Source organism: Cupriavidus sp. 2TAF22 (assembly GCF_052115045.1).
In the GTDB taxonomy this organism is placed as follows: Bacteria; Pseudomonadota; Gammaproteobacteria; order Burkholderiales; family Burkholderiaceae; genus Cupriavidus.
The window spans coordinates 1-55,757 of record NZ_JBFRFX010000014.1 but is presented as its reverse complement, the minus strand read 5'-3'; the positions used below and the strand labels follow the sequence as shown (position 1 = coordinate 55,757).

The following is a 55,757-nucleotide window of genomic DNA, read 5'->3' as shown; positions in this document are numbered from 1 at the left end:
CGGCACCGGGTCTCGGCGACGATACCGACGGGGTCTTGCTGGAAATCGGCTTTTCGGCCCAGGACATCGCCGCCTTGCGCGGCAGGAAGGTGGTGGCATGAATACCTGGAACGGTGCCGGACGGCACATCTACATGCAGGAAGTCGGCATGCGGGACGGCCTTCAGGCCGAACGGGCCTTCGTGCCCACCGCGGACAAGGTCGCGCTGGTGAATGCCCTGTCCCGGGCCGGCATGGCGAAGATCGAAGTGACGGCATTCGTCTCGCCCAAGGCGATTCCGGCGCTGAGCGATGCGCAGGACGTGCTGGGCGCCATCGAACGCCACCCCGGCGTTGTCTACAGCGCCCTCGTACCCAATGTGCGAGGCGCGGAGCGCGCCATCGAGGCCGGCACGGACGAGTTGAACCTGGTCATGTCCGCCAGCGAGTCCCACAACCTCGCCAACCTGAGGATGACCCGGGCCCAGTCCTTCGCTGCCCTGTCGGAGGTGGCCGGCATCGCCCGCGACGCTGGCGCCGCCGTCAACATCTCGCTGTCCTGCAGCTTCGGCTGTCCCATGGAGGGCGACGTGCCTGCGGCGGCGGTGCTCGACTGGTGTGCCCGCCATATCGAGGAAATCGGCACCCACGGCATCACCCTGTGCGACACCACCGGCATGGCATACCCGGGCCAGGTGGCCGCGCTGACACGCCGCTTCCGGGAGCGCTGGCCGGATACCGAACTGACCCTGCATTTCCACAACACCCGCGGCATGGGGCTGGCCAACGTGCTTGCGGCCATCGACGCCGGCGCCGACCGCTTCGACGCTTCGCTCGGCGGCATCGGCGGCTGCCCGTACGCCCCGGGTGCCACGGGCAACGTTTGCACGGAGGAGATCGTCCATGCGCTGCAACTCATGGACTACGACACCGGGGTGGACCTTGCCCGCGTCCTCGAGGCCGCGAGGACGCTGTCGGCCCTGCTTGGCCATGACATCCCGAGCCAGATCCTGAAGGCTGGACGCCGGCTCGACCTGCATGCGCCGCCCGCCGACTTCGCCGCCATCCGGGAGCGTGCGCACAGCCGGCCCGCAACGCCGTGAGCCCCGCGCCGCGGCAGCCGGTTCGCACTGGTTTGCGCACGCTGCCGCGGGCACGGCGCCCACGCTTCATGCCGCCGGGTCCGGCTCCCCGAATACCGCAATGCACTCCACCTCAACCCTGGCGCCAAGCGCTAGCCCGCTGGCGCCGAGTGCGCTGCGCGCAGGGTATGGCGCCTGGAAGAAATCCTTGTAGACCTCGTTGAAGATATGCCATTCGCTGATATCAGCCAGCATGATGGTGCATTTCGCAACCCGCTGCAGCGACAAGCCGTGTGCTTCGAGCGTGCCGCGGATATTCATCAGCGTCTGCCTGGCCTCTTCGCGAATCCCCCCCGGCACTAGCCGGGTGGTGCCCGGTACGATGCCCATCTGCCCGGACAGATAGAGCAGCTCGCCAACTCGCACGCCTTCGGAGAAAGGCAGCCCGGCAGGAAGAACCTTGCCTGAATTCAGGAATTCCATATTGCGCCCCGTGTCAGCAGTGGGAACCGCGAACCGCGCGCGCCGCCCGGTCGCGTCCAACCGGTTTTCAGTGTAGGGCAAGGATGCCCGGGGTTAACTAATGTGACTCCTGATGTACTGCATTCCTGGCCGCGCCGTAGCCCTCGCGGGCCTTGCCTGCCACGCCATGGGCGACGTCCCTGGCAGCGTGGCCGATGCCGCGGCCGGCGTCGCGCGCCAGCTCTCCGGTCCTTTTGACAGCATGCACGGTTGCCTGCTTGACCTCATGCGCGGCCTGGCGCGCATCGGCCCTGGCCAGCGGACTGAGCGTCAGCGTGACCAGGGCAGCCAGAATGAATTTCCGATTTTTCACGAAGGCGATTCCAACAAAAAGCGCGGCGAGCCGGCGAGCGGATGCGCGGGCATCCACCGGCGCGGGGCCGCTTGCTCACAGGGCGCTATTGTAGGCGGATTGGTCGAGGCACTGGATGCCAGCCCCGGATGACCAGGCGGGGGGCTGCGGGCAGCCAGCCGGCAGCGGGGCTGCGTGGCGGTGCCTGGCGATGGTGTTCGGTTTCAACGGCGAGGACCAGATCCTGCTGCCGGATCATGGTGCGCCTCCCGTCATGGTCCGCGCGTTCGGGACAGATCGGCTTCACTGCGGCGACCGGCCTGCATGGCTGGTTGCGCCGTGCCGCGGCTTCAGCTTCGGCCTCAGCCGGGTCAGGACTTCTTCTTGGCGACGCCGTCATTGCCCACGCGCGACTGCACCGTGCCGAACGGGCTTGCCGGCGCTGCCGGTTTCTTCGGCTGCTTTGGCTTCTTCGCTTCGCGGTTGCCGCGTAGTTGACTCTTGGCCATGGTGATACTCCTTTGGAATCCTGATGCGTTGCTTGCCGGAGGGCAGATCCAGCATACGCCGTTAATCCAAAGCAAAGGGAAATATCGTATATGGAATGCGGCCGGCCATATCTTCAAGCGATATGCCGCCATGCCGGGCTGCCCCGGATAAGCGCGAGCGTGCGGACAGCGTCCTGGCTCCCGCGCGGGTTCGCCTCAGGTCTGCACCGCCACCATCAGGGCGGGCACTGCGCTCTTGACCGTGCTCTTATGCCCAAGCCCCGTCGTGTCCTCGAGGAGAATCGCAAGCCCCGGCTTTCCCAGCAACCGCTGGCCGTCGCTCACCTCGAATTCCATCTCACCGGAGAGAAAGAAGAGCCATTGGCGTTTCGGGCTCGGGTGGAAATCGCCGAAATACGCCACTGGCACGGACAGGAACGCGTAAGCGGATGCGGGCTGCAGGCCGGAGACAAGAATCGGCGGCGCCGGAGGAACGAAATCCGTGGACGCCATGCCGAGGCAAAGGCCTTCCTCGATATGCGACTCACCTTTGGCGTCCGCGTAGAGGCGCGCGTATGTCACAGCGTTGTCCATGGTGGCTCGGCTCCTTCGGCGCGAACATGCGCTGACTGATTGTAGGACAGCGATGCCCGGCCGATGGCGGCCGCCCGCCTTGCCGACTGCGGCGACATGCTGCCGCGGCTTGCAAATGAGCCCGGCCGGGTCGCGCCTGCTTGCAGCCGATCGGCCGCTCGCGGATAGTGCACGCCGACCTACAATGACAATGCAATGCGGGGGGACAGACCAGAGCCCCCAATTTCAAGGGGCTGACAATGACTCCTGGCCGCGCGAACCAGGGCGAACCGATCAAGGTTGGCCAACTGGACATCCAGTACCTGATCGATGGAACCGCCACGGGCGGGATGGGTGCCTTCGAGATGACGGTGCCGCCCGGCTCGCAAGTGCCGCCGCCGCATAGCCACACACACAACGAAGAGTGCGTCTATGTGCTGGAAGGCGTACTTCGGTACTCGGTCGACGGCGTTGCCCGTGACCTGGCGCGCGGCGACTATATGCTCTCCCCACGCGGATCGGTCCATCACTTCAGCAATCCGCACGGTGACACGGCCCGCGCGCTGATTGTCATGACGCCCGACCTTGGCGCCCAGTACTTCCGCGACGTCGCGGCCATCATCAATGGCGGCGGACCGCCCGACCGCGCCAGGCTTGCCGAGGTCATGTCCGGGTACGGGCTGGTGCCGGCGCCGCCCGGCGCATAGCACTCGCCAGGCAATCGCTTCCAGTGATGCGGTTTCCCGCATCTCGGGTGTTTCTCACCGGAACACCCGGCCCGACTGGCGGGGGCAACTGTGACGGATCATGGACTTTGCGCGATCCGGCGCGATCGGGGTCACGCCAGGGATTGCCCATTGCCGCTGCGGCGACCTATCGTTATTTAGGTGCAGACCTCGGCGCAGGACGTCCACCCGGAAGCCCCAAGGAGAAGTCATGAGCAAGAAGTCCCATATCACGACGTATATCGTCATCGCGATGATTCTCGGCGGCGTGGTCGGTTACGCTTGCCACATCGCTTTCCCGGATCCCAAGCTCGCGAAAGACGTCGCCGGATACATCTCGATCATCACCGATGTGTTCCTGCGGCTGATCAAGATGATCATCGCGCCGCTGGTCTTCTCCACGCTCGTGATGGGCATCGCGCACATGGGAGATGCCAGCACGGTGGGGCGCGTCGGCGTCAAGGCACTCGGCTGGTTCATCACCGCGTCGCTGGTATCCCTGACGCTGGGCCTGATCATGGCCACGCTGCTGCAGCCCGGCACCAATATCGGCCTGCCGCTGCCCGAGGTGGGCGCCGCCACCAACCTCAAGACCAACGCCTTCACGCTGAAAGACTTCGTGGCCCACACGGTGCCAAAATCCGTGGCCGAGGCCATGGCCAACAACGAAATCCTGCAGATCGTGGTGTTCTCGATCTTCTTCGGCACGGCCCTGTCCACCCTGGGAGAGCGGGGCGCGCGCATGGCYGGCGTCATCGAGGACCTGGCACAGGTGATGTTGAAGATCACCGGCGCGGTCATGTGGCTGGCACCGGTGGCGGTGTTCGCCGCCATTGCATCGACGGTGACCACGCAAGGCCTGGGTATTCTCCTGACCTTCGCCAAGTTCATGGGCAGCTTCTACCTGGCCCTGATCGTGCTGTGGGGCCTGCTGACACTGGCGGGCATGGCGTTCCTCGGCAAACGGACCTTCACGCTGATCCGCCTTATCCGCGAGCCGTTCCTGCTGTCGTTCTCCACCGCAAGTTCGGAAGCCGCTTACCCGAAGATGCTGGAGGCGCTCGACAAGTTCGGGGTCAGCCGCAAGATCTCCAGCTTCGTGCTGCCGCTGGGCTACTCGTTCAACCTGGACGGGTCGATGATGTATTGCACCTTCGCCGTCCTGTTCATCGCCCAGGCGTATGACATTCATCTGCCGCTGGGCACCCAGATCACCATGCTGCTGCTCCTGATGCTCACATCGAAGGGGATGGCGGGCGTGCCGCGCGCCTCGCTGGTGGTGATCGCGGCCACGCTGAACCAGTTCAACATCCCGGAAGCGGGCCTGCTGCTGATCATGGGCGTGGACCAGTTCCTCGACATGGGCCGCTCGGCGACCAATGCCGTCGGGAACTCGATCGCCTCCGCCGTGGTAGCCAAGTGGGAAGGCCAGCTCGCGAGCGAGTCCACGCTCGGTCCCGGCGAGGGCGGCGTCGGCGGCGGGCCGGTGCCGCTGCACAAGCCGGACGCCGTGCGTGCATAGCCGTCCGGGCCCGGATCTGGGAGAAGCGCGCATGCATGCCATACAAGTACGCCGGTGGTCCCTGCCCGGCCATCCGATGCTGCAAGCGGTCGTGGCCCTGTGCATGGCGATATGCGTCGGCATCGTCTCGGCTCAGGAAGCCATCGAGCTGCGCGGCACCCTGAGGAAAGCCAAGGACACCGGCAGCCTGACCATCGGCTACCGGGAGTCGTCCCTGCCGTTCTCGTACCTGAACCAGGCCAACAGGCCGATCGGGTACGCGATCGATATCTGTACGGCCATCGTGCAAGCCGCGGGGGCAGAGGTCGGACGCGAGTTGTCGATCCAGTGGGTGCCGGTGACGTCCGAGAACCGCTTTGACGCCATTGTCTCGGGCAAGATCGACCTGGAGTGCGGATCGACCACACGCAACGCCGAGCGCCTGCAGCGCGTCGCGTTCTCGCCCGTGATCTTCATTGCCGGTACCAAGCTGATGGTGCCGCACGGCTCGCCGATCAGGTTGCCCCGCGACCTGAAAGGCAAGACGGTGGTCGCCACGGCAGGCACGACCAACGCCCAGGCGCTGGAGCGGCTGTCCGCGCGATTCGACCTGGGGCTGAAAATCATCCGCGCGCGCGACCACGCCGATGCGTTCGAGGTGCTGCGGCACGGCGGCGCCGACGCCTATGCGGGGGACGATGTGCTCCTGTACGGCATGATTGCCAAGTACGCCGCCGGCAAGAAATACGACATCACCCGCGATTTTCTCTCTTACGACCCGTACGGGATCATGCTGCGCAAGGGCGATCCCCAGTTCTCGGCTGTGGTGGACAAGGCCGTTCGCGAGCTGATCACCTCCGGAGAACTGGAGCGCCTGTACAAGCAATGGTTCCTTGACCGGCTGCCCACCGGTGAGCGCCTTGGCATCCCGATGAGCGCGCAACTGGAGGACATCATCAGCGCGACGCCGGAACCGCCGGACTAGAGACGCGCCGCAAGGACGCCAGCAACACCCGCGAACTGGTTCAGCGCTGGTCGTACTCGTCGTGGCGGCGCCACCAGACGCCTGTCTCGTTGCGCCCCCTGGGGGCACGGTCGAGCCACTGGTACATGCCCCAGAGCCCGTCCAGTCCGCGCGCATAGGTGGAATAGGTGTGATAGACGACGCCGTCCTCCAGCACGAACACGCTCATGCCCGGCCTGTCGCGCGAGAACGTCGGCGCGTCGGTCCCGCATGTGGCTGCGATCCGGGCGACCGGCTCCGGGACCCGGGTCGCGTCCATCGCATGGCCGGCGCGCCGGTAGTTGTATTCGATGTCCCCCGCACGCTGTTGCGCCTCGGTAAACGAGACGTTGAAGTCGAAGTTGAAGTCGCTGTCGAGCGAGGACGCCCAGGGAAACGTCCATCCCATCCGCCGCTGGTACGCCTGCAGCTTCGCGAGCGGAGCCCGCGACACCGCCATGAGCGTGACGTCGTGGTTCGCCAGGTGGACGACGAAGCCGTCGAAACCGTCCGCGATCGCCGAGCAGGACGGGCAACCCGCCGTGTAGTCGGGCCCGAACATGAAGTGATAGACAAGGAGCTGCGAGCGTCCCCCGAAGAGGTCTGCCAGCGAAGCGCTCCCCTGCCCGGTCTCGAATCGGTACGCCTTGTCGACCCGGACCCACGGCAGCGCCTGACGTTGCCGCGCCAGTTCGTCGCTGCGCCGCGTCAACTCCTTCTCCGCCTCGAGCAGCTCGAACCGCGCTGCCAGCCACGCTTCGCGTGTCCCGGTCATGTGTCCTGTCATCGTTCTCTCCTTGGCTGTCCTGCGTCGTTCTTTCGGTTCCCGGTACGACGTGCTGGCCGGGGGTCGTGTGCTAGATTAGTACCGGGCATCGAACGGTGGGAGTGACAAGTTTGGCGGGATTCAGATGGACTCGCTGATCACGGCCGCGGCGCGTGCGCTCGCCGCGGGTGATCCCCTCGGCGCGCTGAACCGGATCGCCTTGCGCGACGACGCCCCTGCGCTTGCGCTTCGCGGCATCGCGATGGCGCAGCTCGGCGATCTCGCTCGCGCGAAGGCGCTGGTGCGAAGCGCGGCACGCGCCTTCGGCCCGAAAGAGGCCGTGGCCCGCGCGAGGTGTATCGTCGCCGAGGCCGAGATCGCGCTGGCCTCGCGCGAGCTGGGCTGGCCTGCGAAGGCGCTCGACGCGGCGCGGGCGACGCTCGAGGCGCACGGCGACCGCGTAAACGCTGCCCATGCGCGCCATCTCGAACTCCGGCGCCTCCTCCTGATCGGGCACCTCGACGAGGCCGAGCGTGCGCTCGCCGGGCTCGACCCCGCGCCCTTCCCGCCCGCGGCGCGGGCCGCCCACGAACTGGTCGTTGCCGGCATCGCGATGCGACGCCTGCGCACGCAGGCGGCGCGCGCCGCGCTCGCCCGGGCCGGGCGGGCCGCGCGTCTCGCAGGTATCCCCGCGCTGGCGGCGGAGGTCGAAAGCGCGCGCCTCGTCCTGGACACGCCCGCGGCGCGCCTGATCGCGCGTGGCGAGCAACGACTCCTCCTGCTGGAGGAAGTCGAGGCGTTGCAGGCGTCGCAGGCGCTCGTGGTGGACGCGTGCCGCCATGTCGTGCGCGACGCGGGCACGGTGGTGTCGCTCGCAAGGCGTCCGGTGCTGTTCGCGCTCGCCCGCGCACTGGGCGAAGCCTGGCCCGCAGACGCGCCGAGGGCCACGCTCGTCGCGCGGGCGTTCCGCGCGAAGCTCGCCGATGAATCTCACCGCGCGCGGTTGCGAGTCGAAGTCGGGCGACTTCGCACGGTGCTCGGGACGCTGGCCGGCGTGAGCGCGACGAAGCGGGGATTTGCGCTGGTACCGCGTCGCGCATGCGAGGTCGTGGTGCTGGCGCGGCCGGTCGAAGAGGCGCATGCGGCAATGCTGGCATTGCTCGCCGACGGCGAGACGTGGTCGAGTTCGGCCCTGGCGCTTGCGCTCGGAGCCAGCCAGCGCACCGTGCAGCGGGCGCTCGACTCGCTTGCGGCAGCCGGCAAGGTACAGTCGTTTGGTCGCGGGCGCGCTCGTCGCTGGCTGACCCCACCCGTGCCGGGATTCGCGGCGACCTTGTTGCTCCCCGATCCACTACCAGGTGACTAGGATGGAAGCATGAAGCGATCAGCAGCCGAAATTCTCCGCGAATACGGGCCCTTTCCGGGTGTCGACCATGTGCATGGCGTCACATATGACGGCCAGCGCGTCTGGCTGGCTGCCGGAGACAAGCTCAACGCCTTCGATCCGGCAAGCGGGGAGACGCTGCGCTCGATCGATGTCGCCGCGCAGGCGGGAACGGCCTTCGACGGCCGGCACCTGTTCCAGATCGCCGGCGATCGCATCCAGAAGATCGATCCGGACACCGGCCGCGTGCTCGCCACCATCCCGGCGCCCGGCGGCGGCGGCGACTCGGGGCTGGCGTGGGCCGAAGGGACGCTCTGGGTGGGCCAGTATCGGGACCGCAAGATCCATCAGGTCGATCCCCTGACAGGGGCGATTCTCCGCACCATCGCGTCCAACCGCTTCGTCACCGGGGTCACCTGGATCGACGGGGAACTGTGGCACGGCACCTGGGAAGATGAGGCGAGCGATCTGAGGCGGGTCGATCCGCGCACGGGCGAGGTCCTGGAGAGCCTCGAGATGCCGCCTGGCGTCGGCGTATCGGGGCTCGAGTCCGATGGCGGCGACCAGTTCTTCTGCGGAGGCGGAAGCAGCGGCAAGGTCAGGGCCGTCCGCCGGCCCAGGCCAGGCCTGGCGGACGGCAGCGGCCCCGCGATTCCCGCCGGCTCCGCTGGCGAGTAAGCGGGGCGGCCGGCAGCTTCAGTCGACCTGCGCGTTCGATTGCTTGACGACGGCGGTCCACTTCTGCATCTCGCCATTCACGAAGCCAGGCAATTGCGCCGTCTCCAGCGTGGCAGCCTCCAGGCCCTGCGCCGCCAGTTGCTTCTGGACGGCCGGATCCTGCAGTACCGCCTGCATCGTCTGCACCAGGCGGGTCCGCGCCTGGGCACCGAGTCCGGCCGGGCCGGCCAGCATGAACCAGGCCGTCAGGTCGAAGCCGGGATAGCCCGACTCGGCCACCGTCGGCACGTCAGGCGCCGCCACCGAGCGGCGCTGGCTGCTTGCGGCCAGCGCGCGCAGCTTGTGGCCCTTGAGGTAGGGCAGCACGGCCACCGGGTGATAGAACATGAAGTCCACCTGCCCGCCCAGCACCGCGGTCAACGCCTGGCCGCCTTCCTTGAACGGCACGTGCGTCATGCTCACGCCCGCCATCGACTTGAGCAGTTCGCCCGCCAGGTGGCCGGAGGTACCGCTGCCCGCCGAGCCGAACGACAGCTTGTCCGGATGTGCCTTGGCGTAAGCGATCAGGTCGGCCAGCGTCTTGTACGGCGCGTCCTCGCGGACCACCAGCAGCGTCGGCGTATAGCCCGGGATGCCGATGAACGAGAAGTCCTTGCCCGGATCGTACGGCAGCTTGCGATAGAGCGCCTTGTTGATGGCGAGCGTGCCGACGGTGCCCATCGTGAGCGTATAGCCGTCGCCCTTGGACTTGGCGACATAGTCGGTGCCGATCGCGCCGCCCGCGCCAGCCTTGTTCTCCACCACGATCGGCTGGCCGAGTTTCTTGCCCATGGCCTCGCCGATGATGCGCGCGGTGATGTCCGTGGACGTGCCGCCGCCAAACGGCACCACCAGCCGTACCGGCCTGGAGGGATAGTCGTCGGCCCGGGCAAGGCCGGCGATGAGGGTGAAGGCAGCCATCGCGGCTGCCGCCGTCAGTATCTTCTTCATGTCTCCTCCTTTGCGGATTGTCAGGAACCGGTCTGTGCCGGACTTCCCGTTTGCGCCAGTGCGGCGCGGACTTCTTCGCGAACCTGTTCGTTATGCTCGCCCAGCAACGGCGGCGCCATCACATCCAGCGCGCGCTGCCCGTCGAACGACACCGGACTGCGTACCGTCCTGAATTCCCCGAGCGTGGGATGCTGCCCCGTGACCAGCAGTTGCAGGTGCCTGGCCTGCGGGTCTTCCAGCGCCTCGCTGGTGTCGTACATCGGCGCGTGCGGCACATCCTCCGCCTCCAGCCGCTCGCACCATTGTGCCCGCGGGCGCTGGCGGAACAGGCCGCCGAGCAGGTCGATCAGCGCCTCCTGGCTGCCAATGCGCGCTTCGCGCGTGGCAAAGCGCGGGTCCTTGAACAGGTCCGGGCGCTCGATGGCGTTGGCCAGCCCCTGCCAGAATTTCTCGGGCGACGACATGTGCAGGGCGATCCATTTGCCGTCGCCGCACTCCAGCACATACGACTGCGACACACTGGGGCGGCTGTACGGACCCATGACTTCGCCGGCCGAATAGTAATGCGTGAAGGCGTCGAGGTTGAAATGGCTCATCGCCTCCAGCATCGACACTTCCACCTTGCGGCCCACGCCGGTGCGGTTGCGCTCATGGAGTGCGCCAAGGATGCCGTACGCGGCGTAGAAACCCGTCATCGCATCGGCAATCGCCGGGCCGACCACGCGCGGATTGGCCGGGTTGACCAGCAGGTTCAGGAAGCCGCTGGCCGCCTGCGCCACCGTGTCGTAGCTCGGGCGCGACGCTGCCGGCCCGGTGGCGCCAAAGCCGCTGATGGCGCAATAGATGAGGCGCGGATTGAGCTCGCGCAAGCGCGCCTCCCCTGCGCCCAGGCGCTCCGCCGCGCCGGGGCGGAAGTTCTGGATATAGACGTCGGCGTCTCGCACCAGATCGTCGAAGACCTGCAGGTCCTCGGGATGCTTGGTGTTGAGGGTGATGCTGCGCTTGTTGCGGTTGTAGGTCTGGAAATGCGGGCTGTAGAGCCCTCCCTTGAACGCGCGGAACGGGTCACCGGTCTCGGGCTGCTCGATCTTCACGACGTCGGCACCGAGGTCGCCAAGCAGCATGCCGGCGGCGGGTCCGGTAATAAAGGTCCCCTGTTCCAGGACCTTGACGCCTTGCAGGACTTTGATCATCTGAAGCTCCGTCTACGGTCAGGCTTGCGGGTCGAAGCCGGCGGGCGTCTCGCCGGTGTAGACCACTTCGCGCGTAGCCTGGTACGACAGCGCAAAGCCGATCGAGTGGCGCAGCTCTTCGCTCAGGTGCGCGATCAGGCCGCCGGTGCGCGCCAGGATCGGCACGCCCTTGAGGGCATTGAGCGGAAAGCCCACGCCCAGCAGCACGGCCGGAATCGCCGCCGAGACGTTGAGGCTGAGCTCCTTGCCGACAATGCCGGGGATGACGGATTCCACGGCATCGGCGATATCGATGTAGGTGGTATCGGCGCCCGCCTCGCGCGCCACGTTGATCAGCGCGGCCACGCGCGGATCGCGCGCCTTGTGCAGCGGGTGGCCATAGCCGGGGATGGCGCGGCGCGCCTCGCGCCAGGCGTGGACAACGGCCTTGGCCGCCTGCTCGATGGTCTCGCCGCCCGCCATGCGCTCGCGCACTTCCGTAAACAGCACGCCGGCGGTCTCTGACGCGCCCAGGATGACCGAGCCGCAGCCGAGGATGCCGGCCGCCACCGCGCCCTGCAGCGCATCGGGCGCCGCGGCCAGCGTCATGCGGCTGGCCTGCACGCTCGGCACCAGCCCGTGCTCTGCAATGGCGACCAGCGTCGCGTCCACCACCTTGACCGCGGCGGCGTCGGGCCGCTTGCCCGTGACCAGGAAGTAGAAGTACTCGGTAAAGCTGAGCTTGCCGATCAGGTCCTGGCACAGGTCCGCGCCGCGGACCACGATGGTTTCCGTGCTGGACGTGCTGATGGCGGTCTGCGGGATGGTTTCCTTGCCGATCTTCATGGTGGTGGGGTCTCCGTTGGTATAGGGCTGGTCTGGCTAGTCTATGGGCACCGCCATCACAGATGGAAATGATTAATTTCACTCAAAACCATCGATGGCATCTATGTAAGATAGCGGGATCCCCGAACCCTGCTGGCAGCACCCCATGGAACTCCGACATCTGCGCTACTTCGAAGCGCTGGCCGAAACCTTGAATTTCACGCGCGCGGCAGAGCGCGTGCATGTGACGCAATCAACACTGTCGCACCAGATCCGGCAACTGGAGGAAGAGATCGGCCAGCCCCTGTTCGACCGCGTCGGCAAGCGCGTTTCCATGACGGAGGCCGGCGAGACCCTGCTGCTCCATATCGGCCCGGCGCTGCGGCAGGTGGACCGCGCCATCCATGCCGTGCGCGACGAAAAGGAGCCGCTGGTGGGCGAGGTCCGGGTCGGCGCGACGCATAGCTTCAATATCCGGCTGATCCCGCAGTGCGTGTCGTTGTTCCTGGGCCGCTACCCTTCGGTGCGCGTGATCGTGGAAGAGCTGAGCGCGGCCGATATCACCGAGCGCCTCGCTGAGGGCAAGCTCGACCTGGGCGTGTCATACCGGCCGGCGCAGGCCGATGCGCTGTTCTTCGAGCCGCTGTACAACGAGGAAATGAAGCTGGTCGTGAGCGACCGCCACCCCATGGCCGGCCGAAAGCGTGCGCGCATGGTGGAGCTGCACGGCATGCGCATGGTGCTGCTGCCCTCCTACTTTGCCACCCGCCAGTTGCTCGACGAGTGCTTCCGGGCGGCTGCGGCGGAACCCCAGGTCATCGCCGAGCTCAATTCGATCGCGCCAATGCTGGAGTTGGTGCGCCAGACCGATATCGCGGCCGTGATCGGCGCAAGCGCGGAGTCCGATGGCGAAGGCCTGCGCTTCATCGCGCTAGAAAGCCCCACGCCGCAGCGCACGCCAGGCCTGCTCTGGAAGCGTGGCGCAGCGCGCGCGGTACCCGTGCGGTTTTTTGCCACCACGGTACGGCGCGTGGTGGAGCGGCTCGGACAGAAAGGCTGAGGGCGATCTCGCCGGCAACGCCCTGTCGTGCCGCAACGCGGCCTGCCGAAGCGGATCTCCGCGCCGGGCTATTCCCTCACCTTCCCGGCGGCCTGGTCAATCCGGCCCCTTACGACGCCAATCGCCTGCTTGAGCGCGTAGACATCCTGGAAGTAGCGATGCGGAATCCGGATCTGGCTGGCATGCGCATCGATGTTCTCGATTTCATCGCGCCATTGCGCAATCTGGTCCGGGGTCGGCTGCCCGTTTTTCCATATTTCATCTTCCAGCGCCTTGATTTCGCGATACCAGACCACGAGCCGGTTCTTGATCCGCGCCTCCGCCATGCGCGGCAATGCCTGCAGCAGGCCCAGCAGCAAGGCCATGAAGGGAAGCAGGATCAGCAGGCGCCGTTCGATAAAGCTGGCAAGCCAGAATGGAAGGTAGCGCTGCAGGAAAGGACGACCCGATCTGAAGTAGCGGGTGCTTTCGTCCGAGACGGGAAATTCATCGCTGTTCAGGTTGGGAAACGTGCCTAGCGGCGTGAAGTAGTCCTCGCCGCCGTGGACGGTCCTGGCCGCTTCCAGCAGCAGGTAGACCAGGGCCGGATGCAGCGTGTCCTTGGACACGAGCAGGGCCGTGGCCGCCAGCAGCGTGACGTCAGCCTGCGGGAGATCGTTGACGATGCTGGTCGAGGCGCGCGGGAAGACAATCTTGGAGAGAGACGGGAATTTCTGCACCAGGGCATCGGCCTGGGCAAAGCTCATCAGCTTCAGGTCACTGTTGAGCAGCGTCTGCTGCATCTCGGCATCCGGCCTGCCGATAAAGAACGCCGCATCCAGGCCACCCTCCTCGAGGCCTTGATATGCCTTGGCTGCATCCATTTCCAGCAACCTGGTATTGCCGTCGGTGACGCCACTATGCGCGAGCAAGACCCGGGCGACGTTGAGCAAGCCGCTGCCCGGCACGCCGATGGCGACCCTTTTGCCGCGCAATTGTGCCAGCCGGTCGACGGTGATGCCGCCACGGTAAAACACCCAGATCGGTTCATACGAGATGGCAGCGATGGTCTGCAGGCGGTCGGTTTCCTCCGGACTGGCGGTGCCCGACTGGATAAAGCCCACTTCGTATTCGCTGCCCGGATTCTTCAGCCGCGCGTAATTCTCGACCGAGCCGGACGAACTGCGGATATCGAGCTTGATGCCGTCGCGCTTGAGGATGGGGGCATAGCGATCGGCGAAGCCGCGGTAGATGCCCTTGTCCGCCCCGGTCGTGATGACGATCGTGCGCTGGATGGCGGGCTTGAGCACTGTCGCCAGCCCCCAGGCCAGCGCGGCCAGCAGCAGTATCGCGCCAATGACGAGAAGCCGCCGGCGCCCCGGTGTCATGGGGGTCTTCTGGCTACGGTGAAGCGCTGGGTTCTGCCTGGGCATCGTTTGGCCTCTCTTGCCAGCCCGCTCCCGCGCCGGGCGGGCCAGGAGCAAGCGTTTGCGTGGCGGCGTTGCTGGAAGCCACCGCTGACACGAGGAAGGTCGTCGCCCTGGCCGCAACGGCCGGGCGATCCTTGCCCGCTCGCTCCGGGCCGGCGCCTGATACTTTTTTTCCCGTCAGGACGGCCCTGGCATCTCGTCAAGCACCGCACGAACGAAGGCGCCCATCGAGGCGAGCGATCGGCGGCCAGCATCGACCTGTTGATAGAACAGGCTCCACGCATGAATCATGTCAGGCCAGAGTTCCAGCCTGGCTCGCAAGTTCGCCTCGCCCGCCCGCTGGGCGAGACGGATCGAATCGTCGAGCAGCGTTTCTGCCGTGCCGACCTGAATCAGCATCGGAGGAAGCCCGGTGAGATCGGCATGAACCGGCGAGACAAGCGGCATGCGCGGACTGGCGCCGTTCAAATAGGCCGCCGCCGCTTCGAGCAGGTATGGCTTCTGGATCAGGGGATCCACGGCTGCCTTGGTCACCATGGACTCGCCGGTCATTTCCAGATCGGTCCATGGCGAACTCAACCACGTGCAGGCAGGAAGGGGAATGCCCAGGTCTCGCAACGAGACGAGCGTCGCCAACGCCAGTCCGCCGCCTGCGCTTTCCCCGGCCAGTGCAATGTTCGCGGGTTCATAGCCCTGCGACAGCAGAAATCGATACCCGGCGATCGCATCCTCCAGGGCAGCGGGAAACGGGTGCTCGGGCGCAAGCCTGTAGTCCAGAGCCAAGGTGCGGGTCCGTGCCTCTCGCCCAATCTGCGCGACCATGTGCCGGTGGCTGAGAAGAGAGCCCGAGATATACGCCCCCCCATGGAGAAACACCAGGACCCGCGCCGGATCGGCCGCGGGTGTCATGGTCCATTCGGCGGGAACGCCGTCGACATTGGCGGCCTCGACCTGCACGTCCGGCGCCACGGGATAGCGGCCGAGCAACGAGTCCAGACGCTTGCGCCGTTCGGAAAGCTCGCCCGGACGGGGCTGGCTTGCCAGTAGGTTGCGGACAGCTTCGATCTGGGGATCGGACATCTTGCGGCTCCTGGAGGAGGACGATCGGAAGACGTGGCGGGAGGCCTCCGACCGTTGGCCTTGCCGGCCATGCAGCGTGCCGCGCGCGGCAGAGCGAACTCTCAACACTTTAGGCTGCACGGTCGGTAAATTCAAAGAGGCCGGAACGCGATGCCATGGGCACCATGGATGTCCGGCGCGAAACACTGGCGAGTTGCCTCTCGTCTCTGCCCGCCCTGCTTGGCAGAGACCGTAGCGCAAGGGGTAGGTCAATGAACGATGCCGAGGCCGCACTCTCACGCGGTACGTTGTTGGGCGACGCGACCAACGTCGGTTCGGAGCCAGCGCGCAGAAAATCGGCGCCATCTAGCCGGATGCCGCGCTTTCGCCACTCTCGAGCCGATCGAATCGAGCTCGGCGAGGGCGCGGCCGTTGTCGCGCAGATTCACGGCGTGCTCTGCGCACGCCAGCAACTTGCTCGCGCTACGCTCTAGGCTGCCACACTGCCGACGCAAGTCCCGCACCCTGCCGCACCCTGCCACATCCGCCCGCCGTTGCCGGCGGCCAGCGCCGCGATGCATCCCGCGCAGCTAGGCATCGAGCGCCCACACGTCGCGTAGCGCGTCCCGCATGGCGATGATTGCCGGGTCCTGCTCGCGCGCTTCCTGGTACAGCAGGCACAGACGGGTATCGCGCTCGTAGCCGCTCAGCCGGATCGCTTCGCCCGCGGCCTCGGCCCGTTGCGCCAGCTCATCGCGCAGCAGGCCGATTCCCACGCCGGCGGCCACCAGCGCGCCGATCAGCGCTTCGTGATCGGCCTCGACAGTGCCGGCCGGATGAATGCCCGCCTGCGCGCAGATCTCCGCCATCATCTCCTGGTGCGCACTGTCCGGCGTCATGCGAAGCCAGGGCAAGCGGGCCAGTTCTTGCGCATCGGCACCGCCAAGGCGCGCGCCCCACGATGGCGGCGCCACCAGGCAAAAGCTCAGCGACTTCAGGAGCAGCGCACGCGCGCCCCTCGGCGTTGTCCTGGCGACCAGGATGGCCGCATCGATCTCGGAACTCTGCAGCGCCGCCCGCAGCCATGGCGTGCGTCCGACCTGCAGGTCGATCTTCAGCCCGGGATACTGCGTGACCATATGCTGCATGAAGGGTCCGATGCGCAGCATCGCAGGATCCAGCATCACCACGCCGACACGCAGATGGCCCTCGATCTGGCCACGCAAACCCTTCGCGGCGTTCACGAAGTTGCCAAACGCTTCGATCGCGCTCTCTGCGCGGCCCAGGAGTTCCTGCCCGCTCTGCGTCAGCGTGACCGATGATGTGGAACGCGACAGCAGGCGAACCCCGAGATCCTCTTCAAGCTGCCTGAGCTGGCCGCTGACGGCGGGCTGCGTGATGTGCAGCGCCTCGGCGGCCCTCGTGACGCTGGCCAGGCGCGCGACCGTGACGAAGGTCCTGAGTTGACGGATATCCATGGCGAAACCTGATGAGTGGCGCCCCTGCGCCGGGGCCGATGGCGCATCGCGCCGGGAGCGGGATTTCACCTTCGCGGCACGGGAAAGCCGCAAAAGCCTGGCTTATGAGCTTCATCGCGATATGTGATTTCCGGTGTGCGGACACGAACATTATTCTGGAACACGCCAGGCGCCACAACCCGGGAGCAACCCAGGGTGCGAGGAGCGCCGAAGGCCGAACACAAACCAGAAGGAGACCTCATGGATACGAACCCTGCCACCGGCAATGGCCCCGACGAAAATATGCCGGCATTGTGCCGCCTGAGCGCGAGCGAAGCCGTCAGGCTGCTCAGGCAAGGGGAAATCGCGCCCCTGGATCTGGTGGACGCCGCGATCGCGCGCATCGAGGCGGTCGATCCGGTGATCAACGCTTTGCCGATTCGCTGCTTCGAGGCAGCCCGCAAGGTTGCGAAGGACTTCACCAGGCCCGCCGACGACGTCGCGGGCGATCCTGGCTGGCTGGCCGGCCTGCCGATCGCGGTCAAGGACTATAACGACCTGGGCGGCTGCCCCACCACTTACGGGTCGCCCATCTACGCGAATCGCATCGCCGCGCGCTCGGACCTGACCATCGCGAACCTGCAGCGGCATGGCGCCATTGCGCTGGCCAAGTCCAACGTTCCCGAGTTCGCCGGCGCCAATACGTTCAATACCGTATTTGGCGCCACGCGCAACCCCTGGAATACCGCACTGACGGTGGGCGGATCGTCCGGCGGCTCGGCCGCGGCGCTTGCCGCCGGCATGGTCTGGCTCGCCACCGGCAATGACCTGGGCGGCAGCCTGCGCATCCCTGCGAGCTACTGCGGCGTCGTGGGCATGCGCCCGAGCGTGGGGCGGGTGGCGCGACCGGAGTCGGTGGTCCCCTTCGACCCGCTCTGGGTGGAGGGGCCGATGGGACGCTGCGTCGCGGATGTCGCCCTGATGCTCGACGCGCAGGCGGGATTCGATGCGCGCGATCCGCTCTCGCTACCACGCCCGCAAGTCCCTTTCTCGCATGCGGTCCGCCGTCCTGTCGCGCCGGTCCGGGTCGGCTACAGCGCGGACCTCGGCATTGGCAAGGTGGATGCCGAGGTCGCGGCGCTGTGCCGGGCAGCGGCCCTGCGCTTCGCGGATTTCGGCACCGTCGTGGACGATGGCCAGCCAGACCTTGCCGGCGGCTTCGAGGCCTTCCAGACCTTGCGCGCCAACCTGGTTGCCGCCGTCAGGGGCCCCCTGCTCGAAGCACACCGCGAACACATCTGCGAGGAGATCGTCTGGAACATCGAGAAAGGCCGCAAGCAGAGCGGCGAGGATGTGGCGCGCGCAGAACGCTTGCGCGGCGAGCTGTTCATGCGCGTTGGCGCCTTCTTCGCGCATCACGACCTGTTGATCTGCCCGACGGTGGCCGTGCCCCCGTACCCCGTCGCGCAGCGCTATCCGACGCAGATCAATGGCGAGCCGCTGGGCTCGTATATCGACTGGATGTATCTCACCTTCGTGCTGACGCTGACCGGCTGCCCCGCGATCTCGGTTCCGATCGGGCTGACTTCCGACGGCCGTCCGGTCGGCCTGCAGTTGCTGGGACGGCCGCGCGGCGACTTCGACCTGCTGTCGGCCGCCGCGCTGCTCGAACAGACACTTGGCATGGCAAGCCAGGTACCGCGCAGCCCGCGCCTGGCCGGGGCGCTGTAGCCCTGTGATTTCCGCACCGGCAGGCAAGCGTGCTGGCACGCCAGCCGCTTCGCCTCCCGGGGAAGACTGTGCAACGTGAGAGGCAGGATCATGTCAGTTCAAGAAAAGCAGTGCATCGCCGGCTCCGGCAGCCAGCAGATCGACAACCATGCATACCAGGCACCGCTGCTGGAGCGTCTGGCGCTGCGCGTCACCGCGTGGTGCGAAAAGTGGTATCCCGATGCCTACGTCTTCGTGGCGCTGACCGTGCTGGCGGTGGCGCTCGGGGCGCTGGCGATCGGCGCGTCGCCCCGCGCGGTCTCGGTGGCGTTCGGCAATGGGTTCTGGAGCCTGATCCCGTTCACCATGCAGATGACCATGGTCGCGATTACCGGCTACGTCATTGCCTCATCCCCGCCCATGGCCAGGCTGGTCGCCCTCGCCGCGCAGGTGCCAAGGAACGGCAGGACAGCGGTGGCCTATGTCGCCCTGGTCAGCGTGCTGGCCTCGCTGCTGCACTGGGCGATCAGCCTGGTCTTCGCAGGCCTGCTGGCCAAGGCCCTGGCGCGGCGCGAATCGTTGCGGATGGACTATCGCGCCGCCGGCGCGGCGGCCTACCTGGGCCTCGGCGCGACCTGGGCCATGGGCCTCAGCTCGTCCGCGGCGCAGTTGCAGGCCAACCCCGCCAGCATCCCGGCGAGCCTGCTGCCCATCACCGGCGTGATCCCGTTCAGCGAGACCCTCTTCCTGTGGCAGAGCCTGGTCATCACGTGCGCACTGGTAGCCGTGTCCACGCTGATCGCCTACTGGACCGCGCCTTCGCCGGCACGGGCCAGGACCGCAGCGGATCTCGGCGTGCAGATCGAGCCGGTCGACTACACCATGGCGCCACGCACCCGGCCGGGCGAATGGCTCGAATACAGCCCCTTGCTTACCCTGGGCATCGTGGCGCTCGGGCTCGGCTGGGTCTGGACCGAGTTCGCAGGCAAGCACTGGCTGATCGCCATCTCCGGGCTCAATACCTATAATCTCATCTTTCTCTTGCTTGGCATGCTCCTGCACTGGCGCCCCAGGAGCTTTCTCGGCGCAGTCACCAAGGCCGTGCCGACGACCGCCGGCGTACTGATCCAGTTTCCGCTGTATGGCGCCATCGCCGGCATGCTCACGATGGCAAAGGGGGCAGGCGGAGAGTCATTGACGCACCACCTCTCGACGCTGTTCGTCAGCGTCGCGTCGACCGACAGCTTTCCCCTGCTGATCGGAGCGTATTCCGCGGTGCTCGGCTTTCTCATGCCCTCCGGCGGCGGCAAGTGGATCATCGAAGCGCCCTACGTCATGCAGGCCGCAAACGACCTCCATGTGCACCTCGGCTGGGCGGTGCAGATCTACAACGCGGCCGAGGCCCTGCCAAACCTGATCAATCCGTTCTGGATGCTGCCGCTGCTGGGCATATTGGGACTGAAGGCCCGCGACCTGGTCGGATTCACCTTTGCGCAACTGCTGACGCATGCGCCGCTGGTATTGCTGCTGCTGTGGTTGCTGGCCCCCACCCTGGCCTACCATCCGCCGCTGCAGCCATGACGCGGCACTGGCGTGCTTGCTGCCGCGCTCTCCGGGCAGCACGATACGCGCCAGTCCCGTGGGGCAATCCGGCATTGCCCCATCCGATCGAAAATTCCCGCCCGGCCGACATGAGTACAATCACCGCCGGGCGCGCAATCACGCGCCCTAAGAAAGCAAAAAAATAAGGGGGAACAAGAAGAATGGCAGTCCTGCAACTCAAGAACCAATTACTCGGCCTGGCGCTGGCCCTTGCCGCACAGGCAGCGCTCGCGGCAACCTGCGCGCCGGACTACCGCGGCACCGTCAACTGCCCGAGCAACTCCGCCTGCATGATGACCCGCTCCGGCGAGGTGCGCTGTGCGAAAGACGGCGGCGGCATCGCGCTGGACCGGGAAGGCGATGCCCGCTGCGGCGCGGGCCGGTGCGCACTCGACATGAAGGGCAATGTGCAGTGCTCCACGGCCGTGGGCGGCGGCGCGAGCCTTGACAGCTCGGGGGCGGTGGTCTGCGATGCGGGATGCCGGGCAGGATCGGGGTCGGCCTGTTCTTCACCGAGGTAAATCGCTGCTCGCGCCGCCTTGCGCGGCGCCCCGCATCGCAGCGGGGCCGGCGGCGCCCGCCTGCCAGCCGCCTTCGTCAGTCCGGCTTGATCCCCCCGCGCTTGACGACCTCTGCCCAGCGCCGGGTGTCATCCGTCACGACTTTCTGCAACGCCCCCGGATCGCCGCAGGTAGGTACCGCGCCCAGTTGCGCGAAGTGGGTGCGCGTCTCGGGCAGCTTGCACAGCGCCACCAGTTCGCTCGACAGTTTCTCGATGCGGGCCGCCGGCGTCCTGGCCGGGGCCATCACGCCCACCCATACGGGCGCCTCGAGCCCCTGCAGGCCGGTGACATCGCTGACGGTAGGCAGGTTCGCCAGCCCCGGCAGCGATGTCCGGGAGAACGTGCCGAGCAGGCGGGCCTTGCCGCTCTCGACCATCGGCTCGATCGAGGCCGCACTGGTCATCAGCAATTGCACCTGCCCGCCCAGCAGGTCGGTCAGCGCCGGACCGGCGCCGCGATAGGGCACGTGCAGCAGGCGGACGTTCGCCGCCTGCGCCAGCAGTTCGCCACTGAGATGAGACACCGTGCCGTTGCCGGTGGAGGCGAAGCTGACCACACCGGGATGCGCCCTGGCGTCCTTCAGCACGTCGCCCAGCGTCTTGTAGGCGCTGTTGGCACGCACGGCGACGGTCATCGGCGTATCCGCGATCAGCGCCACGGGCGCGAGGTCTTTCTGCGGCGAGTAAGGCAGCCTGGGGTTCAGCGACGGTGCGATGGAAATCGCGCCGCCCGTGGCCAGCAACACCGTGGTTCCGTCCGCCGGGCCCTTGGCCACGTAGTCGGCGGCCAGCATGCCGCCAGCCCCGACCTTGTTTTCCACGATGACCGGCACGCCCAGGCGGCTCCCGAGCTTTTCGCCGAGATAGCGGGCAATCACGTCCTGCGACCCGCCCGTAGCGAAGGGCACGATGATCCGCAGCGGCTTCCCGTCGGTCTGCGCAAGCGCCGGCGAGAGCAGCATGGCTGCGAAGGAACATAGCGCGAAAAGCTTGACGGACGATCTCATCTAATTTCCCAAGGTAACGTAAGCAATGCGTTCGAACGGTGCCGGCGCCCAGCCGCCAGCGCAACCGGCCGCGAGAACAGAATCCTCGCACAAGTCGGCCGGAGATCGTTGGATCCAGGCCAACGCATTGGTCCCGCTGTTGGGCGGAACCCGTCATCCGTTGCGCGATTTGGGCCGGCCCGCGCACCCGATACGCCCTGGAAGGATGGCATGGCCTGTGCATAGTGAATCGAAGGCCGGGCGCCAGCCACGCGCTTCGCGCGCTGGGCGCGGTGGGCCACTCACAAGGAACAAGCCATGAACGCCAGATCCCTCTATACCGTCTTCGCCATCACCGCGGCACTGACAGCCGCGTTCCTCGCCGGCGAGACGGTCGCGCTCACCAACAATATCGACGCAGACAAGCTCAGCACCGTCATCGACAACGCCAGCCATGCCGATCCCGATGCCGACGGCGAACACGCCTTGGCGGCAGCGGCACGAGGATGCAGCGGCGGGCAGGATGCCAGGCTTCACGTATATGGAGATTGAAGGGCCTGATCCCTGCCATGTCGCCACGGCCTGGACGCGCCAACGAATGGCGAACTCGGCAAAGGTGCGGGATGGCATTGTCCCTTTGAACCGGGACAGGAGATCAGCCTGCAAGCTGGTGCGCGCGCCGCGAACGTCGGCGCAGGAAAGTGGTGCCCATGGGCAGGATCGAACTGCCGACCTCTCCCTTACCAAGGGAGTGCTCTACCACTGAGCCACATGGGCAATTGCTCTAATGCATTTAGCAATGGAGCGGGAGACGAGTCTCGAACTCGCGACCTCAACCTTGGCAAGGTTGCGCTCTACCAACTGAGCTACTCCCGCGTATTGGCATCCCGACCTGAACTCGAACCAGGGACCTGTGGATTAACAGTCCGCAGGCCTCGGTGGATCAAGCCCTGCTTCGGGGGAGCCGAAGTATATCGCAAAAAAACCCGCATGGATTGCGGACTTTCCAATTTTTTTGTCCGGCATCTTCTGCCTCCCCCAGCGCCTTCATTTCCGGTACATCACAACATGATCAAGTTCTGCAGATTGTCCACGAAGCCCGGCGTCATCCGTTACAGGCTGGCCAGCACGCATGCTGTCCCGGCGCGACGAAGGGGAAGCACGGGCAAGGCGGCACGATCGCTGCCGGGGACATGGCCAACGTCACGTATCGGGGGGATGATCCCGGACTATCGCGGGCACCCCTTGCGGGTCATGCGCGGGGACTTGCGAACGCCGCTGGCTTTGCTTGCGCAGTCCGCATTTCTTTCTTCTTGTTGCGCGACGCAGCATTTCCAGCCGGCAGTATTTAGGCAACTGTCCAACGCCAATTGAATTAGAATTCGCGTGCACAGGAATCACCGCTGGTCGACTAGGCACGCATCAGGATTGCGCTATCAGGTTAGTCAAGACACCTCGGAGGATTATCGAGATGCGCCGCGATTTGATTGTTTGCGCCTCGCGCGCCGGCTGGATCGTCAAACTGTCCGGAACCCGCAACGGGATTCTGGAATTCGAACGCCAGGAAGACGCGATAGTCGTGGCGACCAGCCTCGCTGTGCGCAAGGGCGTCGAGCTGCTGCTCGAGGACGGCAACGGGACGCATCGGCTCCCGCGCAATGCCGAGCCCTTCAGCAAAGACACAAAGGCATCTTCGGCCTGACGTTTCCCTCATCCGGCCCTGACGGCGCCCTCCGGGGCGCACCATCCGCCATTTGACGGATAGCACGCACCCGGAACAAACGCGATACTGGGCTCTCTCGTATCTTGACCCGTACGACCTAGGCCGCCCCGCGCGGCCATTTTTTTTGCCTGGCACGCCGCCCCGGCAATGCTGCGGAGATCGGCTCGCCCCGGCGCCGGCCCGCTCAGCCGGCGACGCCGGGAGCCATCAGGTCCTCCAGGAAATAGGCCGCAAGCTGGTGGCGCCCTTCGAGCTGCGCCTTGGCATAAACGTTGGCAGCGTGCTGGCGCACGGTCTTGGCGCGGCTCTCGCGCAGGCCCGCGATTTCCTCTAGCGACAGGCCCTTGACCAACAGCAGGGCCACGTCCTTTTCGGCCGGCGTAAGGTTCCACGCGTCGAACTGCTCCTGCATCTGCACAAGAAAATGCCGCGTGCTCTGCTTGGCAGCGGTATCGCGCTCGATCATGGCGCGCTCGCTCGCCTGCGCCGCATTGCGCAATTCCGCAAAGTCGCGCGCGACGCGCTGCCGCTCCCGCACGAACACAACCAGGATCCACACGAAAACGATGGTCGCGACCGCCTCGGTCAGGAGGTGGTAGTTCACGCCGCTGCTGAGGTGTATCTGACTGAGATCCCATGCCTGGTAGGCAGGGAAGATGGCGAGCAGGAGCAAAAGCTTGGGTGACATGTGGCGAATTCCGGGCAGCAAGACCATCGGCGCAATCCGGCTGCAGCGTGCCGGCCCTGACGGGGAGTCAAATGTAACTGATTCTTGTTCTTAGGAAAAGACCGGTTTTTTGCGGTCCGGCTCCCACAATAAAAAGATGATCATGAGGCATATTTTCTCCGGGACATTTGCCCCGTCCGCGCGCGCACAGCGGCCGCAAAGCCAGTGCTTACAAGGCAAATGCCCCGTACAGGGGGGACATCCGCCTCGCTCCGCCGTTTTTGAATTGAACTCGAGAATGATTCGCATTAGCCTTCGCTGACTCCGCTCCGAGGGCCGCAAGGCCGGTCGGGCGACGACGACTGACCGGCCTGCTGCGCCACCTCCTCGAGTTCCAGCCTTCATGACACGTGCATTCCCACCCCGCCTCGCGCCCCGCCCCCACGCGCTTGCCGCCATCGCCTATGCCCTGATCGCCGGCCTGCCCGCTACGGCGCGCGCACAGGCCGCGCAGCCGGAACATACCTTGCCCGAGGTCACCGCCTCGGCCGGACAGGTCCCGGCCGGCAGCTTGCGGGACACGGTGACGACCGGCACCAAGACGGAAACCCCGCTGCGCGACATTCCGGCCGCGATCACGGTGATCCCCGATAGCGTGCTGCGCGAGCAGGGTGCGGTCGACATGAACTACGCGCTGCAGAATTCGGCAGGCGTGCAACCCCAGCTGGCCGGCGGCTATGGCTTTGCCAACAACTACACCATCCGCGGGCTGGGCACGCGCTTCCTGCGCGACGGCTACCTGGACGGCCCCAGCCAGAACGGCTACTACCGCACCATGTATGACGTCGAGCGCATCGAGGTACTGAAGGGGCCGGGGTCTGCGCTGTATGGCTCGGGCCAGCCGGGCGGCACGGTGAACGTGGTGACCAAGGCCCCGCTCAGCAAGTTCGGGGCCGAGATCGGCGCTTTCGGCGGCAGTTTCGGCACCTGGGGCACGTATGTGGATGTGGGCGGGCCGGTAAGCTCGCAGCTATCCACGCGCCTGATCGCCGACTACGAGAAGAGCGACGGCTATCGCGGGCTGTCGCGCGATATCAAGGAAGTCTCGCCCTCCTTTGCCTGGGCGTACGACACCAACAAGACGCTGACACTCGACTACGATCACCGCGACATCCGCATCGTCCCGGACAACTACGGCATCGTCTTCAACAACCAGGGCAAGATCGCCTCCGCACCGCGCGACGCGCGCTACTACAGCCCGTTCAACGACACCCGCCAGACCATCGACCGGGTGACGCTGAGCCATGACTGGCGCATCGATCCCGCGCTCACCATGCGCACCGCCTTCATCTATGACGAGCGCGGCCTGGACATGACGCGCAATGCCGGCGGCAACGGCGGCAACGCACTCAACCAGATGACGGGACGCGCCGCGCGCACGCAGACGGACGACGGGCACTTCATCCTCGCGCAGAACGAACTGGTCTGGAAGACGCGTACCGGCCCGGTCGACCACACCGTCCTGTTCGGCATGGAGTATTCCGACACGCATATCAACACGGTGCGCAACGGCTACAACCTGCCCAACATCGCCAACATCAATGCGCCAGTCGTGCCTGAAACCACGCTCAATGGCCTGGCCCCGGTCGTCTCCCAGGGCTTCAACCGGGTCCTGAAGCAGGAGGACTTCGGCGTCTACCTGCAGGATCAGCTGGCGTTCGGCGAGCAATTCAAGGTGCGGGCGGCGGTGCGCACGGACCGCGTCAAGTTCAGCGACGTGGGCACGCAGGGCGGCGTCTTTCGCAGCATCGGCGACACGCAGAACCTCACGTCGGGCTCGCTCGGCGCGGTATGGCAGCCGCTGCAATCGGTGTCGCTCTATGCCGGCGTGTCGACCAGCAAGTTCATCAACGTCTCGACCGAGCCCGCGGCCTTGAGCACCCAGCCGGAAAGCGCGCTGCAAAAAGAGGTCGGGGTCAAGGCCGACTTCCTCGACGGCCGCCTGCAGACCAACCTGGCGCTGTTCGAGACCGAGCGCAAGGACTACTACATCACGCTGCCGGGCGCATTGAGCCCGACGCCGGATGGCCGGGACCGCTCGCGCGGCATGGAACTGGAGCTGACTGCCCGCCCGCTCGCCGGCTGGACGGTGCTGGCGAATTTCGTGCTGCAGGACGTCGAGGTCAAGTCCAACGCGCTGGCATCCAACGCCGCGATGGGCGTCACCAACCGCAGCATCGCCGGCACCCGCCCGGCCGGGGTCTCCCGCACCGGCGGCCGGCTGTGGACCACCTATGACTTCCAGCAGCAGGCCCTGCATGGCTTTGGCGTCGGCCTGGGCCTGACGTACAAGGGCGACAGCTACGCGGACAGCCTGAACCTGTATCGCGTCCCGTCGTACGTGGTGCTCGATGCGGCGGTCTACTACCGCCGCAAGACCTGGGACGTGAGCCTGAACCTGCGCAACCTGACCGACAAGGCCTACTACGTCTCGCCGACCTTCTCGGGCGCGCTGCCCGGCGACAAGCGCAGCGCAATGCTGACCGCCCGCTACCGCTTCCAGTGAGGAACCCATGAAACAGCACGCATTTCTCGCCAGCATCGCACTTGCGCTCACCTGCGCCGCCTTCGTCGCGCCCGCCCGGGCTCACTATCTCTGGCTGGAACAGGACAAGGTCAGCGCCCACCTCTACTTCGGCGAGTACGAGGAGATGCTGCGCGAACGCTCTCCCGGGCGCCTCGATGAAATGCCGGGCCCGGAAATCCGCGCGCTCGGCCGGGACGGGCAGACCGCAGCGCTCACCGCCAGCCGCGAAGCCGGCGGCTTCCGTTTCGCCTCGCAGCCCCGTGGCATTGCCGTGCTGGCGAGCGAAGGCGCCTATGCCGTCAAGGACTGGACCCACGCGGGGCTCGGCGTGGTCAAACCCATGTTCTATGCCCGGCTGATCGGCGAGTCGACAGCGGCAGCCGAGGTGGCCACGTCGATGCCGCTGGATATCCTGCCCACGGGCAGCGCGGGCGAATATCGCGTCGTCTTCCGCGGCACGCCGCTCGCCGCGGCCGACGTGCGCGTCATCGCGTCCAACGCCTGGACGCGCGAGGCGACCACCGGCAAGGACGGCCTGGTGCGCTTCGCGTTCCCCTGGCGCGGACAATACATCCTGCACGTCATCCACCTGGAGCGCACTCCGGGCACGTTCGACGGCACCGCTTACGCCGCCGTGCGGCATCGCGCCACGGCAACCCTGACGATTCCCGCCGGCCCGCGGACGACGGCACCCGCCACCTGGCAGGCATCGCCGCCGCACTAGCGGCCGTGGCTGCGGCCTTGCGCACGCTACCGCCCGCTTCCTCCCAGCCCCGGCCGCACCGCCCCACAGGCGTGCGGCCAAGCCTACCGATGCCACCCAGAGTCGTCCGGCGCTTCGCCTCCCTTCATGCTTTGGCCGCCAGCCGGCGTGCCAGAGACTCCTTGCCCGGCGCCGCCTGGGGCGAGAGCGGCCGCCTGGCCGCGCAGGCGATCGCGGACAGCGGCTTGCCTGTGACCCTGGGGCGAATGGCCGTCTTGCTGGTTCTCCGGGAAAGCGCCGCCAGGCACACGACCGCCGAGCAATTGTGCCGCGCCATGGTGTCGTCCCCTTACCGGACCGCGCTTTCCACGTTCCGGGCCGGACTATACGAGCTGACCGAGAGCGGACTGATCTTCCGCGTCACCGTTCCTTCGGGCGACCACAAGCTGACCCACTTCTACGAACTCGCGGACCGCCCCGCGCACGAGCATCTGTTCTGCAGCGGCTGCGGCCAGATCGACGAGGTCTTCGACGCCGCGCTGCTTGCCATGCAGGAAGCCCGGCTGGCATCGGCGGGACTGCGCCCTGCCCATGTCAGGAGCGCGCTGGTCGGCCGCTGCCGGGCCTGCGCCGCGCCAGCCTGAGGCTTCGCGGAGCATGACGGTTCGGCTGGCCCGCCGCAGCGCGAACCCGGCCGCCGCGGCCACCGCGCGTTCCGCGCTCGACTGATAGTCGGAGTTCAGGCGAACGCCGCCGAAGTACGCAATGCCGGACAGGGAGTGCGTCGTCGGCCGGGACGGCCCCGATGAGCCCACGCGCGGCTGCGCCAATGGGAAAGAGGGTCTTGCCCAAGTCCATACCTGTGGACTTGGGCGAGACCCTTGCGTGTCAGCCCCGGCCAGCCGGCCGGACACGCAGTCACTCAGGCCATGGCGCCGTCGAGGTAGACATCGACGCTGCGCGCCGGATCGGACGATACGCCGCTGCGGTCCAGCCCGGCGACAGTGCGTGCGCCATCGGTGTACGGATCGACCTGGCGGGCACCTTCGCCGAAGCTGTCGAACTTGCCGGTACGAGCACCGTCGGTGAAGGCATCAGTCTTGCCAACGCGGAAGTTGTAGCCGTACTTGTCAGCGGACAAGGTGCTGTCATTTGGGCCAGAGGCCTGAGCGGCGCCGGCAATGAGAGCGACGGCGGCGACGGCCGCGGAAATGACGAAACTGCCGAACTTGAATCTCATGGTGTGCTCCTTCGAAGCGTGGGGGAATGAACGGCGCGCACGACGTTCTACCTTCCACAGAGCACGCGCCATGCCATGTGCCAAGCGGCAATGGGTGTGCGCGGAGGAGCCTAAACCGGGGAGCAAGTGATGGGGCGCAGCCAACAAGCGGCGCAATATGCGGCGCAACAGTGGGTCGCGTGCCAACACCTGGCCGGGCTCTGCACGAGGCGCCCGAAGGTAAGGTGCCGGCGCCATCCAAGGCCCGCGAAGGTGGCAATACGATGGGACGACGCACGCCTCCCGGAGGGTCTCGGAAGTAGCGGGAATGGCCGCGGCCGAACTGAATCGTGCGTGCGATGCCGCCGCCATCTGAGGATCCGTCTTCGGGCATCCCTTGCCCGCTGCATGTCACGGGGGCAGCGGCGCGGCATCGTCATCAGAGGCGTTGCAGGCTACGGCAAGTCGTCCAGCTTGACCGCAAAGCCGCGTTGCACGCCCGGCCGCGCGAACAGGGCGTCATACCAGCGCCGCACGTTCGGATAGCGATCGAGCGATACCTGGTGGCGCTCATGCCGCCACGCCCAGCCCAGAATCGCGAAATCCGCCACGGAAAGCTCGCCGGCGACGAACTCGACTTCCGCGAGCCGGCGGTCCAGCACGCCGTAAAGCCGGGTCGTTTCCTCCGAGTAGCGCTTGAGCCCATAGTGGCGGTCAGCCTCCGGTTCGACCGTGCGGAAGTGATGCACCTGTCCCGGCATGGGCCCGAAGCCGCCCATCTGCCACATCAGCCATTCCAGCACCGAAACCCGGTCGCGCAAGGCCGCAGGCAGGAACTTGCCGGTCTTCTCGGCAAGGTAAAGCAGGATCGCGCCCGATTCGAACACACTGATCGGCTGCCCGTCGGGGCCATCGGGATCGACGACGGCCGGGATCCGGTTGTTCGGGCTGATGCGCAGGAAGTCCGGATGGTGCTGCTCGCCCTTGGTGATGTTCACCGTCTTGACGGCATACGGAAGCGCCATTTCCTCGAGTGCAACGCTGATCTTGCGTCCGTTCGGGGTGTTCCAGGTGTGCAGGATGATGGTCATCGGAAACAGTAGGTGAAGTGTTGATTCGCGCGCACCTGCGTGCGGCTCAGCTAAGCGGCGCGGCGAGATATTGCCCGAAGGCGGCACGCGTACTGACGCGCTCGTACCAGCGATCCATATCCGGCAGTGCGGGACGTTCGATCTCGGCATCGAGCCCGTACCAGCGGCGCGCATAGGCGCCGAGCACCAGGTCGGCGAGCGTGAACTCGCCGCTCTCGAGATAATCGCGCCCCTGCAAATGCCTGTCCAGTGTCTGCCACAAGCCGGCCACGTTGGCGGCGTCCGCCTTCAGGCGATCCATATCGCGCTCGGCGGCGGGCGTTCGCACAACGCCCCAGAAGACTGGCCGTTCCGCTGGCTGCAGCGTCGAAAGGGACCAGTCGAGCCATCGATCCACGCTGGCGCGCAGCTTCGGATCCGCCGGGTACAGCGCTGTGCCCTTCCCGTACTGCATCGCCAGGTAGCGGAGGATCGAATTCGACTCCCACAACACGAAATCGCCATCGATGAGCGTCGGAATACGCCCCATCGGATTCATTGCAAGGTACTCAGGCTCATGGTTGCGGCCGAATTGCATGCCGGCGTCGATCCGCTCGAATGACAAGCCGAGTTCGTCGCAGCACCACAGCACCTTCTGCACATTGACCGAATTCGCCCGGCCCCAGATCGTCAGCATTTGTTGTGCCCCCGGTGAAAACCTCGCGTTTGCGAGCAAGCCCTCAACGATACACGACAGCCGAAACGGCATCGGTACGCCCCGGGGACGGGGCGCCGTCCCCGCCTCCGCCATGCCGGCAATCACGCGGGGTTGGCTACGTCCGACGCGGCGTCGGCTGTGGCTCCTTTGTCCCCGGTCGGGGCGCCAGCCGCTTTCCTGCGCCATGTCGCGGGTGGCTCGCCGAACTCCCGCTTGAACGCGCGATTGAATGAGGCCTCCGATTCGTATCCGACAGCCTCGGCGATCGATGCCAGCGACGCATCAGTGAGGCGAAGCTGCCGCGCGGCGAGCTGCAGGCGCCACAGTGCCAGGTATTGCATCGGTGGCAGCCCGACCAGTTCGGTAAAGCGCTGCGCCAGCCCCGAACGCGAGATGCCCACCTCGCGCGCGAGCGCATCCACGGTCCAGTCGTGCACCGGTCGCGCGTGCATCAGCGCGAGTGCTCGCGCGACGAAGCGATCGCGCAATCCCGCCAGCCACCCCTTGCGATCGCCGGCCATCGTGCCGACGTAACGACGAACCGCTTCGACGAACACCAGCTCCGCAAGCTTGGCCAGCACCGTGGCGCTGCCTGCCTGCGCCGAGGCCGCCTCCTCGGTCGCGAAGCGCAGCGACGATTCGAGCCACGACGCGCTGGATCCGCGCATGCTCACCGTGAACAGCCTGGGCAGCGCGGAAAGCAGGGGATTTCGCGAATTGTCCTGCATGGCAAGAAAGCCACACACCATGCGCGTGAGCTCGCCGCCGCCGCCGTGGACGAGCGTCATGACTTCGCCGGGCTTTGCCTCGACATGCTCAGCCAGGAGCGGCGCCAGGAATTCCGGCAACAGATCGGTGGAACTGCCTAACACGTGGGTCTCGCCCTGCGGCACCACGATGACATCGCCGGCCTCCGCCAGCAGCGCGCTCGCCGGATCGCCTGGCAGCATCGCCCAGCACCTGCCTTCCGTGACGAGATGGAACGAGACGACCCGCCCGGAGGCTGGCAGGTATGCCGAGCAAAGCGCCGAGTCGGCCTGCCCGATGACGCACCAGGGCGCCGAGAAGCTGCCGTCGAGGTGAACTGCCCCCGTCAACTGGATGACGCGCAGCACATCGGAGAGAGCATCCATGGCAGCAGTTGCGCAATGTTGGGGTCGCGCACAAGAAATCCGGACGCCCGGCTATTCAATGGCGCGCTTGCCGTCAGGATACTAGCCCCGTGCCTGAAGGCCAACACACGCAAGAGGATTCGGCTCAAGCAGGGCCGCACCGAGGGTTGCGGCGTTTCCCGCCAAACAGGCGGGCAATGCACGGCCTGTATGCGCCTGCTCCGGAAGAACCTGGCGATCCCGCAACCCATGCGGCGCTTCTTTGGACGCAGCCGGCCGCATTTTCACTGCAACACCACAGCAACACCAGCCCCAACCCCGTCTCCCAGGAGAGCAGTCATGTCCGCAGCCACCTCACCTTCCCTGCCCAATGCCGATCTCGCCGCACTCAGGACCCGGCATGCCGCATCCGATGCTCAGCTCCCTCCCTCGCAGCCTTATGTCGATTCCGCGCGCTACGCCAGATGCGTGGAAGTGTCCAGGCGCGTCCGGTGGGACATTGATCGCGATGTGCTGCGCCAACGGGATTTCGACTTCACGAAGAAATTCCTGCCTGACGGCCTGTCCTTCGTCGATCGCCTGCCGTTCCTGAGCGGCATCGAGCGTCGCCTGCTGTCGCAGATCCAGGGCCGCTCGTATGCCAACATCTTCGGCCTGGTAGAGCGGTTCATCGGCGCCAAGATGCTCAAGGTGAGCCGCGACCACTGGCTTGGCGACCAGGGCGCACTCGAGGCACTGGTGCGCTTCACCGACGAGGAGCTGAAGCACCAGGCGCTGTTTCGCCGGATCGAGACCATGATAGGCGCCCAGATGCCCGCGGGGTACCAGTTCGGACCGCGGCCCGATGACGTCGCGTCGTTCGTACTGGGCAAATCGACGTGGTCGGTGCTGGCGCTGACTTGTCTGATCGAACTGTTCACGCAAGCCCACTACCGGGCCAGCATCGCGCCGGACAGCGAGCTTTCGCCCCTGTTCAAGGATGTGTTCCTGTTCCACTGGAAGGAGGAATCGCAGCACGCGATTCTGGACGAGCTGGAATGGGTCCGTGAGAACGCCAAAGTCTCGCCGCAAGCGCGCGATGCAGCCGTGGACGACCTGATTGCGCTGGTGGGCGCCATCGACGCGATTCTGCAAGCCCAGTCAGCCGCAGACACGCGCTACTTCATCGCGCTTTGCAACCGGCCCATGACAAGCGCCGACATGGATGCCGTGACGAACACCGTTCTTGCCGCGTATCGCTTCCAGTACATCGCGTCGGGCGTGCAGATTCCGCGCTTCGGCGAAACGCTCAACGCGATGATCTCGCCTGCGCAAGCGCTCCGGATCGGTGCCGCGCTGGCACCGATCATGGCTTGATCCGCAATCGAAAACACGGAGCCCGAAATCATGGCAATGCCATCTCCCGGCGGATACCACCGCCAACGCAACGGTTGCAGGCGACTTGCACGGCGCGCCGAGACAGCAGCCGGCACAGGCAACAGGCGCGGCACCCGATCAGATAAAATACGGCCACCTAGCAGTTTCCCGAAACAACGGAGTGTTTTAAGTGATTCAACCGAGCAACGTATTCAAGGATAACCTCGCGCAACTGCCCGCCATCGACGGTATCGATCGTATCGATCTCGTCGACGGCAAGGGCGCCGTGGTGGCAAGTATCGAGAACAAGCCGGGCAAGCAGGGCTCCCTGGCGGTGTACCACTATCTCCGGCAAGCCTTCGGCGCCCTGGACGCCACCGCGGCCGAGCACGGCCTCGCGGTGTTTGCCGAGCACACGGTCGACGCGCGCAACCGTCCGGGTGCGCACCCGAACGTTGACCGCCTGCTCGCTATCGCGGCCGGTGGCGAAGCATTGCGCATCGACCTCGTCGCCACAGCCTGAACCGCTCAGGTTGCACGTGACGACGCCGATCGCTTGAGCGTGGTCAGCACTGCGCCGGAACGTGCCGGGACTCCCCGCAGCGTCGCCTGACGCCGATACGACGACGGCCTGACGACGACCTGACGACTCCGTAGCGTCATGCGCAAGCCAGCTTTCGGGCTGGCTTGCGTGAGATCGTGTGTAAAACCCGCGCGGGCTTTCCCGGGGCGCTGGACTCATTCCACTTCCCGGGCTGCGCTAGTGAGGTGGCGTCGCTTCTTTCTCTGCCCATCGCTTGCGGGCACGCCGGAAGTTGGCGCCGTCGCTGAAGCCCAGAAGCAAGGCGATGTCATCGGTGCTCATCCTGGTCGTCTTCAGGTACTCCGTCGCCAGGGAAAAACGCACATCATCCAGAATGGCACCGAACGACGTGCCCTCCGTTCCCAGGTGCCGCCGCAGCGTCCGGCTGGTCATGCCCAGCGTTTCCGCCACCGTTTCCATGCCCGGGAAGACGCCGGGTTCGCGCATCAGGATCTGGTACACCTCGCCAGACACGCCGACGGAGGTCTTGGCTTGTCCCACCAGCCGGTCGCATGTCTCCTGGATCAGGGCGGCGGAGTGCCGGTGGGCCAGCTGCGGCTTATGCTCGAGGATGGCGCTGTCGTAGATGAGTTCGTATTGCGGCTGCCCGAATGCGCAAGGGCAGCCAAGATACTTTGGATAGAGCCCGGCATGGGCCGGCGCCGGATACGGGAAGCAGGCTTTGACGGGCGGGCAGCTTCGGCCCGCGACGTCCTGCAGATGCGTGACGTGCTGCGCAAACTGCTGCTCGATCAGGAACTGGCGCAACTCAGCGGATGCGCTCGCAATGAATGCGTCCGGGAACGTCCAGACCGCTTTGTCGGGATATTCGGTCCAATCGATCGCCAGCGTCGGCGTTGCCAGCCGGTGGTATTTCACGCCTAGCCTGAAGTAGTCGCGCAGCGACAGGCAAGACATCAACGCGTACCCGTACATGCCGTAGGCCGACAGATGCAGGCGTGAGCCGACCTCGAAAGGCGTGGCCGGATCGCTCGACAAGTTCAGCGCGTTCTTGCACACGGCAATGTACTGGCGCACGGACGTCAAGACCGACGTGCCGGACAACTCGTCGGCATCGATTCCGGTGCCCCTCAGACTGTCTGCCGGTGCGATTCCCTGTTCGGCAAGCACCTCGACCAGCGCCGCGATCTTGTATGGCGCATGGATGCGCTCGTTATGCAGTGGAAATCTCGGCGCCACGGCGTCTCCCCAAGTTGTCCCTTTTTGCCTTCGTAGTGTCCGGAAATGACCTTACGCCGCGCATGCTATCGAACTATTATCCGTTCGACAAGAGCCGGCGCACCATGCGACCGCTTGATACCGAGACGATTCTCCCAATGAGCAACGCTAGCCATAAAGTCATTATTTCCTGTGCTGTGACGGGTTCCGCGCATGTCCCTTCGATGTCGGAATTCCTGCCCCTTTCACCCGCGGACATTGCGTCGCAGGCCATCGAGGCGGCACAGGCCGGAGCGGCCATCCTCCACCTGCATGCACGCGATCCCCGCGACGGCCGCCCGACGCCACGTCCGGAAATCTTCCAGGAGTTCGTGCCGGCGATCGCCCGCGCCACCAACGCGGTCATCAATATCACCACGGGCGGCAGCACGCGCATGACGCTCGAGGAGCGGCTGGCCTATCCGCGGCTGGCGCGGCCGGAGATGTGCTCGCTGAACATGGGCTCGATGAATTTCTCGCTGCACCCGGTCGCGGAGAAGATCAGCGCCTGGCGGTTCGACTGGGAGAAAACCTACCTCGAGTCCATGGAAGACATGATCTTCCGCAACACCTTCAAGGACATCAAGGGCATCCTCACCGAGTTCCAGGAACACGGCACGCGGTTCGAGTTCGAATGCTACGACGTCGGGCATCTCTACAACCTGGCCCACTTCGTCAACCAGGGCATCGTCAAGCCGCCGTTCTTCATCCAGTCCGTGCTCGGCATTCTTGGCGGGCTGGGCCCGGACCCCGAGAACCTGGCCATGATGCGCGCCACCGCCGACCGGCTGTTCGGGCGCGAAAACTATCAATTCTCGATCCTCGGGGCCGGCCGGCACCAGATGCCGCTCGTCACGATGGGCGCCATCATGGGCGGCAACGTCCGCGTGGGCCTGGAGGACAGCGTCTACATCTCGAAGGGCGTAAAGGCGAGGACCAATGCCGACCAGGTGCGCAAGATCCGCCGCATCCTGGAAGAGCTGTCGTTCGAGATCGCCACGCCGGATGAAGCCCGCCAGATGCTCGGGCTGAAAGGCGCCGGCAACGTGAACTTCTGACGATCCTGGCCGGGCAACTCGTGCTGGCGCGACCTCCTTCGCTCGCCGGCACGCAGGCCGCACTCACAGGATGCCCGTCGGTTCAGGCAGTCATGACTACAAAAAACAGATTCCTTCGTGGAGACATCATGGTGACGACCTCTCTTGATTCCGGTAGTGACGAAATGCACCGCCTTGCCACGCGCAAGGCCATACTGAAACTGATCCCGCTGATGTGCGCGATCTACTTCATGTCGTATCTCGACCGCACCAACGTGGCGCTGGCCAAGGTGCAGCTGGCGGCCGACCTGGGCATCAGCGCGGCCATCTRCGGGCTCGGCGCCGGCATCTTCTTCATCGGCTATGCCTTGCTCGAAGTGCCCAGCAACCTGATCGCACACCGCGTCGGGCCGCGGCGCTGGATTTCCCGCATCGCGGTCACGTGGGGCGCGTTGTCCGCCTGCATGATGTTCGTGCAGGGCGAGTGGTCCTTCTACACGCTTCGCGTCCTGCTCGGGATTGCCGAAGCCGGCCTGTTTCCCGCCTTGATGTACATGGTCACGCTCTGGTTCGCGCCCAGGGAACGTCCGGTCGCCGTTGGCTGGATCTACACGGCACCCGCGATTGCGCTCGTGATCGGCAATCCGCTCGGGGGTGCATTGATGCAGCTCGATGGCGTGGGCGGCCTGCACGGCTGGCAATGGATGTTCCTGCTCGAAGGCCTGCCGACGATCTTCGTCGGCATCCTGCTGTACTTCAAGCTGCCCGAGCGGCCGAGCGATGCCCGCTGGCTGTCCCGCGCGGAAGCCCGGATCCTCGAAAGCCGTGCGGTCATCGAAGATCACGCACAGTTGACCTCCGCGCACTGGATGGCCGCACTGAAACGCCCCACCACCGTGCTCATCGGGCTGATCTACTTTCTGAATCAGGTGGCCTTTGTCGGCCTCGTGTTCTTCACGCCGGCGATGATCCACCAGATGCACGTGACATCGCCCCTGGTCGTTGGCCTGCTGTCGAGCAGCGTGGGCATCGGCTTTCTGGGCGGCGTGCTGATCCTGCCGCGCATTCATCGCCGCATCGATGCCGACTGCCTGTACCTCGGCGTGCTGACGGCGGGCCTGGCCGCGAGTGCCGGTGCGGTCTTCACCACGACCAACCAGACGCTTCAGATCGTGCTGTTCGCGGCCACCGCGTTTTTCGGCGGCGGTGTCCTGCCCTCCTACTGGGCCATCGCGATGAAGCGGCTGCAGGGCATCCATGCTGCCGCAGGCCTGGCGTTCATCAACACCATTGGCCTGATGGGCGGCTTCGTCGGCCCCTATCTGTTCGGGATGGCGGAAGCGACGACGGGCAAGAGCACCTCGGGGTTCGCCGTGGTCGTCGGCGCCGCTGTGCTGGGCGTATTGCTGGTACCGCTGCTCGCCAGGGCGATCCAGCTCGAGACACGCGGCACCGGCGGCGAGCCGGCGCTTGCGCAGGGGGTCTGACGCCGCATGCCGCCGCGATTGCGCGGCGGCACGCGGATTCGTATTTTCACCACGGGAAGGTAGTTCATGAGACTGAGCAGCAAAGTGGCAATCGTGACGGGCGCAGGCCAGGGCATCGGCGCGGCGACGGCACTGAAGTTTGCCCGCGAAGGCGCGATCGTCGTGGCATGCGACGTGAATGGCGACGCGGTATCTGCGGTCGTCGATGCGTGTCGGCAGGCAGGCGCCGACGCCCGGGGTTTCGCCATCAATGTCTCGGACCGGGACGCCGTCGACGATATGGTGGAGCAGGTTTGCGACTGGTGGGGCAGGATCGATACCCTGGTCAACAACGCCGGCATCACCCGTGACGCCCGCCTCCAGAGAATGACACTGAAGCAGTTCGACGATGTCATCGACGTCAACCTGCGCGGCGTCTTCCAGACCACGCAATCCGTAGCCGACCGGATGATCGCGCAAGCGTCCGGGGTCATCCTGAACGCAAGTTCGGTGGTCGGCCTCTATGGCAACTTCGGCCAGACCAACTATGCGGCGGCAAAGTTCGGGGTGATCGGTTTCACGAAGACCTGGAGCCGGGAACTCGGGCCAAAGGGTATCCGCGTCAACGCCGTCGCGCCCGGATTTATCGACACACCGATCCTGTCGACCGTGCCGGACGAGGTCCTGGCCAAGATGCGCGAACAGGTCCCGCTGCGGCGGCTGGGGCAGCCCGAGGAGATTGCCAATATCTACGCCTTCCTGGCCAGCGATGAGGCGAGCTACATCAACGGCGCAGTGATCGAGGCCTCCGGGGGCATGACGCTCTGATTGCGCGGATAATCGCTGCCCACTCCTGCCAACTCTCTTGAAAGACCAATCATGAATACGCTTGAGCTGTTGAAGCCCAGAGCCGGCCTTCGGGTGCTGGTGTCGGGCGGGGCCGCCGGCATTGGCGCCGCCATTGCCGAGGCGTTCCTGCAGGCGGACGCCACCGTCTACGTCTGCGACATCGACCCTGCCGCCGTCGCCCGGGAGAAGACCCGGCATCCGCGCCTTCACGCGGGCGTGGCGGATGTCGCGGACCGGGAACAGGTAGACAGCCTGATCGACGATGCCAGAGCCGCGCTGGGAGGCCTCGACATCCTCGTCAACAATGCGGGGATTGCCGGCCCGACCGGCCCCATCGACACGATCACGCCCGAGCAGTGGGAGCAGACGGTCGCCACGAACCTGAACAGCCAGTACTACTTCCTGAGGAAGGCCGTTCCCGTCCTGAAGGCAACGTCGGACAGTCCCGCCATCATTGCCATGTCCTCCGTGGCGGGACGCCTCGGCTATCCATTCCGCACCCCCTATGCCGCGACGAAGTGGGCCATCGTCGGACTGGTCAAGTCGCTGGCCATCGAACTCGGGCCTAGCAATATCCGCGTGAATGCCATCCTGCCCGGTGTTGTCGAAGGGGAGCGCATGGACCGCGTGATCTCGGCGCGCGCGGCGGCACTTGGCATCACCTTCGAAGCCATGAAGGAGGAATACCTGAGAAAGATATCCCTCAAGCGAATGGTGACCGTCGATGACATTGCCGCGATGACGCTGTTCCTGGCATCGCCGGCGGGGCGGAACATCTCGGGCCAGGCCATCAGCGTGGACGGCAATCTCGAGTTTCTGTAAGCGCAACCCGCGGCCCTGTATCAACGGGCGGCGTGGGTCCATCCAGCCTTGCCGGGCATCCGCCGCGGCGCCCTTGCCGCTTCCGGAGCGCATGCGTCCGTGCCTCTCCCGATGACTGAGAGGCCGGCCGGCGCGCCGGCGACAACTATCCGCGGGAAGCACACCGGCGGCAGACCGGCCAGCCCGGCGATGAGATGCCGACAGTCTCAGGGGCTGGGCACCCTACGCCCCGCGAGACACCTGCCGGCGCTGTCACGACACGACTTCGGTTTCGTTTGGCTCCCTGCCGGTGCTCGGACCGGCAACCTGCGAATTGACAGTGCGCGGGGACAGACCGGCTGACCACCAGAACGACAAGCTGCATTGCGTTTGCTCACTGAGCCGACGTCCGGCGCGATTGCCGTAAAGCAGCCTGTAGCAACATGCTCCGCAACAGCCTCGCCGCCGCGTGAAGGCATCGCAGCGCCTCGAATGCGCTGTGTCGTACGGGGTTCTCGCCTCAACACATCAGTCAGGCCTGGCGCCGCCCTCCCTCCCAGGTACCCGAGCAGTCCCGTTCGAGCTTCGCTCGCAGCATGACACCCGCAGCGCGCCTGCGCGGTGCCTCCAGGCTCACGCGCCACCGATGCCGCGCCGAGCGCCCCGTGCCCTCGATGTCCGGATTCGAGGGCGGCACCCCCCTCTCCAGACCGCATCAGCACCGGCCTGCATGGCGCCATCCCTGGTGTAAACACCTATTGGACTGCTCGCTCTCAAATAACATTATTGCATCACAACAGCATTGTTGCATTGTGAGTGTGAGGCGCGAGGGACATGCCGGACTCCCGGCGTGACGCGGATCGCTTGTTCTTCCTGGAGCGCGCCACGGCACCGCCGGTCAGAGTGCGTAGACCGCTGCCAGACCACTCACTTCATGCCACCCGAATTCCACCGCTTTACGCAGGTGCAATGCCGCCGCGCACGTCGCAGGAAGAAGCGGCTTCGAATTGGTACTTCCTGCATCCAAACAACATGCGACGAAGAACGCAATCTTCTTAGCAATCCACTGCTTATCCGGTTCAAAACGGCGCGCCGGAGAATTCAAGCGCCTACTGCAAGGAGACGACGAATGCTCATTCCAATGTCATGTGGTTCCACGGAGCCAAATCTCCGGGGAAAACGCCCCCCGCTCCCCCGTTGCGCGCAACGACCCAACCAGGGGATGCGCCATGAAGACTAACGACGGCATCATCCAGCGTACGGTCGATATCGGACATGTCCTCGATGAGGGTGCATTCTCGGCCCTGCAGAAAATCGTGGTGGTAATGACATCGCTGGCACTCATCCTGGATGGCTTTGACGGCCAACTGATCGGGTATGCGATTCCTGTGCTGATCAAGGAGTGGGGCATCAGTCGCGGCGCGTTTGCGCCGGCGGTGGCCGCCGGACTGGTCGGCATGGCAATCGGAAGCGCCACCGCCGGTCTAATCGCAGATAAGTTCGGCCGCCGGATGACGTTGATCGTCACCGTGCTGCTTTTTGGCACCGCGACATGTGCAATTGGTCTTGCAACGAATATCTTCACGATCGCCAGCCTTCGTTTCATTGCCGGACTGGGCCTCGGCGGCGCGCTGCCCATCGCGACGACGATAACCGCCGAGTTCACGCCTGCGCGTAACCGAACCATCGCAATCACAGTCACCTGCATCTGCGTGCCGCTGGGCGGCATGCTGGCCGGCTTGTTCGCCGGTGTCGTCCTGCCGCATTACGGCTGGCGCAGCCTTTTCTTCATCGGCGGCACTTTCCCCCTGGTTTGTGGCGTGTTGCTGCTTGCCGTACTGCCTGAATCGCCGCGCTTCCTCGCGCGCAAGCATCACCGATGGCCTGAACTGCGCGACTTGCTATCGCGCATGGCCAGGCCGACTGCCGAAAGCACCGTGTTCAAAGATATCGGCGAACAGGCGACAGAAAAACGGGCAGGCTTCAGCGCGTTGTTCGAGGCCAGCCTAATCCGTGACACGCTTGCGATCTGGAGCGCATTCTTCATGTGCCTGATCGCGGTTTATAGCGCCTTTAGCTGGTTGCCCACCATGTTATCGGCCGAAGGTCTTCCAATCGGCATTGCCAGTTCGGGCCTGACTGCCTGGAACCTGGGTGCTGTAATCGGTGGCCTGGGCTGCGCCGTGGCGATCGCGCGCTTCGGATCGCGTTGGCCAATGGTCATCGCCTCGTCGGGCGCAGCCGCGAGCGCGTTCTTGCTTCAGAGCGTCAACGCCGGAAAGAACACCGATCTCTTCATCTTCGGCCTCGGGGTTCACGGCATGTTCGTCAGCGCCATACAGTGCACGCTCTATGCCGTGTGCGCCTACGTATACACGACGAACGTTCGTGCGACCGGCACGGCATCGGCGCTGGCATTCGGGCGCCTTGGCTCGATTCTGAGTGCGTTCCTTGGCGCGATCGTCATTACCGCTGGCGGTGCTTCCGCCTATCTTGGCCTGCTGGGATCGGCAATGCTTTTCGTGACCGTCGCGTTGCTGGTAATCAAGCGGCATATCCCGTCGCTGAAAACAAGCCGCGCCGTAGTTGCAACGAGTTCGCCGTTTCCAGCCGAATAGCCGATTAGTTCTTCCATGAAGCGGGCCGCGCAACGGGCCCGCAGTTCACCCACAAAAACCAGAGGACCTTGGTATGTCATTGTCAAACCCCGAACTCCTGCATGTCCTGGCAAACTGCCGGAAGAAAGCGGCTCACATCGATGCCGCCGAATGGGAGATGCGTGTCGATCTCGCGGCCTGTTACCGCCTGATGGCTCATTTCAGAATGACGGATTGGATCTACAATCACATCTCGGCGAGCGTCCCAGGTTCTCCGCACCACTATCTGATCAATCCCTTTGGCCTCCTCTACGAGGAAGTATCGGCCTCCAATCTGGTCAAGGTCGACATACACGGCAACCTGGTCGATGACATACCGCTAGACGTGAACCCGGCGGGATTCGTCATCCACGGCGCCATACATAAGGCTCGCCCCGATGCCGTCTGCGCCCTGCATACACATACCGCCGCAGGCATCGCAGTATCGACCCAGGTGGAAGGACTGCTTCCGATCTCGCAGCATGCGCTGAGAATCTATGATCGTCTCGCCTATCATGACTTCGAAGGCGTCGCACTCGATCTCGATGAACAGAGCCGCCTAGTCCGCGATCTCGGCAACAAGAATGTCCTGATCCTGCGTAATCATGGCTTGCTGACTATCGGCGCTACCGTGGCGGATGCATTCAAGGAGATGTACTACCTTGAGCGCGCGTGCCAGATCCAGGTCAGTGCACTGGCGGGGCAAAGACAACTGACGTTGCCCTCGGCGGACGTTTGCGTTCGCACCGCCGAGCAGTTCGGCGGCGACACAGAGATCCTGCAAGGGCGCGACTGGCGGGCACTGCTTCGGCTTCTGGATCGGACCGACCCGTCTTACAAGGAGTAGGTTGAGCGATGTCCCGGTCAGCAGAGTCGTGAACTAGACCGTCGCACGGGTTCCATATCCCATTCGCGCCGACACCAAGGCTGGTTTGGGATCTGCCCCCCACTTGTTGGCCTCTTCGCACAACAGGGGAAAATATCCGGGAATTCGAGAGGATCGCGCTTGACGGCAACGAACTGGCCCCACGTTCATCTAACGCAGGTTTGTTAGGCTGCCGGCCAGGAGCAAGGCGACCAATGTTGAGCAGAGTACCCCAGCCTACGGAGACGGGCCTGTCAGTTTCTTTGTGTGCAGGGCAGTTGCCCTGCACACAAAACTTCTGACAAGCCCTCCGACCCCAGTGGCCGGCAGTCAGGAAAAGATTCCCACCGGACCATCATCCAGACTCACGACAACGCCTTTGGTATGCGTGTATTCACGCAAGATGTCATGTGCGAACTCGCGTCCGTAGCCGCTCTGCTTATAGCCGCCAAGTGCCATGCCGGGCCGGTGGTTGAAGTACCGGTTTACCCATACGGTCCCTGTCTCCATCGCCTTTGCCAGGCGATGTGCCTGGGTGAGATCCCGAGTCCACAAGCCTCCCGCCAGACCATAAGGCGAGTCGTTTGCCTGATGAATGACTTCCTCCTCCTCCGCCCAGGTCATCACACAGGTAACCGGCCCGAAGATCTCCTCTTGCGCGACCCGCATCCGGTTATCCACGTCGGTAAGCACCGTTGGCATGACAAAGAAGCCATTCTCCATGCCCTCCACGTGCGCGACGTCTCCACCAATCGCAACAGTCGCCCCCTCCTCCCTCGCGATTTTGAAGTAGCCACATACCTTGTCGAACTGATTCCTCGATGCGAGCGCCCCTAGTTGCGTCCGGGAATCGAGCGGGTCGCCTACCCTGATTCGGCCAATCACGCCAAGAAGCTTGTCGATAAACTCATCCTTGATCGACTCATGCACGAATACCCGAGAGCCGGCCAAGCAGACTTCACCCTTGTTGAACACCGTCGAGACTGCCGCCCCCTCCACCGCCGCATCCACGTTCGCGCTCGGGCAAACTATCTGCGCCGACTTCCCGCCTAGCTCCATGGTCTGCGGAATCATGTTCACGGACGCGTACTGAGAGATCCTCCTTGCCGTAGCCAAGGACCCGGTGAATGCAACTTTGCGCACCAGCGGATGCGTCACCAGCGCTTCACCAATCTCCGCCCCATATCCCGTCACGACGTTCACCACGCCCGGCGGAATAATGTCACTCATTTCACGGAAGAACTCCAATACCGCAAGACAAGCAGTCTCCGCAGGTTTGAGCACGACCGTATTTCCGGCAACGATCGCAGGGGCGATCTTTGCGGCCATCATCAGCAGCGGCACGTTCCACGGTATCACTTGTGCGCACACCCCCAGCGGCTCGCGGTGCACCAATCCGACGGCATCCGGATAGTCGCGCGTCTCGCCCGCGAGGCTGTAGGCAGCCCCCGAAAACAGCTCAAACTGCTCCGCGACGAGCGGAATATCCCAAAAGCTGGCCTCGCTGATGGTCTTTCCGTTGCTCAAGGTCTCCATCAAGGCATAGTCTTTCTGCCTGGCGCGCACGCGGCGAGCGAACTCAAGCAGTAGCGCCTGCCGCTGCGCCGCACCGGACCGCGACCAGGATCTGAACGCCAGCGCGGCAGCCTCCACTGCCCGGTCCACGTCCTTCTTCCCACCCGACTGGATTCGGCTCAACACGCTTCCGGTCGATGGATTGATCTGATCAATCGTCCCTCCTTCGATTGATGCAACCCATTCCCCGCCTATGAAATGCCTATACTCATCCTGAAAACGATATGCTCCACTCATTTCATCGATCTTAGACATACGATCTTCCCTTAACGCATTCAGTATTCCCCGGATCGCATCTTCGCCGGCCGTCAACTATTTGCGATCCGTACGAAGTCAGCGACGAAACGCAAAGGCGGACGTCATCATCCCGGCCAGACCCGTTTCGTCCGCCATTTCCCCAGCAGCGGCTTTCAGTCGACTATTGTCACCTCGACAAGAAATGGTTCATTCGACCTCAATGCGATCTCCAGATCGCGATGAAGCTCTCCCGGATCTGACACCCGCTTTCCGTTCCATCCTTGTGCCCTTGCCAAAGCCACAAAATCGATGGCTGGAATACTTGTTCCAACGGGTTCTGGCAGATCGAAGTGCGCTGCATAGTTTTCAAGTGCCGCATACCGCTGGTTATTTACGATGATCATCGTCATCGGGAGTTTTAGCTGCGCCGCTGTCCAAAGCGACTGGATCGCGTACATGCTTGATCCGTCGCCAAACAGGCCGATCGTCCGGCGGCTCGGATCAGCGAGTGCGACGCCGACCGATGCGGGCATGGCATGCCCCAGCCCCCCGCTCGAACATGTAAAGAAACTCTTGGGTTCATTGATGTGGAGGTAACTCTGCATCGCGATACGGCTGGAGGCCGCCTCCTCAACCACCACACTGTTTGCGGGGCGACTCTCCGACAACGTCTGCATCAGGAAGGCCGTGCTAATGCCGCTGCCCATGCTCACGCGGGGAGGCGATTGGCGGCCGCGGCGCCGGGGCGGAGCGGCGGCGGTATTGCAGGCCAGCAGGTCTCGAACACCGAGGCGAAGGGTGCATCGAATCGAGGTACCTTCGGCGCATCCCGCTGCATGGTCCGGATCGTCCGTTAGCTGATACAGTTTCGAGCCGACCGGAATGTGAGGCCCCACCCCTGCCGCATGGTAAGAAAATACCGGGGCGCCCACGACACAGATAACGTCATGATCGTGGAGACACTCAACGATTCGTTCGCGATACGGTGGCAGGAATCCCGCAAATAACGCGTGGTCTTCCGGGAAACTGCAACGCGCCGACATGGGGCTGACCCAGACATGCCCCTGATATTGCTCCGCAAGCCTCAGCATATCCCCCCAGGCGCCGTCGCGATCAACACCGGCGCCAACCACGAACACCGGGTTGCGTGCGGTTTTCAAGGCCTCCGCAAGACCGGCAATCGCCTGCGGGTCGGGACGCAACCCGAAGCTAACCTCGCGTGTCGCAACAAGGGAAGCGGGCCTGTTCCAGTCATCCATCGGGATGGACACAAAGGTTGGTCCGCGGGGAGCCTGCATGGCGATGTAGTAGGCGCGAGCGATAGCCGCGGGGACATCCTCAGCTCTCGCCGGCTCGCACGCCCATTTAACGTAGGGTTTTGGGAGCTCCGTCGGCTGCGCCGAGAACAAGAAGGGGTCATACGGAAGAATTGACCTGTCTTGCTGGCCTGCGGTGATCACCAAGGGCGTTTGATTCTTGAAAGCCGTGTATATATTTCCCATTGCATGCCCCACCCCGGCTGCAGAATGAAGATTCACCAGGGCGGCGCCTCCACTTGCTTGGGCGAATCCATCGGCCATGCCGACCACCACCGACTCCTGTAATCCCAGGATGTACCTGAAATCTTCGGGGAAATCGTGGAACATCGGTAGCTCCGTGGTTCCAGGATTGCCAAATATCGTGGTCATATTCAACGAACGAAGCAGTTCAAACACTGCCTGTCGTACCGTGCATTCATCCTGCGGAATGCCCGCGCCCGGTCTCGCGATAGCATCGATGTCACTCATTTCATCGTGGCGTGGATTCAACATCAAATTACCCTCCGTTGTTGCACTAAGCCCAGTGTGGCAATGGGAATTACGAATTTCCTTTTTGACCGGACATGCCAACGTGCGGATGCATCGCGCTCCGGCGTGGTCGTCGCGGCCAAATCAGATGAAGTTGTGGTTAGTTCGCCGGAATCGAGGTTGATCTCGCTATCCTTGCTCGCGGCGTCTTCGCCGCCGTGACAGGTCCGCGCGAAGATTCATATGCCGTGTCCGATACAACGACAAACAGGCGAAAACTGGTGTGTACTGGTAGTGATTCTGCACACGTCCATCTGGCGCCCTGGTCAGAAGATATGTTTGATCCCCACCATCAGCCCAAGTTGGTTTCCCCCAGAAGCCGGATTTGAACCGGCTGCCGCGCTACTGACGGAAATGGCCAGGTCACCTCGATTGTCAATGTAGCCGACGCTCCCGTAGACCCTCGTTCGCTTTGAAAAATCATAGGTCGTTCGAGCCACGAATAGCCACGCCTTGTTCGGACTATTGGAGAACTTCAGGTAATGGGCCTCCGTGTCGATATTCCAGGCAGGCGTGATGGCGAGTGACCCGCCGACAAACCACAAGTTGCTGCGGGGAGTCGTACTTCCCTTGTTGTCTCGCCGGATCACGCCCGCGCCAAGCTTGGCGTTGCCAACAAGTGCGTAGCCGTTGATGGTAAAGCGATCGTCGGTGAGACTGCTCCTGGTGAGGCCGCCAAACGCGCCCGGCCCGCCTCGCATTGAATCGTAGGCGGTGCTAACACCCCAATTCCGGGTTTCGTACTGCAATAGAACTGACCACTCCGTGCAGGCGCGTTTATCCGCCGGATTTTCGCCAGCACAATTGGTTCCCGCAGGACTCGACGCATTGGCGACATCCCTGCCAAAGCTATAGGTTGCTCCTGCCGTCATGCCTCCGAACTTGCCCTTATACGAAATAGTATTGTCGCTTCGCGCGTTCGCGATCCCCGGATCTAGGGACGCCGAACCGAACGCGTTCGGCCCCAGAAGATCCGCGTCAAGTGTTGACCAGAACAGCATGGTGTATTGCCTGCCAAACGCCACTTGCCCCCACAAGCCATTAAGCCCGACATAGGCTTGGCGACCAAAGAGCCGTCCGGCCTGATTGGACACTCCGCTGTCGGGTGAGAATCCGGACTCAAGGACGAAGACCGCATTCACACCCCCACCCAGGTCTTCGGTGCCGCGGATGCCCCAGCGGGACGGAACTGAACCAGTCGTGCCCGGAATTCGGACCACGCTATCCTTTTTCGCACCAATGTTGTTGACATACTCAATGCCGGTGTCAACTACGCCATACAAAGTCACAGACTGTGCAGCGGAAATCAATGGGAACGACATCAATGCAGTCATTGCGACGTAATTTAACTTCATGGTTCTCCTCCATTTTTTTAATGCACTTGTTGTATGGTTTAAAGAGGCAGTGGCGACTGCGGTGCAGGTCGGCAGACTTGATGCTGAATCCCCAGTCAAGTGCTCTTCGTTGCCAGGTGGTTAGTTCGAAACCGTTGTCGCGTGCGTTCGCAGGCGAGGTTTTTTTCGCAAGACGTTGGGCATGGTCAGATCGCCCGGTCGCTCGAAAGGGCAAAAGGGGGGACGGCGCCGTGCCATACGGCACGGCGCAACAAGGAAAACAAGGGGAGAGAACTCAGCGGCGCTTAGGTGTGGTCGTCCAATATCCGAAGGCTTGGATAGCCAATCGATTGAAATTCAGCGCGCGCGAAACCCCAAGACAAGGGGCCGGATCACCAGACCGTGAGGATCGCCCGCTTCTATCCTTTCTCGACGATCCGATGGTTGGCGGCGCCGGTTTTCCCGTTTTCTGCCTCTTCCCGGGCGACCATTGCCTCCAGCATCCGCCGCATACGCACCGGGCCCACATCCACTTCAAACAAAGCCGGCTTCAGCGACCAGAAGTCAGCATCGCCGATGGCCCGCTGTTGCGCTTCCAGGATTGGTTTGTCCTGGTCGAAGAAGGCGATGCGGCGAAGCTTCGCAAGTTCGATGTCGAACTCCGGGGCAAGCGTTTCCCTGGGAAGACGTGCCGAGGCGAAGTAGTAGTGAGTCGTTCGTGCAGTCTGGGGAGTCAGAATGTGCACGCCGTAGTACCACGCGCCGTGCTCGCGGGATTCGCCCGGGGCGTGTACGCCCGTATCCAGCAGGAACGCCGAAGGGGGATTCCATCGCATGTTATTCCACATATCGACGGGCTTGCCGTCCCCTCGGAAAAGCAGATCAAACACCTTGGGTATCTGAATATTGGGCATCCAGCGGTCGACCTGCAATCCCCCATCGGCTTCCCGCACGGTTGGCAACCCACGGGCCATTTCAGGACTGCCCAGCAAGCCACTGTGCAGGAAGGGGACATGGCTCAGATCGAGCAGATTCTCTCCCAGCAGTTCGTAGTCCGCCTCCATGACGAAGTAGCCCCGTGAGGTTTCATAGCCGCTCTCGCCATCAAGCACACTGTAGTCGGGTATGAGACTCTCATCGGCCGGCTTGTCGCCCATCCAGACCCATAGCATCTGGTGGCGGTCCACCGCGGGGAAGGCCCGCACTCGCGCAGCGGCGGGAATCCTTCCTTCGCCATGCGGGTTGTGCACGCAACGGCCGGTGCAATCGAATTGCAGGCCATGGTAGCAACACTCCACGATGTCGCCGTGGAGTGTGCCCATGTGCAGCGGAATGAAGCGGTGCGGACAGCGGTCAAGCAAGGCAACCGGCTGGCCGTCGCCTCGACGATAGAACACAAGTCCTTCGTCCAGTAATGTCCGATGGAACATCTCGCCTGCCTTCACTTCGTCGGACCAAGCCGCGACATACCAGGCGTTCTTTACGTAATTCATTTTGATTTATCCATTGAGGAGTGAAAGCGCGCGCCGTAGTGGGCGGCCAGCCGGCCTTTCACAGGTCCAGGACCAGCATTTCGCCTTTTGAACGGGAACAGCAGGGAGTGAACTGATCATTCCGGGCGTGCTCGGCGTCAGTAAAATAGTGGTCACGGTGATCCAATTCCCCTTCCAGCACGCGTGTCACGCATGTGCCACACACGCCTTGCTCGCAGGACACGGGGATTTCGACGCCTCGTTCTGCCAGCGCAACGGCCACGGATTTGTCCGCCGCGATTCGATAGACCCTGCCGGTACTATTTATCTTCACATCGAAGGCCTTGTCCTCTTCTGCCCCGCCGACAGCCGCGCCGAAGTACTCGTAGTGAATGAACGGCGCTTGCCAGCCCTGCGCGCGCGCGGTGGACAGGACGAACTCGAGGAAACCCGCGGGGCCACATACGTAGAGATGCGTTTCGGGGTCGGGATTTCGCAAGAGCGCGACGATATCCAGCTTCTGATCGTCGGGCCCATCGTCAAAGTGGAACATGACCTGGGCGGAAAACGCAGACGTCGAAATACGCTCAGCGAACGCAGTACGTTGCCGCGATCGGGTGCAATAGTGCATCTCGAAAGGTGCACCTATGCTGGAAAGACTTTCTGCCATGCACAGAATCGGGGTTACGCCGATTCCACCGGCCAACAACAATGAACGCTTGGCCGCGTGCTCAAGCGGAAAGTGATTTCTTGGTTCGCTGACGTGAAGAAGATCGCCTTCCTGGATGCCGTCGTGCATGGCGACGGATCCACCACGCGAGCCGGGATCCCGCAGGACGCCGATCTGATAATGCGCGGTTTCATTCGCGGCGTTGCATAGCGAGTACTGGCGCACCAGCCCCGATGGACCGTGGACGTCGATATGCGAGCCGGCGGAAAACGCGGGAAGCGACTTGCCGGATGGATCCACTAGCACGAACGAGCAGATATCGACGGCTTCGTCGGCCTTATGTGCCACTTTCAGAGTCAGTAGGGGGGCGTTCATGATGCGTGCGAGATAAGTCTAATCATTGGTTATTGGGGGCGGCGCACTGACTCACGTATGGGCCAATATAGTCTGTGACCACCTTGCTTCAATTCGCGAATCCGATGGAGCCATTCGGCGGCCCCACCATTTCGCGCGAGTCATGGTCATTTGGTTTCGGCTCGATTTGAAGTTGCCATACCGATTTGAGTTGGGCCTGCGCCAAGGCCCATTGGATCCTTGCCGGTCAGGTAGTTCGGCGCCAACACATGCCCGCTTGGGACCTTCCGCTCCGGGAGGCGGCAGCGTGTTCCGCCAGCCCATCGTGATGGCGGAACACGCCGAAGAAATCGGGGATATATCGCTCGCCCCTGTCAGAAACGGCTGAAAGTGACGCCGACGACGTCCGCGCCAGGGCATGCCTCGATAGGTGTCCATGCATGTTTGTCTCCTCACCCACTGTCGTTTGCAACAATATTAAACGCGTGCAACCAAAATGGAGACTAGGGTTTTCACTTACGAATTGCACCCGTGACTCTCGTTGACTTCTCGCGCCCTCATAAAATATAGTTGCATTCATATAACGTAGTTGCACACAACAGCAGGCGATGGAGACGAACGATGGGATTTGCGACCGAAGAAGCGCCTAAAGCACCACAATTCTGTCTGACGCTATGCGCCGTCGGGGCCGGGCCGAAATTGGGGTTCGGCCTCATGGGAGTGTTCAACCTTGCACGCGGATCGCTGGACCTTGCCGACGCGCACCGCTGCGCAGCCCTAACAGGCGGACCAGGTAGCTTTACGCTCGGTGTGGCCGGTCCAGCCGCTCTCTTGATGCCGGCGGGCTTGCCCATGGAGCAACTCGCGCCGCGCCATCCATATGGGCGCGCCCGCTTAGACCAGCTTCTTGCGGCCACCCAAGGCACGGTGATGCCCGCTCGCGGAGTCGATGCGGCACGCCCTTCTGCCCTGGTTCTTGCACTGGGTGCGGCTCTCGCAGCCATTTCCGGCGCGCTGACTGCGCCGGTCGAAGGGCACCAGTTCTTTGCGAACCGAAACCTCCCCGGCGTGCTTGATCCGGGCAATACGACTGCCCTCTACGCGGCGCTAGTTGCCGTGCTTCTTGTCATGTGGATTGCAACCCGGATGACGAATGCACGTTTTTCGGTGTCGCGCTGCAAGGCGCTTGTGATAGCGAGCGTCGGATAAAGGCGCCTGGCTTTGAGACGTTTCAATATCGCCTCGTAGGCCCGGCAACTCCTACCGGCCTCGCCGGATTGGCCGTGTGTGGCGAAACATAGTAAGGATTTTTCATGACTTTTCTTAGAAACTATTGGTATGTGGCGGCGATCGCCGAAGAGGTGCCGGCAGGTGGCATGTTGGCCAGGAGAATCTGCGACGAACCTGTCGTACTGTTCCGCGGTACCGACGGATCCGTAGCGGCGCTTGAAGACCTTTGCTGTCACCGCCGATATCCTCTCAGCAAGGGACAGGTCGAAGGTTGCTCAATTCGCTGTGGCTATCATGGAATGGTGTTCAACCAGGAGGGCCAGTGCACGGAGATTCCAGGCCAGACGGCAATTCCCAAGAATGCCTATGTCAAGCGGTATCAGGTCGTCGAGCGCTACCACTGGATCTGGATCTGGATTGGCGACGACGAACTCGCAAACCCGGACAACATTCCGGACTATCACTGGTTTGACGACCCAAACTGGCGCGGAAAGTCCACTCGTTTCCATGTCAACGCCAGCTTCAAGCTCATTGTCGAGAATCTACTCGACCTGAGCCATCTGAGCTTCGTGCATAAATCGACCATTGGGAATAAAGCGGTGGTCGACGAAGCCAAGGTAACGTTCGATCGAGGCGAAAGCGAAGTTCGCGTGAATCGATGGATGCGCAACGTGCCTCCCCCGCCCTCCTATGTGCGCGCTGCGGTGATTCCGTTCGAGCGGGTCGACCGTTGGCAGATCATCCACTTCATGCCACCCGCGTTCTGTCGGCTATATGTCGGGGCAATGAAGCCGGGCATGACACCAGAGGAAGCCGCGAACGCCCGGAAGATGGAGTGGTTGAATCTGAATGCCATGACCCCGGAGACGGAGCACACGACGCATTACTTCTGGGGTCAGGTTCACAACCACGACCTGGACAAGCCTGAAGTTACCGAGCTCATATTTCGGGAAGTCGAAACTGCATTTACGGAAGACAGGGAAGTGTTCGAAGAGCAGCACAAGGCAAGAGAGGGCCGCGTGATCGATCGCCCCGAAGTCAACACGCTCGCTGATGCAGGCTCGCTTCACGCGGCACGGGTCATCGACAGGCTGTTGCGCGAACAATCCGAAGGCTCCGCACAACCGGTCCTGCCAAGTCAGCTGCTGTACGGGCCACGCTGGTAGCCTGGGTTGCGCGGTGGCAGTTGCAATAGAGTATTAATCAAGGAGACGGTAATGGCAGCGAACAGAGGTGTGGTGTATGTCGGCCCCGGGAAAGTCGAGGTGCAGGCTATCGCTTTTCCTGACTTGGTAGAACCGAACGGGAGAAAGGCAAATCATGGGGTGGTGCTTCGTGTGGTATCCACCAATATCTGCGGGTCGGATCAGCACATGGTTCGTGGTCGCACGACCGCTCCTGCGGGGTTGGTTCTGGGTCACGAAATTACGGGCGAAGTCATCGACATCGGCTCTGACGTCACAACGCTCCAGAGAGGCGACCTGGTCTCCGTACCGTTCAACGTGGCTTGCGGACGCTGCCCGATGTGCAAGGCGCAGAACACTGGCGTATGTTTGAGTGTGAATCCGGGTCGTCCCGGCGGTGCGTATGGCTATGTAGACATGGGTGGCTGGATTGGCGGCCAGGCCGAATATGTCATGGTGCCGTACGCAGACTTCAATCTGCTGAAGTTCCCGGATCGCGATCGGGCGATGAGCAAGATAAGGGATCTCACCTGCTTATCCGATATTCTGCCAACCGGGTACCACGGTGCGGTAACGGCAGGAGTTGGTCCCGGGGCAACCGTGTACGTGGCCGGTGCCGGGCCTGTGGGGATGGCCGCCGCCGCATCGGCGCGGCTCCTGGGCGCTGCAGTGACTATCGTGGGAGATGTGAACAAGGCTCGCCTGGAACATGCGCGGCGCGTTGGCTTTCAGACTGTGGATCTTTCCGAAGACGCATCCCTTGGAGAGCAAATCGCTGAGATTCTAGGCGAGCCAGAAGTCGATTGTGCGATTGACTGCGTTGGATTCGAAGCGCGCGGACACGGCCATAGCGGCTCGCAGACCGAAGCGCCGGCAACAGTCCTGAACTCGTTGATGGAGGTGACGCGTGTTGCAGGCAAGATTGGCATTCCCGGGCTTTATGTTACCGACGACCCAGGTGCGACCGACCCGGCCGCGCAGCGCGGAAGCCTGTCGGTCCGTCTTGGCTTGGGCTGGGCAAAGTCGCATAGCTTCTTTACTGGTCAAACGCCCGTAATGAAGTACAACCGAAACCTGATGCAGGCCATCCTTTGGGATCGAATCCAGATCGCGGAAATTGTGAATGTCCAGGTTATCAGTCTGGCCCAGGCGCCTGAAGGCTACGCCCAGTTCGATTCCGGGGTCGCGAAGAAGTTTGTGATCGATCCACATGGAATGCTGGCCAAGGCCGCCTGAACGGGCGCTCGGCCGGCTGACCGCGCAATGCTTGAATTGCCTTCCAACAATTCAGACTGACGCAAGAGAAGACGGGCTTGAAGGACATTGCCTGGAAATATCGGAGCGATGTTCGTAACAGCCCGGCCATCGCCGTCTTGACACAATAGCGGGAGTTGCTGGTGCAGTTGTGAGGGAGGATCGAGCTCTGTTGAACACTATACGGCTAGTCGCAACATGGGAATAATCCGCCAAAAGTAGATAGCCGGGTAACCGTCAAGGTGGATACCGATGTGAGAGCAAAAGCCAGGACCACCGGCTTCATCGTCGGGCCGCACTTCCGCGCGATCGAAGGCCTGCCGATCGTCTGCTTATTGACTTCACCGGAAGGAGATATGTGTGAAGAACTCAATCCACTGCTCTTGGTCAATCGAATCGCCGACTATTACGAGATGGGAATCAGAGAAAGAGTTTGAGGTCGCGGCCAGGGCCGCCAGAAACGAACTGAAGCTGGCCCATGCACGTGCAGATGCAGACCTCTTCCATGCACTTAGAAACACGGCGTCGATGGATTTGCGCGCCATCTCGAATACTCAGGCAAACTTTGCGCGGGCATTGGCGATGGCCAGTGAGAACTATCATAAGGCGCTTGCAAATGCTGAAAGGCTACGGCTCTATGCTACTTCAATCACAGACACGCCGATCGGTAGTGGGGCACCGCAGGAAGCCCAAGACCCATTTCTTGACGTGGTAATGGGACTAGCGATGCAACTCGCGGCCGAACTCACTTTCAGCCTTCTTCGCGTCTCGGGCCGAAATCGGCACTCAGAGTGCCTGTAATTTAGCCAGGCTGCGGCGCACCATTAGACTCAGCAGTTCGATGAAGGGGCATTCCCGACCGCGGCACGATGCTGCCGTCGCGCTCATTGACCCACGGCGGCATCGCTCCAGCCAATCTGGCGGCTCAGCCGGGTGGTCAGCTCCAACAAGGCCTGCACGACGTGGCCGTCGATCATGTCGTCCATACGACCAATCGGACCGATGACGGAGATCGCCGCAACGGGCACATTCGAACGGTCGAGAACAGGTGAGGCGACGGCAGTGAACCCTGCGAGCAAGGTGCCAGAGGCCACTGCGAATCTCGAAGCCCGGATGTTCTGCAAAGCGGCGTCCAGATCGAAGTCCGGCCGTGTCGGCGCCCAGGCGCCAACACCATTTTCAGCCTCCCGCTCGAGCAACGACTGGGTCGCGCTGCGCGGCAGGAAAGCGGCGTAGACGAGCCCGATCGCCGATGACAAGAGCGGGAGCACGCTACCAACGCGAATCTCGAGAACCGTTCGATTCCGGCCGTCCACACGGTCCACGATCGTCGGTCCGTGCGTTCCCCAGACGGCAAGGAATGTCGTGTAGCCCAAGGCATCCGAGAGGGCGACCATCTCCCCATGGCTGGACCGCACCACATCTACCTTTTCCAGTGCCGCCAGGCCCAATTTCAATGCCGCGGGGCCAAGACTGTACCGGCCATTGCTCGGATCCTGTGAAACCAGACCCAGATCGAGAAAACTCACCAGGTAGAATCGCAGCTTGCTTGCAGCCATGCCCGTTGCCGCAGCCAGGTCCTTGAGCGCGAGAGGTCCCGGCGCCTCGACGATCTTCTCCAGCACTTCGAAGCCGATGACAATCGACTGAATGCCGCGGGCCTTGCGGTCGGAGGATTCCAGGGATGCTTCGTCGAAGTTAGAGGTCATGCTAGAAATGGGCGATTACTGATCCGACAGGCGGCGACTGCCGAGAGGCGCGCGTACCGTGGTGCACGATCATACACGCACGGCGCAAAAGTCAACAATTGTGCCCATTGATGTGGAAGCCCTGCTCGTCTGGCGCGCTGTGCGTCGCGCCCTTCGCTTGTGGCGCAAGCGATACGCGCGCCACCGGAAGCGGGCAATGCAGTTTATCAGTCAGGCTGGTGAAGGGAACTGCCCCGCCCGCCGATCACGAAACGGCCTTCGGGGTCGCGGTCCTGCCCGGCACCGGCTAGTACAACATCCCGTAAATAGCTTGAATAAATAATCGCCTCGGATATCATGGCGGGATGAGTCGAGGCCGCCATGCAACGCCAGTGAAGTTGGCGAAGAAAGAAAGACAGGAACTGTTATCGCTGATCGAGCGCAAGACGGCGCCGTGATCGAGCGCAAGACGGCGCCG

At 63.9% G+C, this 55,757-nt stretch carries 53 protein-coding genes and 2 tRNA genes (1 of these 55 running past the window's edge); 29 read left to right on the top strand and 26 right to left on the bottom strand.

Translation table 11 applies throughout. The features are described 5' to 3' along the window. A protein-coding gene (locus AB4Z48_RS18785) for a CaiB/BaiF CoA transferase family protein (protein ID WP_441616613.1) crosses the window boundary here: on the top strand, positions 1–101 show its 3' portion. Its footprint begins 1,105 nt before the window's first position; only the last 101 of its 1,206 coding nucleotides appear in the window; the start codon falls outside the window, past its left edge; it ends in the stop codon at positions 99–101. Beyond that, entirely contained in the window at positions 98–1,081 is a 984-nt protein-coding gene (locus tag AB4Z48_RS18780; RefSeq protein WP_441616611.1) for a hydroxymethylglutaryl-CoA lyase, read from the top strand. The genes AB4Z48_RS18785 and AB4Z48_RS18780 overlap by 4 nt, the downstream gene beginning before the upstream one ends. A 66-nt stretch (positions 1,082–1,147) precedes the next feature. On the opposite strand, the gene AB4Z48_RS18775 is transcribed toward AB4Z48_RS18780, so the two are convergent. The 4 genes from AB4Z48_RS18775 to AB4Z48_RS18760 form a co-directional block, all read right to left on the bottom strand. Next, positions 1,148–1,543 carry a RidA family protein gene (locus AB4Z48_RS18775; protein ID WP_441616609.1) on the bottom strand — a complete coding sequence of 132 codons (396 nt, stop codon included), beginning with the start codon at positions 1,541–1,543 and terminating at the stop codon, positions 1,148–1,150. Positions 1,544–1,640: 97 nt separating this feature from the next. After that, complete coding sequence (locus AB4Z48_RS18770; RefSeq protein WP_441616607.1) at positions 1,641–1,895, bottom strand: hypothetical protein; 255 nt, start codon at positions 1,893–1,895, stop codon at positions 1,641–1,643. A 350-nt stretch (positions 1,896–2,245) separates the two neighbouring features. Further along, positions 2,246–2,383: a hypothetical protein gene (locus tag AB4Z48_RS18765; RefSeq protein WP_441616605.1), complete on the bottom strand. Its 138-nt coding sequence runs from the start codon at positions 2,381–2,383 to the stop codon at positions 2,246–2,248. 195 nt (positions 2,384–2,578) lie between these two features. After that, positions 2,579–2,956 (bottom strand): cupin domain-containing protein, encoded by a 378-nt coding sequence (locus AB4Z48_RS18760; RefSeq protein WP_441616603.1) that lies wholly within the window; start codon positions 2,954–2,956, stop codon positions 2,579–2,581. 239 nt (positions 2,957–3,195) lie between these two features. On the opposite strand from AB4Z48_RS18760, the gene AB4Z48_RS18755 reads away from it, so the two are divergent. The 3 genes from AB4Z48_RS18755 (at position 3,196) to AB4Z48_RS18745 (ending at position 6,146) form a co-directional block, all read left to right on the top strand. Then, the gene (locus AB4Z48_RS18755) at positions 3,196–3,642 is read left to right on the top strand and encodes a cupin domain-containing protein (RefSeq protein ID WP_441616601.1); all 447 of its coding nucleotides are present in this window, start codon (positions 3,196–3,198) and stop codon (positions 3,640–3,642) included. Between the two features lie 229 nt (positions 3,643–3,871). Then, on the top strand, positions 3,872–5,182 hold the full coding sequence (locus AB4Z48_RS18750; RefSeq protein WP_441616599.1) for a dicarboxylate/amino acid:cation symporter: 1,311 nt from the start codon (positions 3,872–3,874) through the stop codon (positions 5,180–5,182). A 31-nt stretch (positions 5,183–5,213) separates the two neighbouring features. Beyond that, positions 5,214–6,146, top strand: coding sequence for an amino acid ABC transporter substrate-binding protein (locus AB4Z48_RS18745; protein ID WP_441616597.1), 933 nt, complete (start codon positions 5,214–5,216; stop codon positions 6,144–6,146). A 40-nt stretch (positions 6,147–6,186) separates the two neighbouring features. On the opposite strand, the gene AB4Z48_RS18740 is transcribed toward AB4Z48_RS18745, so the two are convergent. Continuing rightward, positions 6,187–6,951, bottom strand: a complete 765-nt coding sequence (locus AB4Z48_RS18740; RefSeq protein WP_441616595.1) for a DUF899 domain-containing protein — start codon at positions 6,949–6,951, stop codon at positions 6,187–6,189. Positions 6,952–7,075: 124 nt separating this feature from the next. Between AB4Z48_RS18740 and AB4Z48_RS18735 the strand changes: the two genes are divergently transcribed. Together AB4Z48_RS18735 and AB4Z48_RS18730 are read left to right on the top strand one after the other, a co-directional pair. After that, positions 7,076–8,296, top strand: coding sequence for a helix-turn-helix domain-containing protein (locus tag AB4Z48_RS18735; protein ID WP_441616593.1), 1,221 nt, complete (start codon positions 7,076–7,078; stop codon positions 8,294–8,296). A 9-nt stretch (positions 8,297–8,305) separates the two neighbouring features. After that, positions 8,306–8,992, top strand: coding sequence for a Vgb family protein (locus AB4Z48_RS18730; protein ID WP_441616591.1), 687 nt, complete (start codon positions 8,306–8,308; stop codon positions 8,990–8,992). 18 nt (positions 8,993–9,010) lie between these two features. On the opposite strand, the gene AB4Z48_RS18725 is transcribed toward AB4Z48_RS18730, so the two are convergent. From AB4Z48_RS18725 to AB4Z48_RS18715, 3 genes are read right to left on the bottom strand one after another with little or no spacing between them, the layout of a single operon-like run. Then, positions 9,011–9,982, bottom strand: a complete 972-nt coding sequence (locus tag AB4Z48_RS18725) for a Bug family tripartite tricarboxylate transporter substrate binding protein (RefSeq protein WP_441616589.1) — start codon at positions 9,980–9,982, stop codon at positions 9,011–9,013. Positions 9,983–10,002: 20 nt separating this feature from the next. After that, positions 10,003–11,175, bottom strand: a complete 1,173-nt coding sequence (locus AB4Z48_RS18720; RefSeq protein ID WP_441616587.1) for a CaiB/BaiF CoA transferase family protein — start codon at positions 11,173–11,175, stop codon at positions 10,003–10,005. An 18-nt stretch (positions 11,176–11,193) separates the two neighbouring features. Further along, positions 11,194–12,000 carry a citryl-CoA lyase gene (locus tag AB4Z48_RS18715; RefSeq protein WP_441616585.1) on the bottom strand — a complete coding sequence of 269 codons (807 nt, stop codon included), beginning with the start codon at positions 11,998–12,000 and terminating at the stop codon, positions 11,194–11,196. A 145-nt stretch (positions 12,001–12,145) separates the two neighbouring features. On the opposite strand from AB4Z48_RS18715, the gene AB4Z48_RS18710 reads away from it, so the two are divergent. Further along, on the top strand, positions 12,146–13,039 hold the full coding sequence (locus AB4Z48_RS18710; RefSeq protein WP_441616583.1) for a LysR substrate-binding domain-containing protein: 894 nt from the start codon (positions 12,146–12,148) through the stop codon (positions 13,037–13,039). A 68-nt stretch (positions 13,040–13,107) separates the two neighbouring features. Here AB4Z48_RS18710 and AB4Z48_RS18705 read toward each other — a convergent pair whose 3' ends face one another. After that, a complete protein-coding gene (locus AB4Z48_RS18705; RefSeq protein WP_441616581.1) occupies positions 13,108–14,406 on the bottom strand; it encodes a TAXI family TRAP transporter solute-binding subunit in 1,299 nt (432 codons plus the stop codon). 219 nt (positions 14,407–14,625) lie between these two features. After that, the gene (locus AB4Z48_RS18700) at positions 14,626–15,528 is read right to left on the bottom strand and encodes an alpha/beta hydrolase (protein ID WP_441616579.1); all 903 of its coding nucleotides are present in this window, start codon (positions 15,526–15,528) and stop codon (positions 14,626–14,628) included. Between the two features lie 251 nt (positions 15,529–15,779). Between AB4Z48_RS18700 and AB4Z48_RS18695 the strand changes: the two genes are divergently transcribed. Further along, entirely contained in the window at positions 15,780–16,001 is a 222-nt protein-coding gene (locus AB4Z48_RS18695) for a hypothetical protein (protein ID WP_441616577.1), read from the top strand. Between the two features lie 96 nt (positions 16,002–16,097). Here the strand turns inward: AB4Z48_RS18695 and AB4Z48_RS18690 are convergent, their stop codons facing one another. Then, positions 16,098–16,985 (bottom strand): LysR family transcriptional regulator, encoded by an 888-nt coding sequence (locus AB4Z48_RS18690; protein WP_441616575.1) that lies wholly within the window; start codon positions 16,983–16,985, stop codon positions 16,098–16,100. Between the two features lie 240 nt (positions 16,986–17,225). Here AB4Z48_RS18690 and AB4Z48_RS18685 point away from each other — a divergent pair, with 240 nt between their 5' ends. The 3 genes from AB4Z48_RS18685 to AB4Z48_RS18675 all read left to right on the top strand — a co-directional run bounded on the left by AB4Z48_RS18685 (position 17,226) and on the right by AB4Z48_RS18675 (position 20,797). Continuing rightward, positions 17,226–18,695: an amidase gene (locus tag AB4Z48_RS18685; protein ID WP_441616573.1), complete on the top strand. Its 1,470-nt coding sequence runs from the start codon at positions 17,226–17,228 to the stop codon at positions 18,693–18,695. A gap of 90 nt (positions 18,696–18,785) precedes the next feature. Further along, positions 18,786–20,255 (top strand): short-chain fatty acid transporter, encoded by a 1,470-nt coding sequence (locus AB4Z48_RS18680; protein WP_441616571.1) that lies wholly within the window; start codon positions 18,786–18,788, stop codon positions 20,253–20,255. 182 nt (positions 20,256–20,437) lie between these two features. Beyond that, positions 20,438–20,797, top strand: a complete 360-nt coding sequence (locus AB4Z48_RS18675; RefSeq protein ID WP_441616569.1) for a hypothetical protein — start codon at positions 20,438–20,440, stop codon at positions 20,795–20,797. Positions 20,798–20,873: 76 nt separating this feature from the next. Here the strand turns inward: AB4Z48_RS18675 and AB4Z48_RS18670 are convergent, their stop codons facing one another. Next, a complete protein-coding gene (locus AB4Z48_RS18670; protein ID WP_441616567.1) occupies positions 20,874–21,845 on the bottom strand; it encodes a Bug family tripartite tricarboxylate transporter substrate binding protein in 972 nt (323 codons plus the stop codon). Between the two features lie 297 nt (positions 21,846–22,142). On the opposite strand from AB4Z48_RS18670, the gene AB4Z48_RS18665 reads away from it, so the two are divergent. Continuing rightward, positions 22,143–22,376 carry a hypothetical protein gene (locus tag AB4Z48_RS18665; protein WP_441616565.1) on the top strand — a complete coding sequence of 78 codons (234 nt, stop codon included), beginning with the start codon at positions 22,143–22,145 and terminating at the stop codon, positions 22,374–22,376. Between the two features lie 150 nt (positions 22,377–22,526). Here the strand turns inward: AB4Z48_RS18665 and AB4Z48_RS18660 are convergent. Beyond that, a tRNA-Thr gene (locus tag AB4Z48_RS18660) sits at positions 22,527–22,601 on the bottom strand. 23 nt (positions 22,602–22,624) lie between these two features. Next, a tRNA-Gly gene (locus AB4Z48_RS18655) sits at positions 22,625–22,700 on the bottom strand. A gap of 595 nt (positions 22,701–23,295) precedes the next feature. On the opposite strand from AB4Z48_RS18655, the gene AB4Z48_RS18650 reads away from it, so the two are divergent. Next, positions 23,296–23,526, top strand: coding sequence for a DUF2188 domain-containing protein (locus AB4Z48_RS18650; protein ID WP_441616563.1), 231 nt, complete (start codon positions 23,296–23,298; stop codon positions 23,524–23,526). Between the two features lie 205 nt (positions 23,527–23,731). On the opposite strand, the gene AB4Z48_RS18645 is transcribed toward AB4Z48_RS18650, so the two are convergent. Further along, complete coding sequence (locus AB4Z48_RS18645; RefSeq protein WP_441616561.1) at positions 23,732–24,262, bottom strand: helix-turn-helix transcriptional regulator; 531 nt, start codon at positions 24,260–24,262, stop codon at positions 23,732–23,734. Positions 24,263–24,617: 355 nt separating this feature from the next. Between AB4Z48_RS18645 and AB4Z48_RS18640 the strand changes: the two genes are divergently transcribed. From AB4Z48_RS18640 to AB4Z48_RS18630, 3 genes are all read left to right on the top strand, one after another. Next, positions 24,618–26,780 (top strand): TonB-dependent receptor, encoded by a 2,163-nt coding sequence (locus AB4Z48_RS18640; protein WP_441616559.1) that lies wholly within the window; start codon positions 24,618–24,620, stop codon positions 26,778–26,780. A 7-nt stretch (positions 26,781–26,787) separates the two neighbouring features. Beyond that, positions 26,788–27,525 carry a DUF4198 domain-containing protein gene (locus tag AB4Z48_RS18635; protein ID WP_441616557.1) on the top strand — a complete coding sequence of 246 codons (738 nt, stop codon included), beginning with the start codon at positions 26,788–26,790 and terminating at the stop codon, positions 27,523–27,525. Between the two features lie 161 nt (positions 27,526–27,686). After that, entirely contained in the window at positions 27,687–28,148 is a 462-nt protein-coding gene (locus tag AB4Z48_RS18630) for a Fur family transcriptional regulator (RefSeq protein ID WP_441616555.1), read from the top strand. A 278-nt stretch (positions 28,149–28,426) separates the two neighbouring features. Here AB4Z48_RS18630 and AB4Z48_RS18625 read toward each other — a convergent pair whose 3' ends face one another. The 4 genes from AB4Z48_RS18625 to AB4Z48_RS18610 all read right to left on the bottom strand — a co-directional run bounded on the left by AB4Z48_RS18625 (position 28,427) and on the right by AB4Z48_RS18610 (position 31,644). Beyond that, positions 28,427–28,744 (bottom strand): hypothetical protein, encoded by a 318-nt coding sequence (locus AB4Z48_RS18625; protein WP_441616553.1) that lies wholly within the window; start codon positions 28,742–28,744, stop codon positions 28,427–28,429. A 434-nt stretch (positions 28,745–29,178) separates the two neighbouring features. Further along, on the bottom strand, positions 29,179–29,814 hold the full coding sequence (locus AB4Z48_RS18620; protein WP_441616828.1) for a glutathione S-transferase family protein: 636 nt from the start codon (positions 29,812–29,814) through the stop codon (positions 29,179–29,181). A gap of 46 nt (positions 29,815–29,860) precedes the next feature. Then, on the bottom strand, positions 29,861–30,490 hold the full coding sequence (locus AB4Z48_RS18615) for a glutathione S-transferase family protein (protein WP_441616551.1): 630 nt from the start codon (positions 30,488–30,490) through the stop codon (positions 29,861–29,863). Between the two features lie 122 nt (positions 30,491–30,612). Further along, the gene (locus AB4Z48_RS18610) at positions 30,613–31,644 is read right to left on the bottom strand and encodes an AraC family transcriptional regulator (RefSeq protein ID WP_441616549.1); all 1,032 of its coding nucleotides are present in this window, start codon (positions 31,642–31,644) and stop codon (positions 30,613–30,615) included. A gap of 318 nt (positions 31,645–31,962) precedes the next feature. Between AB4Z48_RS18610 and AB4Z48_RS18605 the strand changes: the two genes are divergently transcribed. Then, positions 31,963–32,979, top strand: a complete 1,017-nt coding sequence (locus AB4Z48_RS18605) for a hypothetical protein (protein ID WP_441616547.1) — start codon at positions 31,963–31,965, stop codon at positions 32,977–32,979. A 190-nt stretch (positions 32,980–33,169) separates the two neighbouring features. Next, positions 33,170–33,502, top strand: a complete 333-nt coding sequence (locus tag AB4Z48_RS18600) for a DUF2322 family protein (RefSeq protein ID WP_441616545.1) — start codon at positions 33,170–33,172, stop codon at positions 33,500–33,502. Between the two features lie 237 nt (positions 33,503–33,739). On the opposite strand, the gene AB4Z48_RS18595 is transcribed toward AB4Z48_RS18600, so the two are convergent. Continuing rightward, the gene (locus AB4Z48_RS18595; RefSeq protein ID WP_441616543.1) at positions 33,740–34,762 is read right to left on the bottom strand and encodes an AraC family transcriptional regulator ligand-binding domain-containing protein; all 1,023 of its coding nucleotides are present in this window, start codon (positions 34,760–34,762) and stop codon (positions 33,740–33,742) included. A 137-nt stretch (positions 34,763–34,899) separates the two neighbouring features. Between AB4Z48_RS18595 and AB4Z48_RS18590 the strand changes: the two genes are divergently transcribed. The 6 genes from AB4Z48_RS18590 to AB4Z48_RS18565 all read left to right on the top strand — a co-directional run bounded on the left by AB4Z48_RS18590 (position 34,900) and on the right by AB4Z48_RS18565 (position 42,416). After that, complete coding sequence (locus AB4Z48_RS18590; RefSeq protein ID WP_441616541.1) at positions 34,900–35,838, top strand: 3-keto-5-aminohexanoate cleavage protein; 939 nt, start codon at positions 34,900–34,902, stop codon at positions 35,836–35,838. Between the two features lie 128 nt (positions 35,839–35,966). Then, complete coding sequence (locus AB4Z48_RS18585; protein ID WP_441616539.1) at positions 35,967–37,304, top strand: MFS transporter; 1,338 nt, start codon at positions 35,967–35,969, stop codon at positions 37,302–37,304. 66 nt (positions 37,305–37,370) lie between these two features. Then, entirely contained in the window at positions 37,371–38,111 is a 741-nt protein-coding gene (gene fabG, locus AB4Z48_RS18580) for a 3-oxoacyl-[acyl-carrier-protein] reductase (RefSeq protein ID WP_441616537.1), read from the top strand. A 51-nt stretch (positions 38,112–38,162) separates the two neighbouring features. Further along, positions 38,163–38,954, top strand: a complete 792-nt coding sequence (locus AB4Z48_RS18575; protein WP_441616535.1) for an SDR family oxidoreductase — start codon at positions 38,163–38,165, stop codon at positions 38,952–38,954. Between the two features lie 1,208 nt (positions 38,955–40,162). Next, the gene (locus tag AB4Z48_RS18570; protein ID WP_441616533.1) at positions 40,163–41,551 is read left to right on the top strand and encodes an MFS transporter; all 1,389 of its coding nucleotides are present in this window, start codon (positions 40,163–40,165) and stop codon (positions 41,549–41,551) included. A 73-nt stretch (positions 41,552–41,624) separates the two neighbouring features. Then, positions 41,625–42,416: a class II aldolase/adducin family protein gene (locus AB4Z48_RS18565; RefSeq protein WP_441616531.1), complete on the top strand. Its 792-nt coding sequence runs from the start codon at positions 41,625–41,627 to the stop codon at positions 42,414–42,416. Positions 42,417–42,764: 348 nt separating this feature from the next. Here AB4Z48_RS18565 and AB4Z48_RS18560 read toward each other — a convergent pair whose 3' ends face one another. The 5 genes from AB4Z48_RS18560 to AB4Z48_RS18540 form a co-directional block, all read right to left on the bottom strand. Then, entirely contained in the window at positions 42,765–44,264 is a 1,500-nt protein-coding gene (locus tag AB4Z48_RS18560; protein ID WP_441616529.1) for an aldehyde dehydrogenase family protein, read from the bottom strand. A 155-nt stretch (positions 44,265–44,419) separates the two neighbouring features. Then, a complete protein-coding gene (gene mdlC / locus AB4Z48_RS18555; RefSeq protein WP_441616826.1) occupies positions 44,420–46,033 on the bottom strand; it encodes a benzoylformate decarboxylase in 1,614 nt (537 codons plus the stop codon). A 326-nt stretch (positions 46,034–46,359) separates the two neighbouring features. Then, positions 46,360–47,448: a porin gene (locus AB4Z48_RS18550; protein WP_441616527.1), complete on the bottom strand. Its 1,089-nt coding sequence runs from the start codon at positions 47,446–47,448 to the stop codon at positions 46,360–46,362. Positions 47,449–47,846: 398 nt separating this feature from the next. Beyond that, positions 47,847–48,920, bottom strand: coding sequence for an aromatic ring-hydroxylating dioxygenase subunit alpha (locus tag AB4Z48_RS18545; RefSeq protein ID WP_441616525.1), 1,074 nt, complete (start codon positions 48,918–48,920; stop codon positions 47,847–47,849). Positions 48,921–48,978: 58 nt separating this feature from the next. Further along, a complete protein-coding gene (locus AB4Z48_RS18540; protein ID WP_441616523.1) occupies positions 48,979–49,944 on the bottom strand; it encodes a PDR/VanB family oxidoreductase in 966 nt (321 codons plus the stop codon). Between the two features lie 600 nt (positions 49,945–50,544). Between AB4Z48_RS18540 and AB4Z48_RS18535 the strand changes: the two genes are divergently transcribed. From AB4Z48_RS18535 to AB4Z48_RS18520, 4 genes are all read left to right on the top strand, one after another. Further along, entirely contained in the window at positions 50,545–51,132 is a 588-nt protein-coding gene (locus tag AB4Z48_RS18535; protein ID WP_441616521.1) for a hypothetical protein, read from the top strand. Between the two features lie 104 nt (positions 51,133–51,236). Next, positions 51,237–52,319 (top strand): aromatic ring-hydroxylating dioxygenase subunit alpha, encoded by a 1,083-nt coding sequence (locus AB4Z48_RS18530; protein ID WP_441616519.1) that lies wholly within the window; start codon positions 51,237–51,239, stop codon positions 52,317–52,319. Positions 52,320–52,370: 51 nt separating this feature from the next. After that, a complete protein-coding gene (fdhA, locus tag AB4Z48_RS18525; protein ID WP_441616517.1) occupies positions 52,371–53,573 on the top strand; it encodes a formaldehyde dehydrogenase, glutathione-independent in 1,203 nt (400 codons plus the stop codon). 378 nt (positions 53,574–53,951) lie between these two features. Beyond that, positions 53,952–54,392: a hypothetical protein gene (locus AB4Z48_RS18520; protein ID WP_441616515.1), complete on the top strand. Its 441-nt coding sequence runs from the start codon at positions 53,952–53,954 to the stop codon at positions 54,390–54,392. 83 nt (positions 54,393–54,475) lie between these two features. Here AB4Z48_RS18520 and AB4Z48_RS18515 read toward each other — a convergent pair whose 3' ends face one another. Further along, positions 54,476–55,300 (bottom strand): IclR family transcriptional regulator, encoded by an 825-nt coding sequence (locus tag AB4Z48_RS18515; protein WP_441616513.1) that lies wholly within the window; start codon positions 55,298–55,300, stop codon positions 54,476–54,478. Positions 55,301–55,757 lie beyond the last annotated feature (457 nt).

What these genes read in the sequence shown, in the direction of transcription:
- AB4Z48_RS18625 (WP_441616553.1), bottom strand. Translation starts at nt 28,744, where the DNA reads ATGAGATTCAAGTTCGGCAGTTTCGTCATTTCCGCGGCCGTCGCCGCC.
- AB4Z48_RS18590 (WP_441616541.1), top strand. Translation starts at nt 34,900, where the DNA reads ATGAGCAACGCTAGCCATAAAGTCATTATTTCCTGTGCTGTGACGGGT.
- AB4Z48_RS18540 (WP_441616523.1), bottom strand. Translation starts at nt 49,944, where the DNA reads ATGAACGCCCCCCTACTGACTCTGAAAGTGGCACATAAGGCCGACGAA.
- AB4Z48_RS18605 (WP_441616547.1), top strand. Translation starts at nt 31,963, where the DNA reads ATGTCCGCAGCCACCTCACCTTCCCTGCCCAATGCCGATCTCGCCGCA.
- AB4Z48_RS18620 (WP_441616828.1), bottom strand. Translation starts at nt 29,814, where the DNA reads ATGACCATCATCCTGCACACCTGGAACACCCCGAACGGACGCAAGATC.
- AB4Z48_RS18570 (WP_441616533.1), top strand. Translation starts at nt 40,163, where the DNA reads ATGAAGACTAACGACGGCATCATCCAGCGTACGGTCGATATCGGACAT.
- AB4Z48_RS18680 (WP_441616571.1), top strand. Translation starts at nt 18,786, where the DNA reads ATGTCAGTTCAAGAAAAGCAGTGCATCGCCGGCTCCGGCAGCCAGCAG.
- AB4Z48_RS18725 (WP_441616589.1), bottom strand. Translation starts at nt 9,982, where the DNA reads ATGAAGAAGATACTGACGGCGGCAGCCGCGATGGCTGCCTTCACCCTC.
- AB4Z48_RS18515 (WP_441616513.1), bottom strand. Translation starts at nt 55,300, where the DNA reads ATGACCTCTAACTTCGACGAAGCATCCCTGGAATCCTCCGACCGCAAG.
- AB4Z48_RS18710 (WP_441616583.1), top strand. Translation starts at nt 12,146, where the DNA reads ATGGAACTCCGACATCTGCGCTACTTCGAAGCGCTGGCCGAAACCTTG.
- AB4Z48_RS18735 (WP_441616593.1), top strand. Translation starts at nt 7,076, where the DNA reads ATGGACTCGCTGATCACGGCCGCGGCGCGTGCGCTCGCCGCGGGTGAT.
- AB4Z48_RS18545 (WP_441616525.1), bottom strand. Translation starts at nt 48,920, where the DNA reads ATGAATTACGTAAAGAACGCCTGGTATGTCGCGGCTTGGTCCGACGAA.
- AB4Z48_RS18780 (WP_441616611.1), top strand. Translation starts at nt 98, where the DNA reads ATGAATACCTGGAACGGTGCCGGACGGCACATCTACATGCAGGAAGTC.
- AB4Z48_RS18675 (WP_441616569.1), top strand. Translation starts at nt 20,438, where the DNA reads ATGGCAGTCCTGCAACTCAAGAACCAATTACTCGGCCTGGCGCTGGCC.
- AB4Z48_RS18550 (WP_441616527.1), bottom strand. Translation starts at nt 47,448, where the DNA reads ATGAAGTTAAATTACGTCGCAATGACTGCATTGATGTCGTTCCCATTG.
- AB4Z48_RS18685 (WP_441616573.1), top strand. Translation starts at nt 17,226, where the DNA reads ATGGATACGAACCCTGCCACCGGCAATGGCCCCGACGAAAATATGCCG.
- AB4Z48_RS18700 (WP_441616579.1), bottom strand. Translation starts at nt 15,528, where the DNA reads ATGTCCGATCCCCAGATCGAAGCTGTCCGCAACCTACTGGCAAGCCAG.
- AB4Z48_RS18645 (WP_441616561.1), bottom strand. Translation starts at nt 24,262, where the DNA reads ATGGTCTTGCTGCCCGGAATTCGCCACATGTCACCCAAGCTTTTGCTC.
- AB4Z48_RS18705 (WP_441616581.1), bottom strand. Translation starts at nt 14,406, where the DNA reads ATGACACCGGGGCGCCGGCGGCTTCTCGTCATTGGCGCGATACTGCTG.
- AB4Z48_RS18615 (WP_441616551.1), bottom strand. Translation starts at nt 30,490, where the DNA reads ATGCTGACGATCTGGGGCCGGGCGAATTCGGTCAATGTGCAGAAGGTG.
- AB4Z48_RS18640 (WP_441616559.1), top strand. Translation starts at nt 24,618, where the DNA reads ATGACACGTGCATTCCCACCCCGCCTCGCGCCCCGCCCCCACGCGCTT.
- AB4Z48_RS18695 (WP_441616577.1), top strand. Translation starts at nt 15,780, where the DNA reads ATGAACGATGCCGAGGCCGCACTCTCACGCGGTACGTTGTTGGGCGAC.
- AB4Z48_RS18530 (WP_441616519.1), top strand. Translation starts at nt 51,237, where the DNA reads ATGACTTTTCTTAGAAACTATTGGTATGTGGCGGCGATCGCCGAAGAG.
- mdlC (WP_441616826.1), bottom strand. Translation starts at nt 46,033, where the DNA reads ATGAGTGACATCGATGCTATCGCGAGACCGGGCGCGGGCATTCCGCAG.
- AB4Z48_RS18740 (WP_441616595.1), bottom strand. Translation starts at nt 6,951, where the DNA reads ATGACAGGACACATGACCGGGACACGCGAAGCGTGGCTGGCAGCGCGG.
- AB4Z48_RS18665 (WP_441616565.1), top strand. Translation starts at nt 22,143, where the DNA reads ATGAACGCCAGATCCCTCTATACCGTCTTCGCCATCACCGCGGCACTG.
- fdhA (WP_441616517.1), top strand. Translation starts at nt 52,371, where the DNA reads ATGGCAGCGAACAGAGGTGTGGTGTATGTCGGCCCCGGGAAAGTCGAG.
- AB4Z48_RS18755 (WP_441616601.1), top strand. Translation starts at nt 3,196, where the DNA reads ATGACTCCTGGCCGCGCGAACCAGGGCGAACCGATCAAGGTTGGCCAA.
- AB4Z48_RS18745 (WP_441616597.1), top strand. Translation starts at nt 5,214, where the DNA reads ATGCATGCCATACAAGTACGCCGGTGGTCCCTGCCCGGCCATCCGATG.
- AB4Z48_RS18760 (WP_441616603.1), bottom strand. Translation starts at nt 2,956, where the DNA reads ATGGACAACGCTGTGACATACGCGCGCCTCTACGCGGACGCCAAAGGT.
- AB4Z48_RS18575 (WP_441616535.1), top strand. Translation starts at nt 38,163, where the DNA reads ATGAATACGCTTGAGCTGTTGAAGCCCAGAGCCGGCCTTCGGGTGCTG.
- AB4Z48_RS18560 (WP_441616529.1), bottom strand. Translation starts at nt 44,264, where the DNA reads ATGTCTAAGATCGATGAAATGAGTGGAGCATATCGTTTTCAGGATGAG.
- AB4Z48_RS18690 (WP_441616575.1), bottom strand. Translation starts at nt 16,985, where the DNA reads ATGGATATCCGTCAACTCAGGACCTTCGTCACGGTCGCGCGCCTGGCC.
- AB4Z48_RS18730 (WP_441616591.1), top strand. Translation starts at nt 8,306, where the DNA reads ATGAAGCGATCAGCAGCCGAAATTCTCCGCGAATACGGGCCCTTTCCG.
- AB4Z48_RS18650 (WP_441616563.1), top strand. Translation starts at nt 23,296, where the DNA reads ATGCGCCGCGATTTGATTGTTTGCGCCTCGCGCGCCGGCTGGATCGTC.
- AB4Z48_RS18670 (WP_441616567.1), bottom strand. Translation starts at nt 21,845, where the DNA reads ATGAGATCGTCCGTCAAGCTTTTCGCGCTATGTTCCTTCGCAGCCATG.
- AB4Z48_RS18715 (WP_441616585.1), bottom strand. Translation starts at nt 12,000, where the DNA reads ATGAAGATCGGCAAGGAAACCATCCCGCAGACCGCCATCAGCACGTCC.
- AB4Z48_RS18765 (WP_441616605.1), bottom strand. Translation starts at nt 2,383, where the DNA reads ATGGCCAAGAGTCAACTACGCGGCAACCGCGAAGCGAAGAAGCCAAAG.
- AB4Z48_RS18535 (WP_441616521.1), top strand. Translation starts at nt 50,545, where the DNA reads ATGGGATTTGCGACCGAAGAAGCGCCTAAAGCACCACAATTCTGTCTG.
- AB4Z48_RS18565 (WP_441616531.1), top strand. Translation starts at nt 41,625, where the DNA reads ATGTCATTGTCAAACCCCGAACTCCTGCATGTCCTGGCAAACTGCCGG.
- fabG (WP_441616537.1), top strand. Translation starts at nt 37,371, where the DNA reads ATGAGACTGAGCAGCAAAGTGGCAATCGTGACGGGCGCAGGCCAGGGC.
- AB4Z48_RS18775 (WP_441616609.1), bottom strand. Translation starts at nt 1,543, where the DNA reads ATGGAATTCCTGAATTCAGGCAAGGTTCTTCCTGCCGGGCTGCCTTTC.
- AB4Z48_RS18635 (WP_441616557.1), top strand. Translation starts at nt 26,788, where the DNA reads ATGAAACAGCACGCATTTCTCGCCAGCATCGCACTTGCGCTCACCTGC.
- AB4Z48_RS18610 (WP_441616549.1), bottom strand. Translation starts at nt 31,644, where the DNA reads ATGGATGCTCTCTCCGATGTGCTGCGCGTCATCCAGTTGACGGGGGCA.
- AB4Z48_RS18720 (WP_441616587.1), bottom strand. Translation starts at nt 11,175, where the DNA reads ATGATCAAAGTCCTGCAAGGCGTCAAGGTCCTGGAACAGGGGACCTTT.